At 53.6% G+C, this 54,570-nt stretch carries 45 protein-coding genes and 2 tRNA genes (1 of these 47 only partly in view); 35 read left to right on the top strand and 12 right to left on the bottom strand.

Annotated features, from left to right (window positions below; translation table 11 throughout):
* The first annotated feature begins 28 nt into the window (after positions 1–28).
* The 7 genes from Q1L85_RS10115 to Q1L85_RS10085 are packed head-to-tail and all read left to right on the top strand — an operon-like array spanning position 29 to position 8,900.
* Entirely contained in the window at positions 29–346 is a 318-nt protein-coding gene (locus Q1L85_RS10115; RefSeq protein WP_062817566.1) for a hypothetical protein, read from the top strand.
* Between the two features lie 26 nt (positions 347–372).
* The gene (locus Q1L85_RS10110) at positions 373–957 is read left to right on the top strand and encodes a cytochrome c (RefSeq protein WP_300425283.1); all 585 of its coding nucleotides are present in this window, start codon (positions 373–375) and stop codon (positions 955–957) included.
* 32 nt (positions 958–989) lie between these two features.
* Positions 990–1,532, top strand: coding sequence for a DUF411 domain-containing protein (locus Q1L85_RS10105; RefSeq protein WP_300425282.1), 543 nt, complete (start codon positions 990–992; stop codon positions 1,530–1,532).
* A complete protein-coding gene (locus Q1L85_RS10100; RefSeq protein WP_300433047.1) occupies positions 1,529–2,857 on the top strand; it encodes a TolC family protein in 1,329 nt (442 codons plus the stop codon). The genes Q1L85_RS10105 and Q1L85_RS10100 overlap by 4 nt, the downstream gene beginning before the upstream one ends.
* 11 nt (positions 2,858–2,868) lie before the next feature.
* Positions 2,869–4,494 carry an efflux RND transporter periplasmic adaptor subunit gene (locus Q1L85_RS10095; RefSeq protein ID WP_300433045.1) on the top strand — a complete coding sequence of 542 codons (1,626 nt, stop codon included), beginning with the start codon at positions 2,869–2,871 and terminating at the stop codon, positions 4,492–4,494.
* On the top strand, positions 4,487–7,609 hold the full coding sequence (locus Q1L85_RS10090; protein ID WP_300433044.1) for an efflux RND transporter permease subunit: 3,123 nt from the start codon (positions 4,487–4,489) through the stop codon (positions 7,607–7,609). The genes Q1L85_RS10095 and Q1L85_RS10090 overlap by 8 nt, the downstream gene beginning before the upstream one ends.
* Positions 7,610–7,664: 55 nt before the next feature.
* Entirely contained in the window at positions 7,665–8,900 is a 1,236-nt protein-coding gene (locus Q1L85_RS10085) for an IS256 family transposase (RefSeq protein WP_300425275.1), read from the top strand.
* 114 nt (positions 8,901–9,014) lie between these two features.
* Here the strand turns inward: Q1L85_RS10085 and Q1L85_RS10080 are convergent, their stop codons facing one another.
* A complete protein-coding gene (locus Q1L85_RS10080) occupies positions 9,015–10,673 on the bottom strand; it encodes a hypothetical protein (protein ID WP_300425273.1) in 1,659 nt (552 codons plus the stop codon).
* Positions 10,666–10,881, bottom strand: coding sequence for an AlpA family transcriptional regulator (locus tag Q1L85_RS10075; RefSeq protein ID WP_300425271.1), 216 nt, complete (start codon positions 10,879–10,881; stop codon positions 10,666–10,668). The genes Q1L85_RS10080 and Q1L85_RS10075 overlap by 8 nt, the downstream gene beginning before the upstream one ends.
* A gap of 1,419 nt (positions 10,882–12,300) precedes the next feature.
* Here Q1L85_RS10075 and Q1L85_RS10070 point away from each other — a divergent pair.
* Complete coding sequence (locus Q1L85_RS10070; RefSeq protein WP_300425269.1) at positions 12,301–12,969, top strand: hypothetical protein; 669 nt, start codon at positions 12,301–12,303, stop codon at positions 12,967–12,969.
* Positions 12,970–13,302: 333 nt separating this feature from the next.
* Here Q1L85_RS10070 and Q1L85_RS10065 read toward each other — a convergent pair whose 3' ends face one another.
* Both Q1L85_RS10065 and Q1L85_RS10060 read right to left on the bottom strand, forming a co-directional pair.
* Positions 13,303–13,761 carry a site-specific integrase gene (locus tag Q1L85_RS10065; RefSeq protein ID WP_300425267.1) on the bottom strand — a complete coding sequence of 153 codons (459 nt, stop codon included), beginning with the start codon at positions 13,759–13,761 and terminating at the stop codon, positions 13,303–13,305.
* On the bottom strand, positions 13,739–14,482 hold the full coding sequence (locus Q1L85_RS10060; RefSeq protein WP_300425266.1) for an Arm DNA-binding domain-containing protein: 744 nt from the start codon (positions 14,480–14,482) through the stop codon (positions 13,739–13,741). Before Q1L85_RS10060 ends, Q1L85_RS10065 begins: the two co-directional genes overlap by 23 nt.
* A 763-nt stretch (positions 14,483–15,245) precedes the next feature.
* On the opposite strand from Q1L85_RS10060, the gene Q1L85_RS10055 reads away from it, so the two are divergent.
* The 10 genes from Q1L85_RS10055 to Q1L85_RS10010 all read left to right on the top strand — a co-directional run bounded on the left by Q1L85_RS10055 (position 15,246) and on the right by Q1L85_RS10010 (position 23,877).
* Positions 15,246–16,346 (top strand): AraC family transcriptional regulator, encoded by a 1,101-nt coding sequence (locus Q1L85_RS10055; protein WP_300425265.1) that lies wholly within the window; start codon positions 15,246–15,248, stop codon positions 16,344–16,346.
* Positions 16,347–16,497: 151 nt separating this feature from the next.
* Positions 16,498–18,288 (top strand): lipase family protein, encoded by a 1,791-nt coding sequence (locus Q1L85_RS10050; protein ID WP_300425263.1) that lies wholly within the window; start codon positions 16,498–16,500, stop codon positions 18,286–18,288.
* A gap of 70 nt (positions 18,289–18,358) precedes the next feature.
* The gene (locus tag Q1L85_RS10045) at positions 18,359–18,976 is read left to right on the top strand and encodes a hypothetical protein (protein WP_300425262.1); all 618 of its coding nucleotides are present in this window, start codon (positions 18,359–18,361) and stop codon (positions 18,974–18,976) included.
* 132 nt (positions 18,977–19,108) lie between these two features.
* Positions 19,109–20,617: a glutamate--tRNA ligase gene (gene gltX / locus Q1L85_RS10040; RefSeq protein WP_300425260.1), complete on the top strand. Its 1,509-nt coding sequence runs from the start codon at positions 19,109–19,111 to the stop codon at positions 20,615–20,617.
* Positions 20,618–20,739: 122 nt separating this feature from the next.
* Positions 20,740–20,815: transfer RNA gene (locus Q1L85_RS10035), tRNA-Ala, on the top strand.
* A gap of 23 nt (positions 20,816–20,838) precedes the next feature.
* Positions 20,839–20,914 (top strand) — tRNA-Glu (locus Q1L85_RS10030).
* 173 nt (positions 20,915–21,087) lie between these two features.
* The gene (locus Q1L85_RS10025) at positions 21,088–21,648 is read left to right on the top strand and encodes a 3-deoxy-manno-octulosonate-8-phosphatase (protein WP_300425258.1); all 561 of its coding nucleotides are present in this window, start codon (positions 21,088–21,090) and stop codon (positions 21,646–21,648) included.
* Positions 21,645–22,652 (top strand): NAD-dependent epimerase, encoded by a 1,008-nt coding sequence (locus Q1L85_RS10020; RefSeq protein WP_300425256.1) that lies wholly within the window; start codon positions 21,645–21,647, stop codon positions 22,650–22,652. Before Q1L85_RS10025 ends, Q1L85_RS10020 begins: the two co-directional genes overlap by 4 nt.
* A 7-nt stretch (positions 22,653–22,659) precedes the next feature.
* Positions 22,660–23,430, top strand: a complete 771-nt coding sequence (gene kdsB, locus Q1L85_RS10015) for a 3-deoxy-manno-octulosonate cytidylyltransferase (protein ID WP_300425255.1) — start codon at positions 22,660–22,662, stop codon at positions 23,428–23,430.
* Between the two features lie 9 nt (positions 23,431–23,439).
* Positions 23,440–23,877: a DUF3429 domain-containing protein gene (locus Q1L85_RS10010; protein WP_300425253.1), complete on the top strand. Its 438-nt coding sequence runs from the start codon at positions 23,440–23,442 to the stop codon at positions 23,875–23,877.
* Here Q1L85_RS10010 and Q1L85_RS10005 read toward each other — a convergent pair.
* From Q1L85_RS10005 to purB, 3 genes are all read right to left on the bottom strand, one after another.
* Positions 23,870–24,781, bottom strand: coding sequence for a GNAT family N-acetyltransferase (locus Q1L85_RS10005; protein WP_300425251.1), 912 nt, complete (start codon positions 24,779–24,781; stop codon positions 23,870–23,872). The genes Q1L85_RS10010 and Q1L85_RS10005 overlap by 8 nt on opposite strands.
* Positions 24,762–25,949, bottom strand: a complete 1,188-nt coding sequence (locus Q1L85_RS10000) for a cupin domain-containing protein (protein WP_300425250.1) — start codon at positions 25,947–25,949, stop codon at positions 24,762–24,764. The genes Q1L85_RS10005 and Q1L85_RS10000 overlap by 20 nt, the downstream gene beginning before the upstream one ends.
* 138 nt (positions 25,950–26,087) lie before the next feature.
* A complete protein-coding gene (purB, locus tag Q1L85_RS09995) occupies positions 26,088–27,452 on the bottom strand; it encodes an adenylosuccinate lyase (protein WP_300425248.1) in 1,365 nt (454 codons plus the stop codon).
* A 174-nt stretch (positions 27,453–27,626) separates the two neighbouring features.
* Here purB and Q1L85_RS09990 point away from each other — a divergent pair, with 174 nt between their 5' ends.
* The gene (locus Q1L85_RS09990; RefSeq protein WP_300425247.1) at positions 27,627–28,190 is read left to right on the top strand and encodes a DedA family protein; all 564 of its coding nucleotides are present in this window, start codon (positions 27,627–27,629) and stop codon (positions 28,188–28,190) included.
* Between the two features lie 22 nt (positions 28,191–28,212).
* On the opposite strand, the gene Q1L85_RS09985 is transcribed toward Q1L85_RS09990, so the two are convergent.
* Positions 28,213–29,046 (bottom strand): 6-carboxytetrahydropterin synthase, encoded by an 834-nt coding sequence (locus Q1L85_RS09985; protein WP_300425245.1) that lies wholly within the window; start codon positions 29,044–29,046, stop codon positions 28,213–28,215.
* Positions 29,047–29,247: 201 nt separating this feature from the next.
* Here Q1L85_RS09985 and Q1L85_RS09980 point away from each other — a divergent pair, with 201 nt between their 5' ends.
* Positions 29,248–32,139: a hypothetical protein gene (locus tag Q1L85_RS09980; protein ID WP_300433038.1), complete on the top strand. Its 2,892-nt coding sequence runs from the start codon at positions 29,248–29,250 to the stop codon at positions 32,137–32,139.
* A 26-nt stretch (positions 32,140–32,165) separates the two neighbouring features.
* On the opposite strand, the gene Q1L85_RS09975 is transcribed toward Q1L85_RS09980, so the two are convergent.
* Complete coding sequence (locus Q1L85_RS09975) at positions 32,166–32,399, bottom strand: hypothetical protein (RefSeq protein WP_300425241.1); 234 nt, start codon at positions 32,397–32,399, stop codon at positions 32,166–32,168.
* 285 nt (positions 32,400–32,684) lie between these two features.
* Between Q1L85_RS09975 and Q1L85_RS09970 the strand changes: the two genes are divergently transcribed.
* The 6 genes from Q1L85_RS09970 to dinG all read left to right on the top strand — a co-directional run bounded on the left by Q1L85_RS09970 (position 32,685) and on the right by dinG (position 43,186).
* Positions 32,685–34,865, top strand: coding sequence for a malate synthase G (locus Q1L85_RS09970; protein WP_300425239.1), 2,181 nt, complete (start codon positions 32,685–32,687; stop codon positions 34,863–34,865).
* Positions 34,866–35,015: 150 nt separating this feature from the next.
* Positions 35,016–37,913, top strand: a complete 2,898-nt coding sequence (locus Q1L85_RS09965; RefSeq protein ID WP_300433036.1) for a hypothetical protein — start codon at positions 35,016–35,018, stop codon at positions 37,911–37,913.
* A gap of 1 nt (position 37,914) precedes the next feature.
* Positions 37,915–38,961, top strand: a complete 1,047-nt coding sequence (locus Q1L85_RS09960; protein WP_300426243.1) for a hypothetical protein — start codon at positions 37,915–37,917, stop codon at positions 38,959–38,961.
* A 63-nt stretch (positions 38,962–39,024) separates the two neighbouring features.
* Complete coding sequence (locus Q1L85_RS09955; RefSeq protein WP_300433034.1) at positions 39,025–40,464, top strand: ExeA family protein; 1,440 nt, start codon at positions 39,025–39,027, stop codon at positions 40,462–40,464.
* Positions 40,464–41,096 carry a general secretion pathway protein GspB gene (locus tag Q1L85_RS09950; RefSeq protein WP_300426241.1) on the top strand — a complete coding sequence of 211 codons (633 nt, stop codon included), beginning with the start codon at positions 40,464–40,466 and terminating at the stop codon, positions 41,094–41,096. Before Q1L85_RS09955 ends, Q1L85_RS09950 begins: the two co-directional genes overlap by 1 nt.
* On the top strand, positions 41,096–43,186 hold the full coding sequence (gene dinG, locus Q1L85_RS09945) for an ATP-dependent DNA helicase DinG (protein ID WP_300426240.1): 2,091 nt from the start codon (positions 41,096–41,098) through the stop codon (positions 43,184–43,186). Before Q1L85_RS09950 ends, dinG begins: the two co-directional genes overlap by 1 nt.
* Before the next feature lie 91 nt (positions 43,187–43,277).
* Here the strand turns inward: dinG and Q1L85_RS09940 are convergent, their stop codons facing one another.
* Both Q1L85_RS09940 and Q1L85_RS09935 read right to left on the bottom strand, forming a co-directional pair.
* Positions 43,278–44,549, bottom strand: coding sequence for an alpha/beta hydrolase (locus Q1L85_RS09940; RefSeq protein WP_300426239.1), 1,272 nt, complete (start codon positions 44,547–44,549; stop codon positions 43,278–43,280).
* Positions 44,550–44,736: 187 nt separating this feature from the next.
* Positions 44,737–45,351: a hypothetical protein gene (locus Q1L85_RS09935; RefSeq protein WP_300426238.1), complete on the bottom strand. Its 615-nt coding sequence runs from the start codon at positions 45,349–45,351 to the stop codon at positions 44,737–44,739.
* Between the two features lie 251 nt (positions 45,352–45,602).
* On the opposite strand from Q1L85_RS09935, the gene Q1L85_RS09930 reads away from it, so the two are divergent.
* Positions 45,603–46,853, top strand: a complete 1,251-nt coding sequence (locus tag Q1L85_RS09930) for a lipoprotein-releasing ABC transporter permease subunit (protein ID WP_300426237.1) — start codon at positions 45,603–45,605, stop codon at positions 46,851–46,853.
* A complete protein-coding gene (locus Q1L85_RS09925) occupies positions 46,846–47,529 on the top strand; it encodes an ABC transporter ATP-binding protein (RefSeq protein ID WP_300426236.1) in 684 nt (227 codons plus the stop codon). The genes Q1L85_RS09930 and Q1L85_RS09925 overlap by 8 nt, the downstream gene beginning before the upstream one ends.
* A gap of 3 nt (positions 47,530–47,532) precedes the next feature.
* Here Q1L85_RS09925 and Q1L85_RS09920 read toward each other — a convergent pair whose 3' ends face one another.
* Complete coding sequence (locus Q1L85_RS09920) at positions 47,533–48,069, bottom strand: DUF2062 domain-containing protein (protein WP_300426235.1); 537 nt, start codon at positions 48,067–48,069, stop codon at positions 47,533–47,535.
* 57 nt (positions 48,070–48,126) lie between these two features.
* On the opposite strand from Q1L85_RS09920, the gene Q1L85_RS09915 reads away from it, so the two are divergent.
* The 7 genes from Q1L85_RS09915 to Q1L85_RS09885 all read left to right on the top strand — a co-directional run.
* Positions 48,127–50,331 (top strand): DNA internalization-related competence protein ComEC/Rec2, encoded by a 2,205-nt coding sequence (locus Q1L85_RS09915; RefSeq protein WP_300426234.1) that lies wholly within the window; start codon positions 48,127–48,129, stop codon positions 50,329–50,331.
* A gap of 79 nt (positions 50,332–50,410) precedes the next feature.
* Positions 50,411–51,046: a MotA/TolQ/ExbB proton channel family protein gene (locus Q1L85_RS09910; protein ID WP_300426233.1), complete on the top strand. Its 636-nt coding sequence runs from the start codon at positions 50,411–50,413 to the stop codon at positions 51,044–51,046.
* A complete protein-coding gene (locus tag Q1L85_RS09905; RefSeq protein WP_300426232.1) occupies positions 51,043–51,465 on the top strand; it encodes a biopolymer transporter ExbD in 423 nt (140 codons plus the stop codon). Before Q1L85_RS09910 ends, Q1L85_RS09905 begins: the two co-directional genes overlap by 4 nt.
* A gap of 1 nt (position 51,466) precedes the next feature.
* Entirely contained in the window at positions 51,467–53,227 is a 1,761-nt protein-coding gene (gene msbA / locus Q1L85_RS09900; RefSeq protein WP_300426231.1) for a lipid A export permease/ATP-binding protein MsbA, read from the top strand.
* A complete protein-coding gene (gene lpxK / locus Q1L85_RS09895; protein ID WP_300426230.1) occupies positions 53,211–54,194 on the top strand; it encodes a tetraacyldisaccharide 4'-kinase in 984 nt (327 codons plus the stop codon). Before msbA ends, lpxK begins: the two co-directional genes overlap by 17 nt.
* Positions 54,187–54,396 (top strand): Trm112 family protein, encoded by a 210-nt coding sequence (locus tag Q1L85_RS09890; protein WP_300426229.1) that lies wholly within the window; start codon positions 54,187–54,189, stop codon positions 54,394–54,396. The genes lpxK and Q1L85_RS09890 overlap by 8 nt, the downstream gene beginning before the upstream one ends.
* On the top strand, positions 54,393–54,570 hold the beginning of the coding sequence (locus Q1L85_RS09885; protein WP_300426228.1) for a low molecular weight protein-tyrosine-phosphatase. Its footprint extends 308 nt past the window's final position; 178 of the gene's 486 nt are visible here — the first part of the coding sequence; its start codon is at positions 54,393–54,395; its stop codon lies off the right edge, out of view. Before Q1L85_RS09890 ends, Q1L85_RS09885 begins: the two co-directional genes overlap by 4 nt.

The following is a 54,570-nucleotide window of genomic DNA, read 5'->3' as shown; positions in this document are numbered from 1 at the left end:
GTTTTTAACACAACCTAGGAGTCACATTATGAAACGCCAATCACTCAGCTATTTCGTCGCCCTGCCGGCATTATTGCTTGCCCTGTCAGCCCAGGCCCACGATCCCAAGGAGCACATGAAGGAGGCGCAGGCGCCGGACTGTGCGGCCATGAAAGACATGGATCATTCCAAAATGGACATGAAGGACCCGGTTATGCAGGCTATGATGAAAAAATGCATGAAGGCCATGCACAAGGATGAAGAAGGATCGCATGAAGCTCATGGGGACAAGGGCCATACCGATCACGGTAACCATGACGAAAAATCCGATGAAAAAAAGCCGGCCAAACACCAGCACAAAAAATAACGGGTAGCCATTCCTGAGGAGATAACATGACGTCCTTTAAGTTTTTATCCTGCTTTAAATGCCTCGCCGTTGCGGCAGGCGTGGCGGCGGTGACCGGTGTGGGGTTCCTCTATTCGGGTCTCTATCCGATGGGAGCCGATGACCATCACAACGACTTGACTTATTGGGCGCTGGAAACCCTGCGCGAGCGATCCATCGCCCGCGCATCAAACGACATCGAGGTGCCGACCGACCTGAATTCGTCCGAGCGCTTGCTGGCAGGCGGCGCCGACTACAACGACATGTGCACCGGCTGCCATCTCAAACCGGGCAAGACCGAAAGTGATTTTACCCTGGGGCTGTATCCCGCGCCGCCCAATCTAACACTGACGGGTGATAGGCATGGGCATGAGCATGCCGGTGACACTGATAATGATGACGAGGCCATTAAGCGACAATTCTGGATTATTAAACATGGCATCAAGGCTTCCGGGATGCCGGCCTGGGGGCCGGGTCATGACGATCAGCGTATCTGGAACATGGTGGCGTTCCTGCAGCGCCTACCCGAGTTGTCGCCGCAGCAATACCAGATCCTGACCGCGCGCGACGCCGATGACGCCGGGCACCATTAGCGGCAAATATTCAATTGTCTTCGGAGGCAACTATGTATCGATTTAAATTAACGGGCTTGGTGTTGGGGCTGTTGACGCTGCCCTTGATCGCGGCCTGTAATGATGGGCCTAAAAACCCAAAAACATCTGACCCATCCGCTGGTGCAGTTGAAACGCTTACCGTCTACAAAAGCCCTACCTGTGGCTGCTGTAAAAAATGGATAGATCACCTTGAAGCCGAGGGCTTTGAGGCCAGTGTCGAACACCCGGCTAATCTGGACGCCATCAAGGATCGCTATCGAATCGCAAACAACCTGCGTTCCTGCCACACAGCGGTGTCGTCACAAGGCTATGCCTTTGAGGGGCATATCCCGGCCCGCTATATTCATCAGTTTCTGGCTAATCCGCCAGCCGACGGGATTGGGCTGACAGTGCCCGCCATGCCCGTTGGCAGTCCGGGTATGGAGGTGGGTGACAAGTTCATGCCATACCGGGTTCTGCTGATGAAAAAAGACGGCAGCACTGAAGTGTTTGCCAGTGTCGAGAGCGCGGCTCAACAGGTTCAGCCACTCCAACAACCGGAAGCGCAGCCATGAAAATATTCGTCACCATGCTTTTTATCCTGCCGCTCGGTATAGGCAGTGTCATAGCCTTTGCGCAATCCCTTCCCGAGACCCTGACGCTGGACGAGGCGATAACCCTCGCCATAGATACCGATCCCTGGCTCACCGGTAGCCAGTACACTCAGCAGGCCCTTACCGACGAAGCGACCGCCGCGACGACTTTGCCGGATCCCCGAATGAGCCTGATGGCCGGCAGTTTCCCTGTTGATTCTTTTGACATCAATCAGGAAGGCATGACTCAGTTGTCGGTGGGGATCAGCCAAATGTTTCCCCGGGGTGACAGTCTGTCGCTCACCCGCCGACAAAAGCAGCAGCTAGCCGAGCAGCATCCCTTACTAAGGCTGGATCGTCGGGCCAAGGTAGGCGCTACGGTCAGCCAGTTGTGGCTGGAAGCCTTCAAGGCGCAGGAGAGTATCCGGCTGATCGAACAGGATCGCGCACTGTTTGAGCAGTTGGTGGATGCCGCCAAAGCGGGTTACTCCTCGGCGCTGGGCAGGGCACGTCAGCAGGACGTAATTCGCGCGCAGTTGGAGCTGACTCGTCTCGAAGACAGACTGACGATGCTCAGGCAGCAACAGCAAGCCGCACAGAAGCGCCTGTCCGAATGGATCGGCGCGCCTGCCACTGTCCCTCTGGCTCCGGTACTACCGACACAGTCTCTTTCCAGGCCGTTGTCGGCACCGACCATTAAGCAGGCCAGCGAGCATACGCGCTACGAATGGATCCGCCATCATCCCGCGCTACGGGCACTGGATCAGCGTATCGATGCCACGCAAACCGGTGTTGATCTGGCCAAGCAGAAATACAAGCCCGAATGGGGCCTGACCGCCCAATACGGCTATCGCGACAACGATCCCATGGGGCGCGACCGGGCGGATCTGCTCTCCATAGGCGTGAACTTCGACCTGCCCATTTTCACCGGTAACCGGCAGGACAAGGAAGTCAGCGCCGCCGTCAATCGAACCGAGGCCATCAAAACCGAAAAGCACTTGCTTGGTCGTCGGCTGATGGCGGAACTGGAAACCGCGAGCGTGCAACTGGCGCGTCTCGATGAACGCCAGGCGTTATACGCCGATCAGCTGCTGCCGCAAATGGCTGAGCAGGCAGAAGCTTCGCTGACCGCCTACAACAACGACGACGGCGACTTTGCCGAAGCCGTGCGTGCCCGCATTGCCGAATTGAATGCCAAGGTCGACGCGCTCGCCATTGCCGTGGATCGGCAGAAGACCATCGCCCAAATCAATTACCTGCTCGCCGAGGCGTCGTTCGACGATGCACGGACGGCGAAACCGTTTTAAAGGGGTTCAACATGAATACATTCACCAAAACCTTGCTGGGCACGGCCGTCGGCGCGCTGCTCGGCGCATCCGGCGTCTGGCTGCTCGGCAACCCCGATGAGAGGGATATGACAGCAACCGGCGGAGAACGCAAGCCACTTTACTGGGTGGCGCCCATGGATCCCAACTACAAGCGCGATAAGCCTGGCAAATCGCCCATGGGCATGGATCTGATCCCTGTGTACGAGAAATCCGCCGGAGAGGATGAAGCCGGCACCGTCAAGATATCGCCCGAGGTCGTCAACAATCTCGGCGTGCGCACCGCCACGGTTGAGGTAGGGTCTCTGGATCTGGATGTCAAAACCGTCGGTTACGTGCAATACGATGAGAACCGGCTGGTGCATATCAGCCCGCGCGTGGAAGGCTGGATCGAGAAGCTCCATGTCAAGGCCGCCGGGGATCCGGTCAGACAGGGCGACCCCCTGTACACCCTCTATTCACCCACCCTGGTCAACGCCCAGGAGGAATTGTTGTTGGCGTTGAAACGCGACAATCCGGTGTTGATCGGCGCTGCCGTGGAACGCTTGTTGGCGCTGCAAGTACCTCAGGCAGATATCGACCGGCTGCGTAAAACCCGCAAGGTCAGCCAGACCATCACCGTTGCCGCGCCGCAGTCCGGGGTACTGGACAATCTCGCGGTGCGTGAGGGCATGTTCGTCAAGCCTGGCTTGAGTCTGATGATCATCGGCCAACTGGAGCATATCTGGGTGATCGGTGAGGTGTTCGAACGACAGGCAAGCCTGGTCAAGACCGGCGACCAGGTGCGGATGCGGCTCGATTACCTGCCCGGTCGGGATTGGTTGGGCCAGGTGGACTATGTCTATCCGTCTTTGAATGCCAAGACACGTACCGCGCAAATCCGGGTGCATTTCAACAACCCGGACGACTTCCTCAAGCCGGGCATGTTCGCGCAGATGGTCATTGAGACCCAGGCGGGGGCTGAAGCACTGTTAATCCCGCGAGAAGCGCTGATCCGTACCGGCAGCCAGGCGCGCGTGGTGTTGGCGCTGGGTGATGGCAAATTCAAATCGGTGGCCGTTGAGGTCGGGCGTGTGGGCGAACGGCAGGTGGAAATTCAGTCGGGACTCAAAGAAGGGGAGCGCATTGTGACCTCTGCTCAGTTCCTGATCGACTCGGAATCCAGCAAGACGTCGGACTTCAAGCGCATGGCCAAGCGCGATCAGCAAGGCGAATCAATGGATGTAAAGGCAGACGCTGATTCCCGCTCAGTCTGGGTGGCTGCACGTATCGACAGCCTGATGCCGGATCACCGCATGGTGACCCTGGAGCACGAGGCCATCCCGGACTGGCAATGGCCCACCATGACCATGGATTTCACCGTCGCTGAGGCTGTGGACATGGATGCGCTCAAACAGGGAATGCGCCTGCATGTGCAGATCACCAATAACAACAGTGGTGGATACCAGATTACCCAAGTGCATATTCCCAATGAGCAAGGCAATGATGCCATGCCTGCGGGAATGGATCACGGTCAGCACGAGGGTATGGATCACGGTGATATGTCGATGCCGGAGCACAGCGAACACCAGGGCATGAACCACGGCGGTCACGATCAAAAGGAGCACAATCATGATTGAATCGATAATCCGTTGGTCCGTCGGTAACCGTTTCTTCGTGCTGCTGGCTACTTTGATGCTGGTGGGGATAGGTCTCTATTCGCTGAAAAACACCCCGGTGGACGCCATTCCCGATCTGTCCGATGTACAGGTCATTATTAAGACCAGTTTTCCTGGGCAGGCGCCGCAGGTGGTGGAGGACCAGGTCACGTATCCACTGACTACTGCCATGTTGTCGGTACCTGGTGCGGTTACCGTGCGCGGTTATTCCTTTTTTGGCGATTCCTTTGTGTATGTCATTTTCGACGAGGATACCGATGCCTACTGGGCACGTTCCCGGGTGCTGGAGTACCTGTCTCAGGTCGCGCCCACATTACCGCCTAGCGCCCGGCCGCAACTGGGGCCGGACGCTACCGGAGTTGGCTGGGCCTATCTCTACGCCCTGGTGGACCGTACCGGCAAGCATGATCTTAGTCAGTTGCGCAGCCTGCAGGACTGGTTCCTGAAATACGAGCTGCAAACCGTGCCGGGTGTTTCCGAAGTCTCGGCGCTCGGCGGCATGGTTAAGCAGTACCAAGTGAAAGTGAACCCGGAGAAACTGCGTGCTTTCAGTATTCCCCTGTCCCTTATTCAGATGGCGATCCAGCGCGGCAACCAGGAAGTGGGCGCCTCGGTGGTGGAAATGGCCGAAGCCGAGTACATGGTGCGCGCCAGCGGCTACATCCAGGGTATCGATGATCTGGCCAACATTCCGTTAGGGTTGGATGTTAACGGTACGCCGCTGTTGCTCAAGGATGTGGCGGATATCGAGTTGGGGCCGCAAATGCGCCGTGGCATCGCCGAGTTGAACGGCGAAGGTGAAGTGGTGGGCGGTATTGTGGTGATGCGTTTCGGTGAGAACGCCCAGAAAACCATTGATGGGGTCAAGGCCAAGCTGGAAAAACTCAAGGCGGGTTTGCCCGATGGCGTGGAGATCGTAACCGTTTATGATCGTTCAGGGCTGATATCTCGCGCCATTGACAGTTTGTGGAAAAGTCTGGCCGAAGAACTCGCCATTGTGGCGTTGATCTGTGTCATTTTCCTATTTCATGTCAGGTCCTCACTGGTGGCGGTCTTCAGTCTGCCGCTAGGTATACTCACGGCTTTTACCGTGATGTATTGGCAAGGTCTCAATGCCAATATCATGTCATTAGGCGGTATTGCGATTGCGATAGGCGCCATGATTGATGGCGCGATTGTCATGATCGAAAACATGCATAAGCATATGGAACGTACGCCCTTGACGCCAGAGAACCGTTGGAAAATCGTGGCGGCGTCAGCCAGTGAAGTCGGTCCGGCGCTGTTTTTCAGTTTGCTTATTATCACTGTGAGCTTTGTACCTGTGTTTACCCTGGAAGCCCAAGAGGGCCGGATGTTCAGCCCGTTGGCCTTTACCAAAACCTATGCCATGGCAGCCAGTGCGGCGCTTGCTATCACAGTGGTGCCGGTTTTGATGGGATATTTCATCAGAGGCAAGGTGGTAGCGGAAAACAAGAATCCCGTTAATCGATTACTGATTGCCGGGTACATGCCCCTGCTGAAAACCGTATTGCGTTTTCCGAAAATTACACTTGCCATGGCGGTTGTGATTTTCCTCGTTGGGATCTGGCCGGTTAACAAGATTGGTAGTGAATTCATCCCCGATCTGGATGAAGGTGATCTGATGTATATGCCGACCACTTATCCGGGGATCTCGATAGGCAAAGCCAGGGAATTGTTGCAGCAGACCGACAAGCTGATCGCGACAGTGCCTGAGGTAAAAACCGTGTTTGGTAAAATCGGCCGTGCCGAGACAGCCACGGATCCCGCTCCGCTGACCATGATCGAGACCTTTATTCAGCTCAAGCCTAAAGAGGAATGGCGCGAGGGCATGACCACGGAGAAGCTCAAGAAGGAGCTGGATGCGCTAGTGAAATTCCCCGGTCTAACCAACGCTTGGGTGATGCCGATCAAGACTCGCATCGACATGCTGGCCACCGGTATCAAGACGCCGGTAGGCATCAAGGTGGCGGGCGAGGATCTGCGAGAAATTCAGAAGATTGGGCAGCGACTAGAGCAGATCCTCAAGGATGTACCCGGCACAGCCTCGGTGTATTCCGAAAGGGTGGCCGGTGGGCGTTACATCAAGGTGGATATTCAGCGTGCACAGGCGGCGCGCTATGGCCTCAATATTGCTGATGTGCAGCAGGTAATAGCCACGGCCATTGGGGGAATGAATGTGGCGCAGACCATTGAGGGGCTGGAGCGTTATCCGATCAATCTGCGCTACCCGCAGGACTATCGAGACTCGCCAGAACAGCTGGCGCTGCTGCCCATCGTTACGCCCAGCGGCCAACGCATTGCGCTCGCCGATGTGGCCAATGTCTATGTGGAGGACGGCCCGCCAGCGATCAAGAGCGAGAACGCCAGGCTGAATGGCTGGACCTTTGTAGATATCGATGGGGTGGACGTGGGCAGCTATGTACAAGCGGCCATGGCAACGGTCGAGCAGCAATTGGATTTACCGGCCGGTTACTCGGTGGCCTGGTCCGGTCAGTACGAATACATGCTGCGCGCCAAAGAGAAACTGACCTATGTGGTTCCTTTGACGCTTGCCATCATTATCATTCTGTTATACATGAATTTTCGTAACTTCACTGAAATAGCCATTATTCTGGGAACACTACCACTGGCGGTAATTGGTTCAATCTGGCTGATGTACCTGCTTGGCTATAATTTTTCTGTCGCGGTTGCGGTTGGTTTTATTGCACTGGCGGGGGTTACGGTGGAAATAGGTATCATCATGTTAACTTATCTTAACCAAGCATATCACCAATTGTTAGATACCTGTCGTGAGCGTGGAGTGCAACCATTAAAAGAAGATTTGCTCGAAGCTGTGACACAGGGCGCGGGACTTCGTGTAAGACCCGTAATGATGACTACGGTCTCCACTATCGCTGGATTGTTGCCCATTATGTTCAGTTCCGGAACAGGTGCGGAAGTTGTTAGCCGGATTGCGGCGCCTATGGTGGGCGGAATGGTGAGTGCTGTGATTTTAACGTTGTTGGTATTACCCGTCGTGTATTACCTATGGCGCACCCGCTCGCTGAAAGCATAAGAGCCTGTAAACCAAATTGTGTAACTGCCCACGACTGAGCAACCTTTTTAAAAGGATGCCATCGTGGGTATGCAATTGGACCAAGAAAAAACTCAAAGCCATGGCCGCCGAGTTGGCCAAAGACATTAAGTCTGAAAAAGATCTCGGAGCTCTTACTCAACAGTTGATCAAACTGACTGTTGAAACCGCCCTCAATGCCGAACTGGACGAGCACCTCGGATACGAGAAACATGCTCCTGAAGGCCGTGGCACTGGCAATAGCCGTAACGGCTATTCAGCCAAGCGCCTGAAAGGGCAGCACGGCGAAGTATCGATACAGGCTCCCCGAGACCGGAACGGTTCCTTCGAACCTCAATTCGTCCGTAAAGGCCAGTCCCGTCTGACCCAGATGGATGACCAAATCCTCGCACTTTACGCCAAGGGCCTGAGCACCCGGGATATCGTGGATGCCTTCAAGGAAATGTATGACGCGGATATATTGGCCACGCTCGTCTCTAAGGTGACAGAGCGAGTTATCGAGCAGGTTCACGAGTGGCAGAACCGCCCGCTGGATCCGATCTATCCTATCGTCTATCTGGACTGCATTGTTCTGAAAATTCGACAGGATAAACGCGTCATCAACAAATCCCTGTACCTGGCTCTGGCTATCAACATGGAAGGCCAGAAGGAGCTTCTTGGCCTTTGGCTGGCTGAAACGGAAGGCGCGAAGTTCTGGCTATCGGTACTGACGGAACTGAAAAACCCTGGTCTGGAGGACATCCTTACCGCCTGTGTGGACGGCCTGAAAGGGTTCCCGGATGCGATTGCTGCAGAGTATCCGCAGACCAAGATACAACTGTGTATCGTGCACATGGTTCGCAACTCGCTGCGCTACGTGTCCTGGAAGGACTACAAGGCCGTAACGGCCGATCTGAAGCAGATCTACCAGTCTGCCACCGAACGTGAAGCCCGGCAGGCGCTGGATGCCTTTGGCGAACGCTGGGACAGCCAATACCCGCAGATCTCTCGATCCTGGAACAGCCACTGGGACAATCTGATTACGCTGTTCGAATACCCTCCGGCGATTCGCAAGGTGATCTACACCACTAATGCCATCGAGTCGCTGAACAGTGTGATTCGTAAAGCGACCAAGCGCAGAAAGTTATTCCCCAGCGATGACTCGGCACTGAAAGTGGCTTTCCTGGCGATCCAGCAGGCTTCGAAGAAATGGACCATGCCGATCCGTGATTGGAGGCCGGCATTGAATCGCATTATTATCGAATTTGGTGACCGCCTGAACGGTCACCTGTAATAGGGTGGGCAGTTACACAGATTTATTTACAGGCTCGACTCAGAAGCATCGTGATAATCGGGTACTTTCACCCCAGGAAAATTCTTGAGGTGAAAGTAACCGATCCCTTCTATATCAGAATTGCTCCTCTGCTTTGATGCTGCTCACGACTTTGAAAGCCAGCTTGTTACCGGCCTGCTGCTTTTTCAGGACTTTGCCATTTGTATGGCGATCAACCCGATAGGACAGAACCTTTCCAAGGCTAAGGCTGGTTTCGATCTTCCTGTTGCCAGCCAGATCCTGCAGTGAATCCCTGAGGTCATTTGCGATATGCAAATGTTCGGGCGGCGGAGCAGCTAAATGCCTGAGAAGATCTTTGGCCGTAAACCATTCCCCCTTGGTAAGCACCTGCAGTAATGACAACATTTCGCCAAGCGTTTGCAGCTCTGGATCTGAGCTGACTAACTGCTTGAAGGCCTTGGCAGGATCAACATACTCCGATTCGCCCATTATCTTGGCAATCCAGGCGACGGTTTGCCTTACCAGATAATCCCAATCACTGAATGATGCGGTGCTCTCATTAGGGACGGCTCCACCGGTTTTGCAGTCATCACTTTCCAGGTACGCCCGGATCAGTGTTAAACCTGCAATAACTAGGTTTTGCCGGTTATTCTGGACAAAGGTTTTAGGGCAGCGGTCAAACCTCCTGGTAGCCGGGTTTTCAATGCCTGCATCAATCCTGCAGGTTAAAACCCTTCTTGGCATGTCTCCGGTGAAGGTTAAGTTGTTGCCCGTAAAGATCAGCAGAAACCTGTTAGGCAGCTGAATTTCCTTGCTGGTACCCAGAAGCCTGTCTGTATAGGTGCTTGAAGTCAGTAGGCCTGCCAGTGTTGTGCTGTTGAAGTCGCCGATGACGTTGTCCCAGATAACGGCATCTGTCCCGCTGCTCATGATGGCTTGTAACCGTTTTCTGATTTCCTCATCAGCGTTTTTGCTGTTCACATGAGGATACACAGTGGGGAAGGTGCCTGTTGCCAGCGTTCCGATGCATTCAGCGAGCAGTGTTTTACCACTGCCTTGCACTGGTGCATCGATTCCACCCGCAGGTGCCGTCGGCAGAATGGGGCGCACAATTGCCGTCAGTAACAGTGCCAGTAGTGCGCTCCTATCCAAGGGGCTGGCCATTGAGAAGTCTTTGAATGGACTCATCAGAAACCTGAGGGCATCGTGGACTTGATCAGGCGTTACCTCAAAGGGTAATGCGTCACACACATCAGCCATAGCTAAAAACAGTTTTGTTTCGGTGTCGTAGCCTGGTTGATAGATATACCGTCCTTGTCTGGTGATTACCGGAGCGGTGATCACCGCATTCAGGTCTTCAAGATCGTGAATCTCGATATTCTCAAGAATTTGCTTCAGAGCACGGCTCGGAGGGTCGATACATTCATCAACGATCATTCCATCCTTGTATCTGGTTGAGATGAACTGCATCTCTTGTCCAAGAATGTAATCTAATCCGGCTGCCGATAACGGCAATAAGGTGTTATCTCTGATGATGGTCAGTGACCTGCCACGACGGTATATGTCGCCCCTTTGCCTGATTATGGCTAATATTTTGTTGGTGGTTTCATAGGTTTTTCCTTTAATATGCTTAACGTGTTTTGCAGGTTGCTTTGTACAGCTGTGATCTGCTATCAGACTGGTATCCTCATCGGCCATATGGGGATTACCAGCAACTTCCTTCTCGTTTTTACCTTCCATGGCAACAACACTTAATAATGATTGGTTAGCCATTATTAGTGTCTCCCTTGTATGAAGGCCATTCTTCCGGCGAATTCATCCAATTCTGCACTTCTGATAAGCGCCAGCGTGTGCATCTGCTGGAGATCTTCTTGGGTGTTGGAAATTGCCCGTCCTTAACACTTTGCCAGATGGTTGATACACCACGGCCAGTCATGTGTGCTACATCTTTGACGCTGATGAAGCGATCTTCTGAAATCATAAGATTTCCTCATAAAAGTTGGTGAAGGTTTCTTTTCAGGGTCACCTTTCACGAGTTTCATATTGGGATTTCTCTCTTGGTTTTCTTCATATCGCATTGCTGCGTTTCAATGGGGTGTTGCGGTAATTCGTCTGTATTCGTCTTGGTTAATCTAATGTCATCTTATGCTGAGGCTTGGGATCAAATGTTTTGAGAAAGCCCCGCATTGCGGGGCTGTAATAACAACCAGAATTAAGTTGGGTGTTATTACTTGAAGTGGTTGACCATTGTTTCGATCTCCATTTGATAAAAGGTTATTTTTTGAAAGCGAGAACGGCCAGGTTCTCCTTACTATTACATTGCTGCTTGCTTCCAACTTTCGGCTTCATGCACGAACGCAGTGCCACCTGCGCTTTTCATCGTGCTCTCTAACGGGCTTCGGTTATATCGCCGGTTAAATTTCGCGCCTACTCATCGAATCTCCCACTCTCAGCGTTATTGATTTCGGTGCCACCCGAACTCACTCCGAGAGCTTCCCAAGTTAGCTAGCTGTGTCGAACATACACGCCGCTGCACTCCAATTTGTGACCATACTCATCCACATACGTGGCTTTCAGGGGACCGAGGTTCCAAAGCATCTCCCTTACCGATCACAAAGTTTCATCGTGCATAACCAGTCACTTAAGACACGGCTTGTATGAACTTACCCAGAAGCATCGTCTACCGATGCTATTACATGCTTAAGCTGTACATCGATCTGCCAAGGTTGCCCCTCGCAGTACCAGTTCTTCCAGTTTTCACCTCAGAACCCTGACGCCTCACGACGCCCTCAGAAGCCCACATGCCAGGATTGAGTAATACCCTTTCGAGCACCCCTCAATGCGGATTTTCACCGCTTCACAAGTAGCAGGGTTGGTCGTGTCACCACGAGTCCCGTTTCCTTGTCGCCCAACCTGCATTCGTCATTGCGATTAGGTCGAAAAGTGCATTGCAGCACTTAGCGCCCGTCGTAGCGCAGCGAGCGGAATTACCCGCACTGCGCTTCAGCAGCAGCTGATACAAGTTTGGCGAACTTGTATCTCATCGGGTTGGCGCCCGACTTTCATAACTATTCGGTCTGGCTCCCGATTTTTTGCTTTGTGCTTTCAAACGTTCATTTTTTATCAAGCGCTCTCACGCAATCTGATGATTGCTTTCTTCGGCTTAGAGGCCGCTTCGATAATAGATAGGGAGGGGGTGACAAAATGTTTGTCACTCCCTCCTGGGGTTTCTCAAAAGTAGATAGGGAGAGGGTGACAAAAATCTTTGTGGCAGGAACCTCTTTTGACTCATGTAACTTTTGTGTATGCCTTTTATAGGGCATACACTACAGTTACAAACCACGAGAGATGATTTATGCCGCTTACAATACCTACGGCCTATGTCCATCGTACTGATGCTATGCGCCAGATTCTGAAGTTGTTACAGCACAATGAGCGCTATGTTGATGGCTGCTTTGATTTGCGCTTCGCCCCTGTTGAGGCAGCAAAACATGAGGCTTACGGAGCATTTATTGAAGAAATGACGCGCTATCGTCGCAAGAAAAACGGCATCGCAAATGTTCGTGCGGTTTATCTTCTGGACAATCTGAGAGTGTTTTATTGGTTGTTTGTGAGCGAAGGCGATGGCTTGGTTGCCGAGATTGAGTCACTGAAGAATACAACGAATAAAAAGGATCGGGTTCAGTTCGCAGGTTATGAAGCGTTGCGGTTGCCGAGGCAGGGAGAAGAAGGATCACCCTGGACTTGGCAGTTCAGAGCGGATCGGTATAACCGTTTGGAAGAGGAGATTACTGAAGCTGTTCGGCTAAAAGATTTCGAGACCATCAGACAGTGGTCTTACAGCTTAAAGCGTGCTCCAAGTTTCGCAGGGGTGCGTAAGCAGGCATACAAGTTGGCCAAAAAGGCTGAAGCTGAATGGCAGAGGTCAGCCAGTGGAGCGTTCCCATCAGGCTCATTCGCCATGGGCTGGCAGGGCCGTTTCAAAGAGGCTAAGCAGGTTCCACTATACAAATCGCAGATCCGAAAGCACCTTGATGCTACCAGTGTTGGTGTGAATGCAGATGGGTAACTGTATGGTTCCGGGAGCGTTCGGTCTGAAGTAATGTCCATTTGAGTCAGATTTCACCAGGAAGAGCCATTCCTTGGTAGCGGCGTTTCCAACGGAAACGCAATGGAAACTCGCGGAAAGCTCTGGTGCCATTCGGAGCCTCGGACGTCGGTTATTTCCATTGAGGTTTCCATGTTTTTCCCATGGAAAGCCCAGGCTTTATGCGGCTTCCAGCGCTCTTTCATCTTTGACTTTCCAGGCTTTACATTCGTGAAAACCTTGGTGGAAAGCGCGCACTTGGCTCCTAAGCGTGAGGAGTGTCGTTACCGGCTTGAAATGTTTTAGGGCTGATGTTCAGTCTTTATGATGCGTATTCACAAATTCAGCCCAATCTTGCATGAGATCTGCGCGCTTCGCGAGCAGGTCTCCTCGTCTGTATGCCGCTTCTACCTTGTTGTCGATGGTGTGGGCCAGCGCCATCTCTGCAACATCTCTTGGGTAATTTGATACTTCGCCTGCCCAATCCCTGAACGTTGACCTGAAACCGTGTGGTACATAGTCGCCAAGCTCACTTCCTTTGTGGTATCCCAGTTTCCTCATGAAGGTTATGAGGGACATGTTGGATAGCGGTGAGTTCTCTTTTGCTCCAGGGAAGAGGTAGTTGCAGCCTGCAAATCGTGGCAGCTCTGCTAATAAATGAATTGCCTGTTTGGATAGCGGGACCCGGTGTTCTTTCTTGGCTTTCATTCTTTCCGCTGGAATAACCCAGATTTTGTCTTCTAGCGATATTTCATCCCAGGTGGCATTTAGCACTTCTGAGGTGCGTGTTGCAGTCAGGATCAGAAAGCGCAGATGTGGAGTCCATGCTGCTCAGCTGTTTCCAGAACGCCGCGATGTCTTTGTAAGGCATGGCAGGGTGGTTTCTTCGCTTTTGGATACTGGTCGGTTTTGGAAGGATCGTATCCAGATGACCTTGCCACCTTGCTGGGTTGATTGGCTCGCGATACTTACGCGCCGCTGCATAGTCGAGAATCTTTGCGATCCGTGTTTGTACGCGTTTTGCAGTCTCATTCTTGTCGTACCAAATGGGCTCCAGCACTTTTAGAACGTCTTCTACGGTAATGAGGGATACGAGTTTGGTGCCAATAACCGGATACGCATAGGTGTTGAGGGTATTTGTCCACTGGCTGATGTGCTTATTGTTGCTCCAGGCGTGCTTATTTGCCTCAATGAAGGCTGATGCACACTCTTTGAAGGTTGGGGTTTGTCTGACGCTCTTGTTCTTGGATTCAATGGGGTCTTGTCCGGCATAAACTTTTTGCCGGCACTCAAGGGCAACTTGGCGTGCGTTTTCAAGTGATACGGTCGGGTAGGGGCCAAGCCCCATTTCCCTGCGTTTGCCATTGATGGTGAAACGGAAGACCCATTTTTTGGCGCCGGTCGCCGACACCACTAGACGTAGGCCGCCGCCATCTTCGTACTTGCCTTCCGTTGCTGTAGCAACTTTTCGATGTGAGAGTTTGTGAATGGCCATAGGTACTCCGCCAAATTAAATGATCCCCCAATCAGTCCCCCTTTTGGTCTGGATTGGGTCAAATCACCATGGACAACTATGGACGTTAAAGCCTTTATTTTCAATGGGTTGTAAGACGGTAGTAGACTACCTGAAACTTTATTTCAACGGACTCCCTCACCGCCACTTATTCCTAAAAAACCGTGTGCTTGCTTAAGTCCACGGTTTTTTTATGTCCAAGGGGTATCGCTGAAGGCGGTGGGAGGAGGGTGAGAAAAACGGCCGGGAGCCGTTTTGACTGTTATCACCGAAGGCGAGCGCCAGGGATGGTGCTCGGTCCACCCTCGTGGGTTCGTACCGAGCGAAGCGACAAGCGTCCGGAGCTTGCGACGGCGCTCATCCCGACCGGGCACCTTAGTGGCCTGGTCGGGAAATCCCTCCACTTTCTCGTATCTGCCACTAACTCTGCAGAAGCCCGGTCTATCCATACTTTCTATGCCTGAACCGTGTCCTCAGAAATTCTTCTTATAGAGACCTGTGTACGGATAATAAACCCGTCTTAAGTGCTGAATGTATAAATCCGGCCAGTGGATTTGGCTCAAAACACCGTTTATTAGACGCAACCTTATTTTCTTCGGGGTTTGTCCCGGCTGAATTTCGGTTATTTGTGGCCATCCAGTCCGGGATTATCCGGATTGTCATTGCTGTTGAAGTTTCTGCAGGTGTATTCTGATGACTCGGGTGTACGCCGCACAAAAATAAAAATCAGCGTCCGGTACCGGTTATGGATCTTGATACGAAATGCATACCTCTGGGTCACATCCAGACCTACTTTAATCTGAAAAAGTCGATTGAAGTCGATGCCGACTGGCTAACGAAGCGGACGGGAATCACTCCGGATAATCCGGATGATCTGATGTCTGCCATCACAGGGCTGGATCCTAAATCTATGCTTCAGAAAGCGGGGATCGATCCCGGTGATGAAGATGGGGTCGGTATGTTTGTGTCTGCCCGTCAGGTTCTGAAGCTGGTAGATCAGGTGGTGAGTGCGCTTGATATGCCCTATGTTGGATTGGCTATCGGAAACCTGATGACAGTGTCGCATCACGGAATGGCTGGCCTGGCAGCGGTGACTCAGCCAACGCTATGGGATTGCGGGCAGGCAGTGGTCCGGTTTTGCCGCGAACTGTTCCCGCCGCTTGAAATGAGTGTAACGCTGGATGGTGATACGGGCTGGTTCTGTATTGACGAAAATATTCCTCTGGCGCCCTATACACACTTCTTCGTTGAGCTGAATCTGGTCAGTTTTTATAATATTTTCCGCGACCTGGTGGCCAATGATCCTCATCTGATGCCCACCAAAATCGAGCTGGCGTACGCAGAGCCCGAGTGGGGACATATCTATCGCCGCTATTTTAAATGCCCGGTCGAGTTTGGTTGTCCGCAATCGAGAATTATCGGTAAATCCATGCTGGCAGAGCATGAACTTCCCCTGGCCAATCGCCTGATGGCCATGACGGCTGAAAAGTCGTTGTTTGAAAATATTCCGACGAAAGCAATGAAATATCTTCCGCTCAGATTGCGGCGGTTGCTGATTCGTTATTACGGCGCATTTCCTTCTCTCGAAGGTGCTGCCAGCGAGCTGGGAATGAGCGGACGTACTATGCGCCGTAAACTGAAAGACGATGGCACGTCATATCAGCAGGAGCTGGATTTTGTGCGCCAGAAGTTCGCGCGGGAGTATTTTGCACGCGGAGGCGATTCCATTACAGAACTTGCTCACCTGTTGGGATTTGCTGATTCGTCGGCCTTTGCGAAAGCTTTTCGTCGTTGGACATCAATGTCCCCGAAAGAGTATATGGCGTCTATTCAGGCCAGAACCTGAGAGCCCCGTTAAAAGAATTTCAGGCCTGGCCACATTCAACCGATCACTGTCCCGGAAGGGCAAGCGCCACGTTAACCTGCAGCGTTATGTTAATTAACAGGTTCGGAATCATCCGTCCGTTAATAAAAATAATGATTAAAGGTTATCACTTATGTCTGACTTCAAACTGAAGGCCAGTGCACTTGCTCTGAGCGCAGCGCTTATGGCTCCTGTGGCAGCACAGGCGGCTGTTGAAGGTCCATCCGGTATGGATTTCTACGATGTCCCATCCATTAACACAACGCAGAACGGCGACCTGATCTGGTACCGCAACGCGACAGTTAATCTGGGTGCGGGTGCTGCACTGGCTAAAGCGTACAACGTTATGTACCGCTCCACTGACTCCCTGGGTGCTCAGAACGCTGTTACCGGTACGGTTCTGCTGCCTAGCACTGACTGGACAGGTGCTGGCGATCGCCCGACTCTGAGCTATGCCGTGGGTACTCATGGTCTGGATCAGAGCTGTGCGCCATCTATGCAGCTGCAGGCGGGTACGGATTATGAAATCCGCAACATCCGCGCGGCACTCGAAAAAGGTTACGCGGTACTGGTCACTGACTATCAGGGTTACACCACGGGTGCGACACCTACCTATCTGGCAGGTGAGTCTCAGGCACACGCTGCACTGGATATTTTCCGCGCTGCGTCTCAGATCCCACACGCTGGCATCGACCTGAATGCGCCTTCTGCTGTCTGGGGCTTCTCTCAGGGCGGTCAGACGGCAGCCTGGGTTGGTCAGATTGCCGACGAGTATGCGCCGCACCTTGATCTGGTTGGTGTCGCTTCTGGTGGTACGCCTGCAGACTTCCCGGTTGTGGCTGATTACCTGAACGGCAGCACGGGTGCTTCCTTCCTGCTGGGCGGTATTATCGGTCTGGCTGAGCAGTATCCTGCAGACATCCCGGTAGATCAGCTGGCCAGCGCCAACGGTAAAGCCGCGATCGCTGACTACAAGACCAAGTGTACTTTTGAGTTCCTGTTCGACTACATGAACGAGTCTCTCAGCTCTTACACTGTGGGTAACAAAGATCTGGATGAGCTGCTGCAGATCCCATCGGTAGGTCAGCGTATCAATGAACAGAATCTGGGCGGTGAAGGTGCAGACGTGCCTGTGCTGCTGTACCACGGTACTGCGGATGAGTTCATTCCGATTGAGCAGAGCGTTGAGCTGAAGAAAGACTACTGCCGTCGTTTCGACAAAGTGACCTACGATGTATACCCAAGTGAGCACATCGTAACTCTGTTCCAGGCGGCGCCAACGGTTCTGACCTGGCTGGATGAGCGTTTTGCTGGACAGAACCCACGTAACAGCTGTTACAGCCTGTCTGCAAACCCTGTGTCTAACGCGAATCCAGGTGGCGGTGACTTTATCGTGACTCTGGATGAGTGGAACCTGGATGCAGAACTGCACCTGGCAACACTGGATCAGACGGTTGAGCTGCCGGAAGATACAACGATTACTGCTGATGCAAACATCACTGATGAGAGCATGGTTGGTGATCTGTACGTTCCTGACTTCTACGCCAAGCTGAAAATTCTGATCAACCTCACTGTCGGTCTGTCAGTTGAGCCAGTAGGTCAGATTGAAGCGACTACTCAGCTGAGCCGTGACGGCATTCTCGCCATCAACGGTTCTACTCAGGCGAACGTACTGATCAACACCGCTGGTTTCAGCTGGCTGCCGATCCCGTTCAACTGTAAAACCATTGAACCTGCAACCTTTGACCTGAACTATCAGGGGCCTATCTCTGATTTCGGTGCCGGTGGCATCGTGTTTGAAGGTGTGACTGAGTTCTCTGAGCTTGAGTGTGGCTGGATGACCGCACTGTTTAACAGCCTTGTGGCTGGCCCTGGTCAGCAGTACAGCTTCCGCGTTGTACCGCCAGCACCAGAGCGCCTGTAAGCAGTCGCTGCCAGTGGCCGGGGGATTCCCCGGCCATTTTTCCGTCACAATCACAACCCAGAGGTGGTCTATGTTTAAGCCTTTAACACTCGGTCTCTCGGTAGCTGTCGTTGCAGCGATCACAGGTGGTTATCTGTTTACGCAATCAGATGATCTGGTGAAGGTTGCAGGGCAGGGTGTCACAGACAACAGCGTGGCAATAGCAACGGAAAGCTACAGCGCAGAACAACTGTCTGTTATGAGTCCTGATACTTTGATTGACATGCAGAAAGATGCGCTCGCTGCAGCCAGGGAAGATTCGTCGCGGGAAACTGATCTCACTTCGGTGAATGGTCGTCCTGAATTTGTTTCTCCGGCAGAGTGGCTGATTCTTAACTCAGTCTCTGCTCAGAATGAAAATCCTGATACTGAATTACTCCGTCTGGTCAATCTGATCCGGTTTAATAAACGCCTGGAGTTGTGGCAGAAAGAAACTGACCCCCAGCAGCGTGAAGCCCTGGCAGACGCAGTTCTCAGTCTGATTCCCGCGCGTGTTGTGAATCAGGATATGTCGAAAGAAAAAGCACAGTCACTCCAGTACCGGGTACTGTCCTCCGTATTAAATGACCCGGCCGAGCTGAGAAAGCGGGCGGGTGAAGAAGCCGCCCGGATTGGCGTTCAGTTCGGTTTTGATCAGGCATCTTCCTGAAGTTCCCTTTTAAGGCGTGGGTCCGGCGGCCCCGCCTCTTTTTTATGCACGTCTGAATAATCCGGTTCTGTCATGCATTCGAACTGCGAATTCTCTATAATCGGCGCAGTTTGATTTTATCTGAGACTTATCATGACTGTCCGTACCCGCGTAGCGCCTTCGCCAACCGGCGATCCTCATGTAGGCACCGCCTATATTGCCTTATTCAATCTGGCTTTTGCCCGCCAGCATGGTGGTCAATTCCTCCTGCGTATTGAAGATACTGACCAGGTACGAAGCACCCCAGAATCAGAACAGGCAATTCTCGATAGCCTGCGTTGGCTGGGTATCGAGTGGGATGAAGGCCCTGATGTCGGTGGTCAGCATGGGCCTTATCGCCAGAGTGAGCGTCGTGCGATCTACGAGGAGCATGTGCAGCAACTTCTGGATAAGGGGTTTGCGTTTAAGTGCTACCGCACAGCAGAAGAACTCGATGCACTGCGCCTGCAGAAACAGGAGAGCGGACATCAGACGGCGCTTAAGGTCTCTGATCTCGAGCTGCCAGCAGATGAGGTTGCCAGCCGCGAAGCTGCTGGTGCTCCTTATGTTGTCCGGATGAAGGTGCCAGAAGAGGGGACCTGTGTTGTCCAGGACATGCTTCGTGGCGATATCGAGCTGGACTGGTCTCAGGTCGATGCGCAGATTCTTCTGAAGTCTGATGGTATGCCAACGTATCATCTGGCGAACGTGGTTGATGATCACCTGATGGAGATTACCCACGTCATCCGCGGTGAAGAGTGGATCAGCTCTGCGCCTAAGCATAAGTTGCTGTATGAATACTTTGGTTGGGAAATGCCGAAGCTCTGTCATATGCCGCTTCTGCGTAATCCTGACAAGAGTAAGCTCAGTAAGCGTAAGAACCCGACCTCGATCATGTTCTATGAGCGCATGGGCTTTATGCCAGAAGCGCTGCTGAACTATCTTGGGCGCATGGGGTGGTCCATGCCGGACGAGCGCGAGAAATTTTCCCGCAACGAGATGTTTGAGCATTTCGATATTCAGCGCGTATCACTTGGTGGCCCGGTGTTTGATGTTGAGAAGCTGCGCTGGCTGAACAGTCTGTGGTTGCGTGAACTTTCGCCGGAAGCGTTTGCTGAGAGGTTTGCGGCCTGGGGACTTCGCCCTGAGCGGACACTGCCCGTGATTCCTCACATTCAGCCCCGTGTAGAGGTTTTCTCTGATGTTGCACCTCTGGCCGGGCATTTTCTCGCTGGGATGACTCCGCTGACAGTGGATGATTTTGCTCATAAGACACTGGATCAGGATAAAACAGTCGAGATCCTGCAGTATGGGCTGTGGCAGCTTGAATCTGTCCGTCACTGGTCAAAAGAAAGTATCGAAGAGGCTCTGTTCGGGCTGGCGCGTCAGATGGATGTGAAAATCCGTGACTTCCTGTCCCCATTCTTCATGGCCATTGCTGGTACCACATCGACGATTTCTGTACTGGATACCATGGCGCTGCTGGGGCCTGATATGAGCCGTTCCCGTGTTCGTCATGCGGTTGAGGTTCTTGGTGCGCCAGGCAAAAAGAAACTGAAGAAAATGGAAAAAGACTATCAGTCCATGGTGGCTGCTATCGCTGCGGCAGTAGCGGATCAGTGATCGGGTGGCAGACGGGTGGGGGATTCCCATCCGTCTGTAAGTTATTGTTTATCTGAATTATTTCCTATCTTGATGTTGACACCCATAGGGTGCGTGAGTAAGATACGCGCACGTTTTGAGACGGGGCCTTAGCTCAGCTGGGAGAGCGCAACACTGGCAGTGTTGAGGTCAGCGGTTCGATCCCGCTAGGCTCCACCAAAACCTTTCTTGCTTGTCCTTGTGTCCCCATCGTCTAGAGGCCTAGGACACCGCCCTTTCACGGCGGTAACAGGGGTTCGAATCCCCTTGGGGATGCCATCTTTATTTTCCTTTCTGTGATCTGCTAAGTCTTCCGGGGTGAGTCCGTCTGTGCGGTTATACCTGTTGGAATGCTATGTGGTGTCTGCGGTATTCACTGTTCTGGAGCCAGAGCACTGCCAATTAAGCACTTCAGCCGTTACAATCTGCGCAGCTGAATTCAGGTGGTTGGTATGGTTCATATTCCTAATGCTGTAAAAGAAAAAGCACGTGCAATACGGCTTGTTGTGTTTGATGTTGATGGTGTGCTGACTGACGGTACGCTGACCTATTCAGCGTCTGGTGAAGAGGTAAAACACTTTAATGTCAAAGATGGTGTGGGCATTAAATTGCTGAACGTGTTTGACATAGACACCGCCATTATTTCTGCAAAAGATTCCGCGCCACTTCAGAAGCGGGCTGCCGATCTGGGTATTTCTCAGTTTTTCCCGGGGACAAAAGATAAATGGGCGGTTCTGTCGGGTCTGATGGATGATCTCCTGATTGATCCTTCTGAGGTTTGTTACGTTGGCGACGATGTTATTGATCTTAAGGTCATGACCCGTGTTGGGCTGAGCGTATCGCCCGCCGATGGTTTCTGGATGGTGCGTGATCGTGCAGACCTGATCACCGAAGCTGCGGGCGGCAAAGGCGTTGCCCGTGAAGTGGCGGATATTATTCTGGGTAGCAGAATGCCACTTGAAGAAGCCTATATAAAAGCAATGCTTCCTGAGTTTGAGGAAAAGAAATCGTGAACATACTGGTGACTGGCGCGGCGGGTTTTATTGGCTCATACACCAGCAAGAAACTTGTAGAAATGGGGCACACCGTTGTCGGAGTTGATAATCTCAACGATTATTATGATCCGGCTCTGAAGCAGGGGCGCCTCGCCTGGCTGGACCCTTTATCAGGATTCACCTTTATCCGGCTTGAGCTGGCTGATCGTGAGGCAGTAGCTGCGCTTTTCCGTGAACACAAATTTGATCGCGTTATCCATCTGGCTGCACAGGCCGGTGTGCGCTATTCCATCACCAATCCGCAAGCCTATGTTGATAGTAACCTGATCGGTTTTGTCAACGTGATGGAAGGGTGTCGTCATGCGCAGGTGGAGCATTTTGTTTATGCGTCATCCAGTTCTGTGTACGGCCTTAACACCCATTTGCCCTACAGTACAGGGGATCGTGTCGATCACCCTGTTTCTTTGTATGCAGCTACGAAAAAATCGAATGAGCTGATGGCGCATACGTATTCTCATTTGTATCGTCTGCCGACGACCGGGCTTCGATTTTTTACGGTGTATGGCCCATGGGGGCGTCCGGACATGGCTTATTTCGGTTTTACGAAATCTATTCTCGCGGGCAAGACCATCGATATTTATAACCATGGCAAGATGCAGCGCGACTTCACGTACATCGACGATATCGTCGAAGGCGTGGTTCGTGTCACGATGAAGGCTCCGGAGCCAGCCCAGAACTGGACGCCGGAGTCTGGCGACAGCAGTCGCAGTTCGGCGCCTTACAAAATCTACAATATCGGCAACCACAACTCGGTTGAACTCGGTACGTTCGTTGAGACTATCGAAAATGCGCTGGGTGTCACTGCGGATAAAAACTACATGGAAATGCAGCCAGGCGATGTTCTTGCAACATACGCGAACGTCGATGACCTCGCTGCGGATGTTGATTTTGCTCCGAATACGCCTCTGGCCGACGGCATTGGAAAATTTATTGCCTGGTACAAAGATTTTTATAAGGTCTGATTTATCTATGTCTGATTACAAAATCGTTATTCCTGCCCGTTATGCGTCGTCGCGCTTACCCGGCAAGCCACTGATTGATCTGGCAGGCAAGCCAATGATCCAGCATGTGTATGAACGCGCGCTGCAGGCAGGTGCCAGTGAGGTCGTTGTTGCCACGGATGATCAGCGGATTGCAGAAGTGGCTGAGCGTTTTGGTGCAGATGTGGTGATGACATCTCCGGATCACGAAAATGGCACAGAGCGGATTGCTGAGGTTGTCCGTGTCCAGGGGTGGTCTGAAGATACCGTCGTTGTAAACCTTCAGGGGGATGAGCCTCTGATCCCCCGGAGCCTGATCGAACTTACCGCGGCAGGGCTGCTGGAAAACCCGGATGCGGGGATGAGTTCTGTCTGCACTCCGGTGACAACGGCGCATGATGCTTTTGATCCGAATGTCGTCAAGGTCGTGCTTAACGAACGCCATTTTGCGATGTATTTCAGCCGGGCACCGATTCCATGGGACAGGGACCTGTACCGCGAAAGCCGGGAAGAGGTTACCGGGCGCATGCCTGTTTATCGTCATATTGGTATGTACGGTTACCGCGTGTCTTTCCTCAATGCCTACGAAAAGATGGCCCCCTGTGCCATTGAACTGACTGAGTCACTTGAGCAGTTACGTGCGCTCTGGTACGGCGTTGGAATTCACATGTCGGTGATTGATCAGGCGCCGGGTCATGGCATTGATACACCTGCCGATGTTGAGCGTGTAACTGCTATTCTTAAAGCAGGTCATCACTGAGGGGAGCTTATGTCTCTCTCACTTATACGCTCAATGACACTGACGCAGCAGCTGGGCTATGCCGGGTTGCTGCCATTCTTTTTTTCACTGATTGCTGAAGTGGCAGGGCTGGAAGGCGCTGCGGACATATTTCGCAGTTACTCGGTCGTGATTCTCGCGTTTATGGCGGGGGCCTGCTGGGGCGTTGGTCAGGTGCGGCCTGAGAGGCGCAGAAGCGTCGAGCTTGCTCTGGCGATTGCGGTCTCGCTGTTGGCAATGCTGATGTATTTCATGCCTTTGCTGATCGCATTGCCGGGACTCCTGGTTGGTTACTGGACACTGGTCTGGCTCGAGCGTGAACCTCTTTACCGACAGGCTTACCGCAGAGATTACCGTCAGCTTCGCTGGGTACTCACTGTTACGGTGAGTGCCTGTCACCTGCTGCTGATCTGGCTGCTCCTCAGATAGTAACTCTGCGGACCTCGCGGGAGGGGCGTGCGGTTCTGAATATTTCAGAGTAGTCGTCGCATAATCGCTGAACAGTTGCCCGGTCGTTCATGCTTCCCAGAGCTGAACCGGGCTCCGCGAGACGCAGATACCCCCAGTCGTGACTCAGCATCACTGTTGAGCTGACCCCGGAGTGAATGAAAAATGACAGTCGTTTTCCCAGTCGCGACTGCAACCGGACGAGTGGATGCCGCACCACGCTGCTGTTTTCGAAGGGCAGGTAAACTCTGAATTCCCGGTGTCGTGCTGAGCGGACGTAGCGGCTGACGGCCTCCAGAACGTCTCGTCTCCACCACAGTGGGTGGTCGAGGCTGTCACAGATGAGGGTTACGCTGCGCGGCCTTCCTGCCAGCATCAGCTCGACCCAACCTGCCATCGCTACCAGTGAATCCAGGCGATAGGCGGTAAAATCTTCTGTCGGCATGAGTACGCTGTTGCCGTATGGGGCTCCCGGAGCCCGATAAATCTCAACGTGGGCAATGCCTGCATCATCGAAAATGCCTGGCTCTGCGCTGAAGCCATTACGCTGATAGAAGGGCAGTGCCTTGACCTGTGCGCTGGCTCTGAGTTCGCGAAGGTGGAGTTCGTGCTGTGCGTAGCGTTCAATTGAGTGGAGGAGCCGTGAACCCCAATGCTCGTGACGGCGGGAGCTCACAACAGCCATTCGGCCGAAGTGGCCATCAGGCATAAGACGCGCACAACCAACCGGGGTGCGCCCGTCATAGGCGAGAAAATGAGTGGCTTTGGCATCGAGGTCATCCCATTCAAGGGCCTCGGGAACCCGCTGTTCGCGGATGAATACTTCTTCGCGGATCTTACGGGAGACGTCCCGTGCCTGTTTCCAGTCAGAAATCCGGATCTCCATATTCTTCCTCCGTGTACAACAGTCCGGCTGCGATCAGTGACAGCAGGAGCTGGCGGCTATCCATGTGTGAGCATAAGTTGATCAGTTCCTGACCGTCATAATGGCGCTGATCACTCAGAAGAGCAACCAGTGGCTGGCTTGCGGGAGTCAGACACGTCATTTCTCCCTGATGCCAGAAGCGGATCGTCTCGCCGTCCTGATGCCAGGCAAAACGCGCGTGCTCATGCCGGCACAGGGTGGCGTCCGGTAACCAGTCGGCGGTTTCTTCCCAGCTTTCCTCCAAGCTTTCTTGGGAGCCAGCCGTGTCCGGGCCATCGTCAGGGTACTTAGGTTCGGTCATAAGTTGACCAATGATTTCTGCCATTACGGCATCTGAGTTCAGCTGTTCTGTCAGCAGAGTGCGCAGGCGATTGATGGCATCTGCAGTGATTTCTGCGCTGGATTTCTGTACCCGGAGATCGGGGTCAGCGTAGCGGATATCGTCATTGAGCTGCGGAAGAATGACATCTGCAGCCCGTTCCAGCAGCTGTGCCGCGGAAGGCGCGCGAAAGCCGACCGAGTAGGTCATGCACTCACCCACTGCACGGCCGTAGTGGGCCAGCTTAGGCGGCAGGTAGAGCATGTCTCCGGGATTCAGTATCCAGCTATCACTCTCTTCGAACTCTTCCAGAATGCGCACTGCGGGTCCTTTCTGAATCGGACTCTGTTCAGAGCACATCTGTCCGATGCGCCACTCTCTCTGACCTTCTGCCTGGAGCAGGAAAACGTCGTACTGATCGTAATGTGGGCCGACACTTCCCCCGTCAACGGCATAGCTGATCATCAGATCATCGATGCGCCAGGATGGAATAAAACGGAAGTACTCAAGCAGATCAGCCGCTTCAGGTATCCACTGGTCGACGCCCTGGACCAACAGAGTCCACTTGTCTTCCGGAAGATCGCGGTAGGTTTCTTCAGTGAACGGACCTTTGTGAACTTCCCATGGGCCGGTTCGACCTTCTTCGACGATAATTCTGGTTTCGATCTCACCTTCCAGGCTCAGGCCCGCCAGTTCGTCTGCGGCGAGAAGGGGCGTGAACCCGGGGATCGCATTGCGGATCAGAACCGGCTTCTTCTGCCAGTAATCCCGCAGGAATTCTTCAATGGTGAGGTGGCCGAGTACATGCATCAGAACAGACTCCGAAGGGTGAATAAGCGGATTGTATGGGCAGATTGAGCAGGGGGGAGTTTATCAGGAGTTGCTGCATGCCATCTCTGGCATGCAGGCTCTTAACGGGGGTGTACCCCCCGTCGATGATGCTTTGGTTCAGACCTTTCTGGCCTGAGCTTCAGCAGTACCTACGTATGAAGCTGGCGTCATTGCATTCAGTTCATCTTTGGCGCTCTGAGGCAGATCGAGAGACGCGATGAATTCAACCATGGCATCTTTGGTGATCGCCTTACCACGGGTAAAAGCTTTCAGCTTCTCGTATGGCTGCTCAATACCGTAGCGGCGCATCACGGTCTGAACTGGCTCTGCCAGTACTTCCCAGGCATTGTTCAGATCTTCTGCCAGGCGCACTTCGTTGACCTGAAGCTTGCTGATGCCTTTAAGGGTGGCCTGGTAGGCGATCAGGCTGTAGCCGATACCAACGCCCATGTTCCGTAGAACTGTCGAGTCAGTCAGGTCACGCTGCCAGCGCGAGATAGGGAGTTTCTGTGCCATGTGTGCCATGACGGCGTTGGCGATGCCCAGGTTGCCTTCGGAGTTCTCGAAGTCAATCGGGTTAACTTTGTGTGGCATGGTCGATGAGCCAACTTCGCCTGCAATGGTCTTCTGCTTGAAGTAGCCATTCGAAATGTACGCCCAGATATCGCGGTCGAAATCGATCAGGATAGTGTTGAAGCGGGCGTAGGCATCAAACAGCTCAGCAATGTAGTCGTGAGGTTCAATCTGCGTGGTGTATGGATTGAACGTCAGGCCAAGCGAGCTGACGAAGATCTCGGCATTTGCTTCCCAGTCGATGTCCGGGTAGGCCGACAGGTGAGCGTTGTAGTTACCTACCGCGCCGTTGATTTTACCCAGCAGCTCTACGGCCTCAACCTGACGGATCTGACGCTCCAGTCGGGCAACAACGTTCGCCATCTCTTTACCGAGCGTGGTCGGAGAGGCTGTCTGGCCATGGGTGCGGGACAGCATAGGCAGGGCGGCGTAATCGTGCGCAAGCTTACGGATCTCGTCAGCAATCTTCTGCATTACCGGCAGGATTGAGTCACGGCCAGCTTTGAGCATCAGGCCATGAGAGAGGTTGTTGATGTCTTCGGAAGTACAGGCGAAGTGAACGAACTCGTTCACTTTCTGCAGTTCCTCATTGCCTGCGAACTTCTCTTTAATCAGGTATTCAACCGCTTTGACATCGTGGTTGGTGGTCGCTTCGATGTCCTTAACGCGCTGGGCATCAGCTTCACTGAAGTTATCGACGATGTCGTTCAGCAGGGCCGTCGTGGCTGCTGAAAAAGCAGGGACTTCAGTCACGGCTTCGTGTTCAGCAAGACGCTGGAGCCAGCGGATTTCGACTTCAACTCGGGCACGGATCAGACCGAATTCAGAGAAGATGGCACGCAGCGGGGCAGTTTTGCTGCCGTAGCGGCCATCGAGAGGGGAGATTGCTGTGAGTGCAGACAGTTCCATGAATATTCTCGACGGGCTTGGTTCAGAAAGGCGCAGAATTCTACCGGAAAATTCGCCCGGACTCAGCACCTAAGGTGAATTTAATGCCGTATAACTGGTCATTAGTTAGGCAATTGCGGCACTTCTGATACAATGCGCGGCAGTTTTTACCCGGAATCTGTATTTGGTACCTGAATGATCGACGAATTATTAGGCTACATTGATCATCCACTCTGGCCCGTGCTGGTCGTGATTGTGTCGACCTTCGCGCTGGAGGATCTGGCAATTATCGGTGCTGCTATGTTGGTTGTGGCCGAGAAAATGGCTCCCGGAACTGCTTTCACGGCTGTCTGTGTGGGAATGTTTATCGGAGATACCGCACTTTACCTGTTGGGGCGTCTTGCGCTCGTCTGGCCCTGGCTGCGCCGCTACAGCCGGCATCCCATGATCCAGAGTCAGGTGGTTCCTCTGCGTCAGTCGCCCTGGCAGCAGCTGATGCTGATACGTTGCATGCCGGGGATCCGGACGTTCGGTTATATGGCGTGTGGTATTGCGCGCGTTCCGCTGATCCCATTCTGTCTGGCAAATCTGGTGTCGATCATTGCCTGGGCGGCGGCGTTGTTTGGTACGACTCTGTTTCTCGGTAAGCAGTTCGGAGAACAGTTGCAGGGGATGATGTGGTATCTGTTGCCGGTGGCTGTTGTGCTTTTCTTCTATTGTCAGAGACGCATCCGTCAGAGTATGGAAACGCCGGCCTGATTGTCCGCCAGGTCAGCTCAGATCAGAGACTGACCATGGCCCCCTTATTCACGCCTTCAAACGCACGCACCCGGACTTTCCGATCTGGGTGACGGGCTTTCACTGCTTTGCACAGATGGTCTGCGATCAGCTCTACGGTGGTGTCGGTCGACATCATGTAGCAATGTTGCTTAGGGAGCGCCAGAAAGAATTCACCCTGCTGCGCCTGATACCGGAACTCGATGGTGTCGGCAGATGAGGCACATACGTCTTCTTCACTGCCGATATAAATGTCCTTCCACAGGCTCGCCCACCAGGCCTCTTCGTTATCGTCTCTCAGGTCGTCCAGCCAGATTTCAATCCGTGAGCGATGGCCGTGCGCGATGCGCTGACAGTTACCGTCGTGCTTTTTCAGTCCGTGACTGTAGTGATACTGAGCGCCATCTATGGCCTCTGGGGTAAAGTTAAGTGACAGTTGGTCGATTGTGTCCGGGAAATACGTCACCAACTGGCGGATACACCAGTCCGCAGCGCTGGTACGGGTGATGACCTCAGCGTCAATAAGCGTGACTGCCTGAGCAGGCGCTGTCATACGTACCGGTCCGCGCTCGGTCTCGCAGGTCAGTGATATCATGTCGCCGTCCCGGGTGATGGTCAGTCCGGGCGCCAGTGCGGGAACTAACAGGCGGTGATCCAGCTCTGAATCAAGCCAGCTGCGCAGAACCTTCTTGACCGTACCGAAGTCGCAGACCATGCCCTGGTCATCGAGTGCGCCCTCGAGAATCGCGGACGCCCACCATGTTTCTCCGACAATCCCGCGCTGGGTATCGAGGTAACTGAAATCGACATTGGTGAGTTGTTCAACGAAAAGGTGCATAAGGACTCCTGCAAGATGCGCGGATTATAGAGGAATCCTGCGCCGGGTGCAGCGCTAAAGCACAGTTGTTTCCGTTATGAGATTGGCAATTCCTTACTAATGACGCGCGGGTAATACTGGCCTGTCTCTGTGGTGCTGCTATGATGGCAGCCTTTATTATTATCCGGTTCTCTGAGGTTGTTTGTGTTCCAACGAATCTGTTTGTCTTCACCAGCGCTTGCTGTGGTCTCTGTTCTGGCACTTGCCGGCTGTAGCAGTAATGATTCGAGCAGTTCCACCAATATCAGTGTCCGGGTCCAGGTAGGGCAGGAAGACGTTGAAGCTGCCCTTGTTCGTCAGGTTCTGGTCACTGAAGCCGGTGTGCTGAATCAGGCCGATAGCGGATCCTACGTATTTACACCTAACGTCACCGATGACGAAGGTCTGGCAATTGCCGATATTGATGGGTCTGAGCTGATCTATTTTGATGTCTATGGGCGTCAGGCTGCCACCGGGGTGGAGCAGACGACCCGGCGCTGCCAGTTGGTGGCCGGATGCGGTTCATACAGCTTCGGGGACACCATGCCCATCAGTGCAGCTCCAGGCTGGAGAATGGTGGCGTTCGGATTGTCAGATAACGAGCGTATCCGCCTGACGCCCTTCACCGACCTGGCCGCTGAGCTGGCCTACCACTACGTATACAGTGAAAATTCCGGTGATCAGCAGGATGCCGGCTGGTTAACCACAGGCGGTTACTACTCGGTTTATTCTGTGGTGCAGTCCGTGTCTCAGGTATCGAGACTCTTTGGTATCGATGATATTCAGACCACAGAGCCGGCGGATCTCACTCAGATTTCAGAAATGCGCAAGCTCAACCAGACCGAAGCGATGCAACGTCTGCGTTATGGTGCGCTCATCGCCGCGTGGCAGTCCTATGAATTGAATTACACCGCGACGGCAGAGGCTCCTTTCTTTGCCAATGCCGTTGCCAATGACCTCGTCAGTGATGCTGCTCAGATGGTTCAGAAGGGGGGCAGCAGAACGCTGAATCTCTATGACCTGTACACGCTTGCGGCTGATAATCTGGAGTCAGTGACTTCTGATAATGCTGATGTGGTGTCGTATCGTGATGCCGTTGTAGATGCACTGCGTAACGAGGCCTCGGCCTTCACTGACGGGCAGCTGACGAGCGTCGTGCCGGCGTCACTGAGTGCTCTGCTGGGCAGCGATCTCGAAGATTATGAGCTGGGCATTAATCGCACGAAAGCCTTTGTCGATGTGCTGAGGGATTACGGCAATACATTTTTTGAAGACGGCTACCGGGCAGAGCTGGATAAGCATGCTGATGAACTCCGTGCACTGGGGGATGCTCAGGCTGACAACCTTGATCAGCTGGTCGACGCCTACACGAAACTGTTTGGTTTCTACCGCGACTGTTATCTGAATGCCGGCTGCCCGTCGCCTGACTCCAGCTGGACCTGGCTGAGTAGCTACAGTTATGACGCGGGCACGTCAGTATTGAGCATTAATGGTGGTGACCTGGATGTCAGTCAGCAGGTTGCAGATATCATTACGACGGACGACGATGATGCACCAACGTCCTCATACGCCATCGATGTTCTTATCAAGGGCCGCCTGACCATCAATGGCTTGCGCCTTGTGGTCGATCATACCTACGAAAATGACGACGAAGCGGACGGTATTGAAAGCGCCAGTGGTGTCCGTGTGTTCTACGCCAATCAGGTATCTGTGCTGCAGTCGCCGCTGAGTGAAGCCGAACTCGCTTATCAGCTCCGTTGGTCGTCTTTCAGTGTTTACGACACGGCCGGAATCGGCACTGACGCCGAGCGTGAGGTGACAGGTTCGTTTTCTCTCTCTTACCGTGGGGTAGACGGGGACAGCGGGCTGCGGTTTAACATTGAACAGGTCGTACTCAACTCCCGCATCTCTGATGTTGTCGATGATGATTCTGATGACGATGAAAACGTCGTGACCTTTTTCGCGTCAGGTCGCAGCCGCTACGTGGATTCTTTCTACCCGGATCGTGAATTTGCGTCCTTCAATGGCTTCTTTACACCGGAAGGCACGGGTACTTACACCGAGGGCCATGTCGAATCGGGTCTGATTACGTACAGCACTGGCTCGATGACCATCTCTGGTCGTGACGTTCAGTACCTTGATTATCAGGTTAAGGGTGGTGAGACTTACCGTTATCGCTTCTATCCGACCATTACCCGCGAAGATTCCTCTGACTTTGACGGTGATGGCGATACGGAAGAGCTGGTCGATACCCACGACTATGAAGAGTGTACGCTGTCTGGCAGTAGCTGGAGCTGCTCGCCCAAGCAGAGACTCTTTATTGCCCGCGATCTTCAGCGTGCAGTGAATGAGCTCTGGGAGCTGGGTGTATTTTCCCGTCCGGAAGTGCCGGGTCAGGGTGTCTATTTTGTAGAGTTCCCGGTGAATGCGGCCGACGAGAATGGCTGTCTGACTCTGGCGGATCTTCCGACCACGGCCACCACACTGAACGGGACGCTCTATCAGCCAGCGGTGCTTGGTCTGAGCTCCGCCCGTTTCACCAGTGAAGTTGTTCTCAATTACGATCCGGACGAAACCGAGCCTAAGACGTTACTGGATGTACAGATTTCTGCACCATATCTGAACTCTGTGAATGTCTCACTTGCGCTGTCTCATGATTACAGTGGTGTGAATACATCGGGAGTCTACAAAGGTACGGGCTCAGATCTTGACCGCCTGCTGATTGATTACAGCACTCAGAGTGGCACAGTGGAGCAGGGCAGTATCGGGATATACAAAGACGGTGTTTCTCTGACCCTTGCTGACGGCGATACCGACACCGTGGACAGTGAGTTACTGGCAGGGGCCACGCTGGAGACGCTGACCGGCGCGCCGCTCTATCGCTATCGCGTTGACAGTGACGGTCTGTCTGATCGTTGTGTCGTGGCAAACAGCGCTGAGGCCGTTACCGACCGTGATGAAAACAACGCGGTATTTGTGCTCAACTACCGCGATGTTGTCTATGGGCGGATTGCTCAGGAAAATGGCGTCTGGATCATCCGTTACGTTGATGGTAGCTGGGAGTCACTGCTGTAACTCCCGTTTCCATCCCGGCGTGTCCTCTACAGGCTTCCGTATGATACCGGAAGCTGTATGTGCACCCTTGTACAGGGCCTGATCTCGCCCTGGCTCGGGTGCCAGTCTTTCTCCCCGCTCACACCTTCCTGTATCCGGTGGATCTTTCCACCGCCGTTGAGAAACGCCTGAACATCCTGCTCCAGCTGGCGCCTGAGCTCTTCGGGACTTGCGTTGCGTCTTTCTGCTCTACGTTTTTCTGCACCTTTCTTCGAAGCCATATCGGTCTCCTTGTGCCACAGGCGATCTGGTTGTAAATCAGATCGGCCAAGGGTGGCTGGGTCAAAGTTGTTTACTTTGGGTGCGGCCAAGCTCCTGACTATATGTATCACTGTTGTACAGGTTTTGTATAGTAAATTAACGTCAAATCCGACCTTAAGGTGCGGTTAGCAGTCGTGCTGGAGTTACGGTATACTCCGGCCCCTGATTTTTCGTCGCACTTCGCTTTGTGCGGGTGGCTTTTTAGTGTGGCGCTCCGGCGTCCTTGAATGAATTGAGGCTAAACAATGACAGAATACGTTCAGAAGGGTGGACTTCAGATCGCCCAGGAGCTGTACGATTTCATCAACGATAAAGCAATGCCAGGTACTGGTATTGAACAGGATGCGTTCTGGGCGAGCTTTGATGCTATCGCGAATGAACTGGCACCAAAGAACAAGGCGCTGCTGGCTAAGCGTGATGATCTGCAGGCCAAAATCGACGCTTACCACACTGAGCGTAAAGGCCAGTCTCACAACGCTGCTGAGTACAAAGCGTTCCTGCAGGAAATTGGTTACCTGCTGCCAGAAGGCGACGACTTTGAAGCGACCACTGCCAACGTTGAGCCAGAAATCGGCCAGATGGCAGGTCCTCAGCTGGTAGTGCCAGTCATGAACGCCCGCTTCGCTCTGAACGCTGCGAACGCTCGTTGGGGTTCTCTGTACGATGCTCTGTACGGCACTAACGTTATCTCTGAAGAGGGCGGTGCTGAGAAAGGTAAAGGTTACAACAAAGTACGTGGCGACAAGGTTATCGCCTACGCCCGTAACTTCCTGAACGAATCTGCGCCACTGGCTGCTGGCGACCATGCTGACAGCACTAAGTACGCTATCGATGCAGGTAAGCTGGTTGTTACCCTGAAAGATGGCAGCACCACGGGTCTGAAAGACGCGTCTCAGCTTGTTGGTTTCAAAGGCGAGATGGCTGCACCAGAAGCAATCCTGCTGGTGAATAACGGCCTGCACTTCGAAATTCAGATCGACGCAACCAGCCCGATTGGTTCTACCGACGCTGCTGGCGTAAAAGACGTTCTGATGGAATCGGCTCTGACCACCATTATGGACTGTGAAGACTCTGTTGCTGCAGTCGATGCGGCAGACAAAGTTGTGACCTACGGTAACTGGCTGGGCCTGATGAAAGGTGACCTGGCGGAAGAAGTGACCAAAGGCGGTCAGACTTTCACCCGTACTATGAACCCAGATCGTGAGTACACTGGCCTGAACGGTGAAACCGTTAAGCTGAAAGGTCGCTCAATGCTGTTCGTTCGTAACGTAGGTCACCTGATGACTAACCCTGCGATCCTGCTGGCTGATGGCAGCGAGATTCCAGAAGGCATCATGGACGGCATGATGACGACTCTGATCGCTATGCACGATCTGAAGGGTAACTCTCCGTTCCAGAACTCTACTACCGGTTCTGTAAACATCGTTAAGCCTAAGATGCACGGTCCGGAAGAAGTGGCGTTTGCCAACGAACTGTTCGGTCGCATCGAAGACGCACTGGGTCTGCCACGCTTCACCATGAAGATGGGCATCATGGACGAAGAGCGTCGTACTACCGTTAACCTGAAAGAATGTATCCGTTCTGCGAAAGACCGTGTTGTATTCATCAACACTGGCTTCCTGGACCGTACTGGTGACGAAATCCACACGTCTATGCTGGCAGGTCCATTCGTACCTAAGACAGTGATGAAGCAGCAGCTGTGGATCAACACTTACGAAAACTGGAACGTTGACGTAGGTCTGGAAACTGGTCTGCAGGGCCGTTCACAGATCGGTAAAGGCATGTGGCCTATCCCTGATGAGATGGGCATGATGATGGAGCAGAAGATCGGCCATCCTAAGTCTGGTGCGAACACCGCATGGGTTCCATCTCCGACCGCGGCGACTCTGCACGCTATGCACTATCACCAGGTTGACGTTTTCGCGACTCAGAACGAGCTGAAGACCCGCGAGCACGCTGACGTTGATGGCATTCTGACTATTCCTCTGATGACTGCTGACGAAGCCGCTGCGCTGACGCCAGAGCAGATCCAGAAAGAAATCGACAACAACTGTCAGGGTATCCTGGGCTATGTTGTTCGCTGGGTTGACCAGGGTGTTGGTTGTTCTAAGGTTCCAGACATCAACAACGTTGGCCTGATGGAAGACCGCGCAACACTGCGTATCTCTTCTCAGCACGTTGCTAACTGGCTGGAGCACGGTATCTGTACCCGCGAACAGGTTGAAGACAGCCTGAAGCGCATGGCAGCAATCGTTGATGGTCAGAACGCAGGTGATGCGGCCTACATCAACATGGCACCGGGTTTTGACGGCATTGCCTTCCAGGCAGCTTCTGACCTGATCTTCAAGGGTAAAGAGCAGCCAAGCGGTTACACCGAACCACTACTGCACGCTTACCGCCTGAAGTTCAAAGCTGCACAGAAGTAATCCCTACTCCTGTAAAGCAACGTAAAAAACCCGGCCCAGGCCGGGTTTTTTTGTGTAAAAGCGCGGTAAAGAGACACCAGTTCAGCTATTCTGGCTGTCACAGACTCTTACAATAATTCCTGCGTATTAAAAGGTTATTGGTAACCTCACATGATAATAAGAAAGTTAGCGGTATCTCTCGCTTTAGCATCACTTGTAGCCTGCTCCAGTAACAGCAGCTCTTTCCGGGAAGACGATTCGCAGGCAGACAGCGGCCTGTCTGGTCGTGTAGATAACTCTGTCCGTGGTGCACGGGTGACCCTGGTTGAATTAACGACAGCAGGGCAGCCAACCCGCGAAGTCGATGATTCCGATAACGTGATCTACAGCGGTTACTTCACGACTACTGATACCGTCGGGGTGTATGACCTCACCTACGAAGAGTCTTCTAACAGCAAGGCGGTTCTGCTGATTGCAACGGCTGACAGCGGCGCCGTCACTTATCAGTGTGAGCGTCCATCGGGCTGCGGCTCAGTTGCGTACCTTGGCAATATCAGTATCGACGACAGTCTGGATATGCGTGCCGGCGTCGGAGAGCTGGCCGATAATATGACCATCAACGTTAACTGGATTACCGAACTCGCCAGTACTCTCGCGACTACCGCCTATATTGACGCGTCGCCCGTTGGTGACGCAGACCCCGAGGTTGATGAAGAAACAGACACAGCCAAGCGCGCCTTCTATTCCGAATATTCCATCGAGCTGGCTAACAAGCATGTCTCGACCCTGTTTGGCCTCACTGATGTGGTATCCGTCACGCCGGTTGGTCCTTCGGCCATTACGGCGGCAACCGATAAGCCTTCTTCGGTGCACCAGGAATCCATCTACATGGGAGCGCTGCTGAGTGCGTTGCCTGTTCTGGCGGATCTTAACAGCGGTTCTTCTTACGTCTCGTACCTCACGGCCCTGACAGACGAGTTCATTTCAGACGGCGGTCAGTTACTGCAGCGCGCTGCGGTTGCGGATCCGGCAAATGAAAATGTGGCCAATGTATTTACTCTGTATGGCATCTACAACCAGGCCTACCAGAACCTCAATGAAAGCATTAATTATTTTGAAGAGCGCAATGCAACGGTTCCTGTAACCGCGAGGCGTGCTCTGACGTCTCTGAAAACACGCAGGGACGCTCTTGTGATCGGTCAGATGACTGACGTTGAAGTCGATGTCAGTGAAGAGCTGGCTGACTGGAAGACCAATATCGATCAGGCGAAGGTTTTTGTTCAGGATCTGACGGCGCGCTTTAAGGATTTTACCGGTCAGGAAACTGGCAATGGTTTTATCGATGCCGACTATTCAGACCGGATGGAAGCCTACTTCGAAGATCATAATGCCGCTTACGATGGTATTGCACCAAGCCTCAACTCGGCCCTGAAAGCCGTGGTTGATATGACTCAGTACCTGTTGTCCTGTGAGTCACCGGGGAACTGCGATGCGGCACTGAATACCGGCGGCTTTTCATACAATTCAACGGCTCACCGGGTATCGACCTCGGGTGGCTCACTGACCCTGACCCTGCAGGATATTCCTGACGAAGGCAGCAAAACCATCCAGATAAATCTGAATAATGATGGAGCACTTTCGATCTCGGGCGGGTCACTGACCTGGAAAACCGCCACTAACTCAGTGGATGTAGAAACCATCCCGAATATTGTGCTGCAGTACGATGACGTCATCACTGATTCGACGATCCCTGCCTGGGCAGATCAGGAGCCCTCAGCGCTTTACGTTGTCTGGCCATCTGTGTCACTGCCATTGCAGCTGAGCGGTACCAGCCTGGATGCGGCGGCTAAAAACTCTGTTGAAGTACTCTTTGAAACAACGTTGGTGGGTGTGCGCGATCCAATCCCTGCGCACAGTGCTTACGAGCAACGGTTTAATGCGTTTACCGTGGTGCTCTGGGTCTGCTCTTTGTCTGCAACGGGTGCTGGGTGTGAAACCGAGTTGTCAGAAAGCGGACGCAAAAACGTCATTCTTTCCGAGCTGATTACCGTCAATGCGGGTGAGTTTTATCCTGATACTAAGTGGCCCGAATTCAGTAATGTGTTTCAGCCTCGTGAGATCAGTGCCGCAGAAACACCGCAGAATATTTCAAACCTGGTGAAATACTACCGGGGGGTTGAATCTGACACTGGCTACGCCTACCTCGACAGTCAGATTCTTAATGAGCCTGTCCGTCGTATGAGGGTGTATCCATCGCCGACCATTGACGACGCTACCATTGTTGAAGACTGCATCGTCGATTCTTTTGGTGCAGGTGCTGAAATCGAGTCGTGCGAGAGCTCGCCGATTATTTTCGCAGAAGCGTTTGATCTGGAGCAGTGGATTCAGGATCTGTATGACGCCGATGCCCTGCAGGTTCAGTTTGTGACCGCACATGGGTCTTACGTCGCGGATCTGACAGCAGGCAGCCAGAATCTGGTGTCGGGTGATGACGTCGTTATTCCTTCCGACACTGAGCTGACAGGATACCCAGGCGAGCTGCTGAATCAGTACCGACTGACGATCGGCACTCTGGATGTCCGGATGGACAGCGTCATGCCGGGTGATGATCAGGTGTTCACGACCGTGATCGGCAACCTGATACGCAAAACGAAGGATTATTTCGATGCTGAGATTCGCTTTGGGTATAACTACGACTACGAACTCTCGGGTATCTACGCCGGTGCGGACGCTCAGAGCTTCACGGCCAGTTACACCATCGAATACGACGAAGCCAATGACTTTAACGTCGAGCTGGGTAGCCTGACGGTGTTCCGCTCCGGAGTCACCTTGTTCGGTGCAGAAGAGCCGATCGGCTTCAGTGCGTCTTCTGAGGCGAACTACACCCCGGGGACGACAGACACCGGGTGTGGTCTCTATAACCGCGACAAACTCGTGTCGGAAGGCGACTGTAATGCTGTGGCGTACATTACCTTCCGTGGAGCGCTGTTAGGTTCGATTCGTGAAGAGCGTCCGGGTGTGTACGTTGTGCGCTATGTCGATGGAACCTGGACAATTCTGGGAAGCTGATATGAGAGCGCCATGGGTAGCAGGGTGTGTTATCGGCCTGCTGCCGTTCCTGGTTCATGCGCAACCTCCTTCTGAGGGCCGCGTGTCGGCCCGGTTAACTATCGAAGCGTCGTCCGGGCCTGTCCCCATCGATCAGATGATTAACGGCTGGGAGAGCAACGCAAGAAGCAGTGATTTTGCTTTTGCTGACGGTACCGCATCGCTGACTGCAGAGTATCAGGGCTGGTTGCTGGGTGCCGAGCGTCGCTATTACTACCTGTATGAATTCACGCCTGACACTGTCTCCTGGTACGAGGAAGTGGAGCAGGGCTCTGAAAATTCCACTGACAAAAATATCGATCTCGACGTATCCAGTTTCGATGCCAGAGGGGTCTTTGCGGGCTACCGTTTTTCTGGAAATGGCTGGTCGCTGACGCCATCTTTTACTCTGTATAAGCTTGGGCATTATCAGTTTGGTGAACTCTCCGGGCGTTCGAGTGAAGGTGAGGGGACCAACGCCTCTGCTTTTCTTGATTACTACTTTGATGAAGACAAAATCCTGGCTTACGAAGCGGAGGAAGGAGAGCGTTTTGGGTATTCGCTTTCGGTGGCAGGTACTCGCAGCTTTAATGACGACTGGACAGCAAGCTTCGAGCTCAGAGACCTCTGGAATCGTCTTGAATTTTTTACTGCATCGCATCGCACCGGATGCATTAACGTAGGCACGGTTGAAACGTCGGTCTGTGAGCAGGAAGGGGCTTCCGTTTCGGGCAAGGATGTTCTTGAAGATTATATTACCCGTATCCCGGTAACAGTGAGGGGTTCGCTCAGTTATGAGCCTTACCGTATGCATGGCGATCTGATCTTGCACGGGCCATACCGCAATCTGACTCTGCGGAAAGACTGGCTTGTCGGTTCGTTCGTGTCCGGTGTTTCAGTTTCTTCAGCGAATCAGCTGGGCGTGTATCTGGTGGGTGAATGGTTCCGGATACGTTATGCGGCTGATGATCTGCGGCTCAACTATGTGCGCGATGCTCAGCTGGAAGCCAGTCTCTTTTATCAGTGGTAGGGCCTCTGCACAGACCGGGTAAATCCGGTATCATGCTGCAGCTGAATTCAACGCGGATTATTCATGTACCTTGAGTACTTTGGCCTGCAGCGCCTGCCTTTTACGATCTCTCCTGATCCTGAATTCCTGTATCCCTCACAGGGACACCAGGAGGCGCTGGCACATCTGAGTTATGCCCTGACAGATCAGGGCGGCCTGATCTGCCTGACCGGAGAGGTGGGCACCGGGAAGACAACCTTGTGCCGGGCGCTGATTGAATCTGTGCCTGATGGTGATCACGTTGCATACATTTTTAATCCCCAGCTGTCACCCGTCGAGTTGTTGCAGAGCATATGTGACGAGCTGGGCATTGAGTACAGCGAAAATTCATCGCTGAAAGAGTTATACGCTGATCTTAACCTTGGCCTGCTGCGCTGCTTCAGCAAACACCAGCGGGTGATATGCGTCATTGATGAAGCACAGTCGATGCCGGCGCCATTGCTTGAACAGATTCGCCTGTTGACCAACCTTGAAACCCATCGGGACAAGTTGCTGACGCTTGTCCTCGTCGGTCAGCCAGAGCTGCGCGATCTGCTGGCGCGGTATGATCTCCGCCAGCTTAATCAACGCATCACGGCGCGCTACCATCTCGATCACCTCAGTGCTGACGATACCGCATCTTATCTGGAGCACCGGATTGTCTGTGCGGGTGGCGATAGCATGCTGTTTGACCGAGCGTCCGTAAAAATAATTCATAAAGCCAGTGGTGGGGTTCCTCGTCTGATCAACAGCATTGCCGATCGTGCGTTGCTTGGTGCGTATGCAACCGGGGCCGCTCAGGTATCGGCAGCCATCGCCCGGCAGGCGGTGGAAGAAGTGATCGGCAAGCCGTCGCAACGCCCGGCGTCCGGCCGTCGTTGGAAGCCGGTTGCTCTGGCGGGCAGTGTCGGTGCATTGGGCGTTCTGGTGTGTGTCGCTCTTGCGCTGCTACTGTTCCGCTCACCGGTGCCAGTTGCGCCATCAGACAGTGCGCTATCAGACGGTGCTCAGAACCCACTTAACCTGCTCAGTCAATCGTTAGGGATGGACGTGGAAAGCTGCTCGGATCTGCTCCAGAGTCAGTACCGTTGCCTTTGGGTTGACTGGCCACTGACCGAATTGAAAGATCTTGAGCAGCCGGTTGCAGTTCCTGTGGCAAGGGGCAGCTGGCGGGTGCTTTCTCCTGACATCTCTGTCGCGACGGGAGATGCACTGGTGCTCTGGCAGGTACCGCCGGGCTACGAAGATACGGTCAAGCCCGGTGATAAAGCCGCCATCATCCGCTGGGTACGCTCCAGACTGGGCATCAACTGGAATCAGGAATGGACTTCCATTGGCCCCGGGGGCGTTCAGTTTCAGGCAGACCCTGAGTTTTACGATCCGCTTCTTGAGCAGGCCGTTGCTGAGTTTCAGATCAGTCATGGTTTGAAAGCTGACCGGATTATCGGGCCGCGTACCCTGATGCATATGCAGAGGGGCGGCTAATGTCTTACATCCTGGATGCTCTGAAAAAATCGGAAGAAGAAAGGCAGAAAAATCAGCCAGAGCGTGAGTTCTCAACGGTGGCAATATCGCCGGCATCGCGTGTACAGGATGCCAGTGCAGGACAGAAGTGGCTTCCCGTTATCGCTCTGCTTCTGTTGTTACTTCTGATCCTGATCGTGCTGCTGTTGTGGCGGAATCCCCCGACTGAGCCTGCAGTCGCACCGGTACCCGTACCCATTGAAACGGCGGCGGTTACCGACATCGAAGAAAACAGCACGCCAGTGAACGTTCCGGATACGGTAGACGAAACACCGGGTGCCGTTATGAGTTCAGCAACCTTACAGGCGCCTGTGGCTCCGGTGGCAGTCAGTGTCGTTCCAAAGGCCGGGAAGAGCGGTGCGGCGCCAGTTGAGGCGCTTAAGCAGATTCCTACGCTGAATATCACCGGGCACCTCTACAGCTCTGTGCCTTCTAAGCGAACGGTCACAATGAATGACCGGGTGTGGAAGGAAGGCGACACTCTGACACAAGGCGTCAGCATCAAAGAAATAACCAAAGATGGACTGAGTCTGGATGTCTCTGGATGGACGGTATTTGTCGGTCGTAGCCGTGGCTGGCAGGCAATCCGCTGATGCTCACTAAAGAAACCAAAGAACGGATTCAGAGCCTGTATCGCGAATGCATCAAGGCGATGGAGTTACGCCCGCGCCTTGGACAGCGGGTCATGATTGCAGAAATCGCCAAAGCGCTGGGCAATGTTCATGAAGGAGACAAGGGTGAGCGAGATAACAACGCGGGTATTGCCGTCGTAGAAGCTGGCACGGGCACGGGTAAAACACTGGCGTACCTGATCGCAGCGCTACCCGTTGCTGTAGAGCGGGAGCGTAAACTGCTTATATCAACGGCGACTGTCGCCCTGCAGGAGCAGATTCTCGATAAAGATCTGCCGGCCCTCAAAAAGCACATTTCTCTGCCTTTTAATTACGCGCTGGCTAAGGGCCGCGGACGTTACCTCTGCCTGGTGAAATTAGACAAAGCGCTGCAGCACCTTTCGGGAATGCTGGCTACCGTCGACTTGTTTGAACAGACGCCGGAAGAAAAAGACAGAGCGCTCTATGAAGATATGCTGTCTCAGTACGCCAGCGGCGGTTGGGATGGCGACCGGGACAGATGGCCGGATGAAATCGAACACAGTCAGTGGAGCCACCTGACGGCGACGCATCGCGAGTGCTCAAACCGCCGCTGCCAACACTTTAATAACTGCTCCTTTTATAAGGCCCGGGCAGCCATGGAAGAGGCCGATATCATTGTCGCTAACCACGACCTGGTGTTGGCGGATCTGTCTCTGGGAGGAGGCGCTGTTCTGCCGGCGCCCGATAAAACTATCTATGTTTTCGACGAGGGCCACCATCTGGCAGATAAGGCGCTGAACCATTTCCGCCTGGATATGGGGGTTCGCTCGACGCGCCAGTGGCTGAAGCAGCTGGAGAAACTCTTCGATCAGTTTATTGCTCAGGCGGGGATGCCCGTCAGTATCATGCACTCGATGCGTGAGGCGCCGGAGCATATAAGAACACTGACACAGTCAGTCAGCCTGTTGTGGCCGATGGTCATGGATCTTCTTGGCGAAAGGGATCGTCTGCGCTTTGAGTTTGGCCATGCACCGGACAGCCTGAAAGACCTGCTGACCACGATGAAAGCTCCATTACAGCCCGTACTTCAGTGTCTGGATAAACTGAACGACCTGCTGCAGAAGTCGCTTGATCCGAAGGAAGAGCCTGAAGTTGCCCGGGATGTCGCAGAATCCTGGCAGGCGCCTGTGGGAATAATGCTCGCCCGCGCAGAGCAGTTGTCGGAGGCCTTGTCCTGGCTGGCGGCGGCAGAAGCCGAAGGTGAGCTGCCCGTCGCGCGCTGGCTGAACAAAACACCGTTCGGAGATGACTGGGATATTATTATGTCCGCGTCGCCAATATCCGTCGCTGAGCAGCTCAGACGTAATCTCTGGAGCCGCTGCTATGGCGCTGTACTGACTTCAGCCACGCTGACGGCTCTGAACAGCTTCAACACACTTCGCTGGGAAGCCGGACTGCCTGACTGGGCGACCTATGAGCGGGTCGCAAGTCCGTTTAATTATCCTGAGCTGGGGGAGTTGGAAGTCGTTCAGCTGGCTTCTGATCCGAAGAGCGAATCGTTCGAAGGCGATGTTCAGAGCTGGTTAAAAGACAATGTAGATACCACCAAAGGCACTCTGGTTCTGTTCAGCTCCCGTGCCCAGCTTGAGGCCACCCGTGATTTCTTTATCCGTGACTGGTACGACATTCTCCTGAGTCAGGGCTATCTGCCTAAAGGTGAAATTGTCCGCCGTCACAAAGAGCGGATTGATAAGGGTGAGGGGAGTCTGATTTTCGGCCTCGCGAGCTTTGCAGAAGGCATTGACCTGCCGGGCGAATATGTCACTCATGTTGTGATTGTGAAAATTCCATTTGCGGTACCGGACGATCCGATTCAGGCAGCGATCTCAGAGTGGATGGAAAGCCGGGGGCGCAATCCCTTTATGGAGCTGACACTGCCTGCGGCATCGATACGCCTGATTCAGGCGTGTGGCCGGCTTATCCGCAAGGAAAGTGACCAGGGCAGAATCAGCATTCTCGATAAGCGTCTGGTGTCTCACCGATACGGGCGTTTATTACTGGATTCGCTGCCGCCGTTCCGCCGGATCTGATGTCGTAACTAACGACGGGCAATTAAACGACGGGCAATAAAAAACCCGCCGAAGCGGGTCAGGTACATGGCATCTCTGCCGTGCACAGGTCTCAGGCCAGGCGGCCCGCTACTTCCTCAACTGCAGGCTGGTTGTCGCGAATCATCAGCAGGTGCTCTTTCAGGTAGGAGAGCAGTGATTCCGCAGCCTTAATATCACGCTGCATAATCAGGCAACGCATACGCTTTTTGTCTTTCGCCAGAACCCGCACATGGTAGGTGTGTCCGGTTTCCGGGAGTTCGAGGTACAGCTCGTCAGACGCTTCCGTCAGAGCCATATCAACGTGAATCTGTTCCAGCTCACAGCCGCTGAAATTGATGTTCAGCATACGCACTGTGTGGCTTTTTCCGGTCGCTTGGTCTACGAGGGTGTAAGGCTGTTCCATTGGACGCAGACGAGCCTGCAGACGCTGGTTCGCAAAATCGAATGCCTGCGGGTCATAGATATCAACCCCTGGAATGCCCTCAAGTGACTGACCAGTCATAAAGCGGCAGACAACCTCCATAGAGGCTGACTTCTGCTCGAACTGAGCCAGGTGATCCGCGTTGCGGATTACCGCGAAGGTACCGTTAGGACATTGACGAGCCACTGCCGCATTTTCCTGAGGCAGTGTGAAGTTGTCGTATTCGCCGGTCGCAATCAGAGTTTCGCATACCGGGAACGCAGGGAAACCTTCAAAACGCAGCAGGCGACGGGTGTTCTGAGCGTAGCGCATACGTTCGTTGTCGTTGAGGCGTGCAATCTGACGGAACAGCAGGCGACGATAGGTTGCGCCGATGTTTGTTTCTTCCATACGGTTATGGTTGATCAGGTTGCAGACTGCAGTCGTTGCGAACGCATCCATGTCACCGGTTTCGAGCAGCTTGAGAGAGTCTTCAAGCAGGGTGATCAGGCTTTCACGACGGAAGCAGGTAATGCCGGAAATCAGCAGGCGCTCGATCAGCTCCGGGTATTTAGAAGCAAAGAGGGTCGCCATGGCGGAGCCATAGCTGACGCCCATCAGCTGTACCTTACGGACGTTCTGAGAGGTCAGGAAACCTGCGATCAGATCGGCGTAGTCTTCCATATCCAGATCGGGTGCTAACTGATCGTTGCTGCCCTGAGAAGGGAAGTCAGCCAGTATCACCGGACAATGCTCAAGGATCTGTTCTACTTCGTTGCGGAAAGAGGAAAAACTCTGGAAAGCTCCACCAAGAAACATGACAGGTGCTTTGTCCATGTTGTCTGGGCTCTCATAAGCGAGAAACTCAACCTTGTATTCTCCGACCATCTGGATGGACGGGGCGCTTTTGAGGGCTGCGGGACTGTAGGTAGAGAAGTTCATATCGCACCGGGCTCTTTATTCTTATAGTTGGTCCACTCTATCGTACTTATAGACAGAAGGCCATAGTTGTATGTTTTCTTTACGAATAATTGATCTCTTTCTAACCTATTGAAATATATAGGCTTTTTCTCGGATTTTGGCCGAAATAGTACAATTCCGGCCAGCAGATCCGCTGCTATACACAACTTTACTGTTGTGGGGTGTTCATCTGAAAAATGATGTTGTCGTTGGTCACAGTAACACCAATTTCTCCGTTAGGGGTAGAGAAAGCGGAGGGAGAATAGTTCCCGCTGTTGGGAATCACCAGCTGGAACTGGCCAGGGTTGTCAGAAGACAGTGCGTTCACACCGTTGGTCTGCGCTGTGGCTGGAAACTGCAGGTTGTTGTAGTCAATCGGCGCACCGGGTTCAAGGCCGAGTACTTCACGCAGTTTATCGTCATTGACGTGAAGGTACGGATCATACGCCGGAGACTGATAGGCGAAGGACGACTGCGAATCCAGCTGAAAATTCTGCTGGGCGCTGTTATCGCTGAAAATCGATTCGAGCAGGGCGCGTTGCGCTGCTGTCAGCTCGCCAGTCGTTTCCAGGGTGGATTCCCCTTCAGAGAAGTCATCTTCTAATGGAGACACCTTAATCATGGCTTTCGGGGCCTGTTCAAGCACAGGCACGCGTTCTTTCACGATAACGGTCGTGTCGCGGATGTATTCCTGCGTCATTTCTTCAGGTGGGATTTCGACGATCTCAGCAGAAGCAACAGCAGCAGTGAGGGCGAGGGGCAGAACAGCGAACAACGGTTTCATGGCAGCATCCCTTAGTTGGATTGTTTTTATCCTAGTGAATCCGGACCTGGACGCAAGGCCTCTCACGCCAAACTGATGTGCTTTAACGTGCCGTTCAGTTACCCAATGATTCTGGCCCGTAATCTTTTCGTAAAGACTGCGCAGAGCGGCATCTTTGTCATTGCTTGTAAAAAAGTCAGCACAGAGGTCGAAAAGCGCCCGGGCATAAGGCAAACTGGCTGCCTTCTGCAACAGGCTGATGTTCTGACCTTATGTTATCGACAAGCTCGCGGCTACCTATCTGGATTGGTCTTCGCTATCTGGCGGCCAAACGTCGCAATCACTTTATTTCTTTTATTTCTATGTCTTCCATGGTCGGAATGACCCTGGGAGTGGCTGTGCTGATTCTGGTGCTGTCCGTTATGAATGGCTTTGACCGGGAGCTGCGGGAGCGAATTCTGGGCATGGTGCCGCATGCCGTACTCTATCAGTATGGCGGCGTTGATGACTGGCAGGTACTGGCAACCCGGGTAGAAGGGCTCCCCGGCGTAGCTGCTGCTGCACCACTGACCCGTCTGCAGGGCATGTTGGGCTACGGTGGTCGGGTTCAGGGCAGTATGATCACAGGTATTGACCCCGGAGCTGAAGAGCGTGTGTCGATTCTGCCGCAGCATATTACGGCAGGTAGTCTGAACGACCTGGTCGCGGGTGAATACGGCATCGTGCTGGGAGAGTTGCTGGCCAAACATCTTCAGGTTGGGGTGGGTGACAAGGTGACTCTGATGTTGCCGGAAGCCACGCTCTCTCCTGCGGGCGTTCTGCCGCGCATCAAGCGCCTCAATGTCGTCGGGATTTTCTCAGTCGGCGCAGAACTGGACGCCAATCTGGGTGTGATTCACCTGGAGGATGCACGCAAACTGGCCAGGCTTGATGCTCAGGCACAGTCGCTCCGGGTGAAATTCGATAACCTGTTCGATGCTCCGCGTGGCATCTGGGAAATTGTCGATCGCCTCGATGGGCGCTTCAGCGGAACCGACTGGACGCGCACGCACGGTAATCTGTTTCAGGCAATCCGCATGGAAAAAACCATGATCGGTCTGCTCCTTCTCATTATTGTTGCTGTGGCTGCGTTCAATATCATTTCAACACTGGTCATGGTGGTGACTGATAAACAGTCTGATATCGCGATTCTCCGGACTATGGGAGCCAGCCCACGTACTGTGATGGCCATCTTTATGGTGCAGGGCCTTTCTATTGGTGTCGTCGGAGTCGTGCTGGGTACATTGTTGGGGATCGCGGGCGCATTAACGATATCTGAGCTGGTCGCCGCGGTTGAGCGCCTGTTTAATTTCCAGATCCTGAGCGCAGACGTGTACTTTATTTCTTATCTGCCGAGCGAACTGCAGTGGCTGGATGTAATGATTGTCGTTTCTGCGTCACTGACGATCAGTTTCCTGGCAACACTGTATCCATCTTACCGCGCATCCCGAGTTCAGCCAGCAGAGGCCCTACGTTATGAGTAAATATGTACTGGAAGCTCATGGGCTGACCAAAACCTACACCACCGGCCCTCAGGCCGTGACCGTCTGGGAAGACATCAACCTGACCGTCTCTCCGGGTGATTCAGTTGCCATTGTCGGCGCGTCTGGCTCAGGGAAAACATCTCTGCTGAATGTACTGGGCGGTCTGGACACTATGGATGGAGGCTCGGTTCTGATCAGTGGTCAGGACATCGGCGCGATGTCTGAGCGTGAAAGAACTGCGCTGAGAAACCGCGACGTTGGTTTTGTTTATCAGTTTCATCACCTGCTTCCGGAATTTACGGCGCTTGAGAACGTGATGATGCCTCTGTTATTGGGAGGCATGAGCCGGGTAGAAGCGGCAGAGCGGGCGGAAGAATGTCTCAGCCGGTTGCGAATGGCAGAACGCGGTAGCCACAAGCCCTCAGAACTGTCGGGGGGGGAACGTCAGCGAACGGCCATCGCGCGTGCACTGGTGAACCGCCCGAAGCTGGTGTTGATGGATGAGCCGACAGGCAACCTTGATCAGGAAACGGCTTCCGAAGTAGAAAATCTGATGGCAGAGCTGCGACGCTCGGTCGATACCGCCTTTATTACCGTCACCCACGACCGTGAACTGGCAGGGCGCATGGCCCGGGTTTATCGTCTGGTCAACCGACAGCTGGAATCCGCTGATTAAGCGTTATTTCTCAGTCTCATTACGGCGCTGGCGGATAAGCTGGCGCTTTTTCCAATTGTGAGCCACATGCATGCGCCAGGCGAGGTGCATGGCAAAATAGGCGATTACAGACAGCACCAGACCTGCGGCAAGAGAGCCGACAAATAATGGAGCCCACAGGGCGCCCAGTTCATTAAGCACCCACTGCAGCGACAGTTCTATCGAAAATTCGTTGGAAGGTGTCCCCAGCATCCAGCTTCCAAGAAGATACGTGCCGTAGAAAATAGGCGGGATGGTGACCGGATTACTGATCCACACCAGGCCGATCGAGATAGGCACATTGGCGTTGACGTAAAAGGCCAGAAAGGCTGCAATTCCCATCTGAAAGGGCACGGGCAGAAAGGCGGTGAATACGCCGACAAGGAAGGCACGGGCCACTGCACGCCGGTTGATATGCCACAGATTCGGTTTGCTGAACAGAGGGGCAAGAAACTTCAGGGAGCGGTTGCGCTTTACCTGATCCGGCGAAGGAAAGAATCTTTTTAAAAGCTTTTTAGGCATGCCCACCGCCGGTTCTGATATGCGCGGGAATTATGCCTGCTACGCCATGGAGAGGCAATGCACCTTCTGATCTTAGTCGCGGTAATTTCAGTGGTTTGCGGCACACTGCTGCCATTTCAGAACGCCTGCCTCCTGGCGGGGGTTCTGGCTGCGGTCTCTGTACGCGTATCATCATATCGATGGTTGCTTCTCGTGGTCGCTGTCTCTTCAGTATGGGGCAGTTTTTTCACTTCGCAGCGGGTTGCACTTCTTTTACCTGAGGAGATCAGTGGCGAGCGTTTTAAGGTGGCTGGCTGTATTACGGAACCTGCGATGGCCAGCCCGACGCTTCGTTCCGGACAGACGGTCCTGCGCTTCGTTCTTTCACCTCAGTCAGTGACCTTCCGTGGTGATCCTGTGGCCACGGGCGACCTGCGCCTGAGCTGGTACAACCCCGGGGTCGAAAGTTTTCTGGCCGGTGACTGCATTGACGCCGAAGTGACACTCAAGAGTCCCCGCAATATCGAGAATGATCTCGCCTTCGACTATGAACTCTGGCTGATGCGGGAAGGCGTGACAGCGACAGGGTATGTACGCAGTCTTGATTTTACTCAGCAGCTGTCCAGAGGCTCCCCGTCAGAGACTCGCTTATCTGATAACACAAAAGCGTGGATTGACGGCCTGGTGTTCGGAAAACCCGATGCGTTTACTCCTCACCAGTGGCGTCTGGTGCGCAATACAGGCACCCTGCATGTTCTTGTGGTCAGTGGGCTGCACGTCGGGATGGTCGCCATGGTGGCATTCGTCCTGGCCTCCGCGCTCGTGCGGTTATTACGTGTCGTTGGTATCCGCACGGGTACCTATGGGCATTGGATCGCACGGATGGCAGCGGTTGCGATGACAGGAGGTTATGTTCTCGTCGCGGGCAGTGGTATCGCACTGATACGGGCCTGGTTATTAGCGACCCTGCTGATGCTGTTGTGGGGTGCGGCCCGCCAGATCCGGTTTGCGCAGGTGCTCAGTCTGGTGATGCTTGTCACCCTGATCGCAGCCCCCTTGCTATGGACATCCGCCGGGTTCCTTTATTCTTTCGTGGCCGTCTATGCGTTAATTCTGTTGTTGGAAGGGCGTCGCAATGGCGTTGTTGGTCCCTGGATGGTGCCGCAGTTTGCTGTGATGGCGGGGCTGGCGCCGGTGATGATGATCTGGGGACAGCCGCTGGGGGTTGTTCACGTCATCGCAAACACCCTGATCATTCCGCTGATTTCTTTCTGCATTCTGCCGCTCAGTCTTCTGCTCAGTGTCTATGAATCTGAATGGGCTGATACCGCAATGCAGTATCTTTCAGATCTGTTCTGGCAACTTCAGACTTTGTTTGACGCCTGGTCGTTGCCGGCGATTCTGCCAGGGGCTGTCTGGGTTCTGCCCTGGATTGCATTGGTGTTGCTCTGGAGGGCTGGCCTTCACTGGGCGCATTGCGCGTTGGGGCTGGCTCTGTTCACGCTTGCCGCGCACGAGCTTACAGATCAGACGTCGAAGCTGTGGCTGTTTGATGTCGGGCAGGGGCAGAGTCTGATGGTCCGGGATGCCGGGAGAACACTGGTCATCGATACGGGTGCTGCGTATTCCCCTGACTTCAGCATGGCATCTGCCGTGGTTATTCCGTGGTTAGAAAAGTCGGGAGCCGAGTCTCTTGATCTGCTGGTGATTTCGCATTCGGATAACGATCATGCCGGAGGTCTGGATACACTGCTTGCGCAGTACCCGGCAGTCGTGCGCCTTGCTGGTCAGCCAGCGAGGCATCAGGCGTGGCATTTTCAGGATTGTCATGAACGTGGCCTGTTGGCCTTGTCTGACAGCGTTTCGCTGAAATTCTTTTCACTCCCTGAGGCACTTCGCCGCAATGACAATGATCACAGTTGTGTTCTGCAGCTCAATTATTATGGGCGACGGGTTCTGATTCCGGGCGATATTACAGCGCAGGCAGAGGCGGCTCTGGTGGATCTGTACGGTGACGACCTGCAGAGCGACGTACTTGTGGCCGCTCATCATGGCAGCCGGACGTCAAGCGCTGAGGTTTGGTTGGATACGGTCGCCCCTGCGGAAGTCTGGATCAGCAGTGGCTATAAAAACCGCTATGGGCACCCGCATACCGAAGTTCTGCGCCGTTTGAAAGAGCGGAATATAAGGCTCTTTCTGACGGCTGAATCCGGGTTTCTGTCGATTGATGCGGACGGCCATCGGGACTGCGGACGCTGTGGTTGGGTACCATGGTGGCGCTGAGTTGATCTGCGGGGATTTTTCAGTCTGTAACCATGTGCTAGAGTAGCGCGCAAATAATAACTGGCAGGAGACGCTGGATATGCTCGAGATCATCCAGAGTGGTGGTTGGATGATGGTGCCGATTATCATCGCTTCCGTATTGGCACTGGCAATTACAATTGAACGTTTCTGGACGTTGCGCGCTGCGAAAATCGCTCCGCCGGATCTGTTAGCGCAGGTTTGGGGATGGATGAAAAACAAGCAGCTCGATGCGACCCGTATCCGTGAACTTAGTTCTTCCAGCCCGCTGGGGCGTGTGCTGGCGGCGGGGCTGATTAACAGCCGTCACGGTCGTCAGATCATGAAAGAGAGCATTGAAGAAGTCGCTTCGCACGTGATTCACGATATGGAACGGTATCTGAATGCACTCGGAACAGTGGCGGCAGTGGCACCTCTGATGGGCCTGCTGGGCACGGTTATCGGTATGATCAAAGTCTTTGCTGAAATCATGGCTCAGGGAACAGGGCAGGCGAATCTGCTGGCTGGTGGTATCTCCGAAGCTCTGATTACGACGGCAGCGGGTCTGGTTGTCGCTATTCCTGCACTTATCTGTCACCGCATTCTTCAGCGTCGCGTTGATGAAATCGTCGTGTTTATGGAGCAGGAAGCGATCAAACTGGTCGATGTGTTGCACGGTGATCGTGAAGTAGCTGACTCCGGGGAGCGCGGCGAGTGAACTTCAAGCGGCAAAGCCGTGAAGAGGTGTCAGTTAACCTGACGCCTCTGATCGACATTGTATTTCTGTTGCTGATCTTCTTTATGGTGTCGACCACGTTCACCAAAGAAAATCATCTTAATATCAGCCTGCCAGAGGCCTCGGCATCGGCAAGTGACGAGATCCCGCAGTCGATTGATATTCTGATCTCCGAGAGCGGAGAGTACAGCGTGAATGGCCGGAGTCTGGTCAATACGCAGATTGATACGCTGAAAAGCGCAATGACTCAGGAACTGAACGGACGTGACGCGGCGCCAGTCGTGATCACTGCAGATGCCCGCACGACTCACGAGTCGGTTGTCAGGGCGATGGATGCTGCAGGCCAGCTGGGATTGGTCAACCTGAGCATCACAACCCGTCAACCAGGTAACGGCAGATAACATGTCCGCAAAACCCAAAGCAGGCGCACTTTATCGTCGCCTGCTGACTTATGTCTGGCCCCATAAGTTTATCTTTCTGATCAGCATCATCGGCTTTGCGATGTTTGCTTCATCCGCACCTCTGCTTGCCCATTTGATGGGCGTGGTAGAAAACACCCTCAGAGACACCACCCAGGAAAATATTATCTTCCTGGTGACGGCACTGATCGGGGTTTACCTGTACCGGGGAATCGGGACGTTTCTGGGTAAATATTTCACTGCCATGGTCGGGCGGGAAGTTGTACACGCGCTGCGTACGGATCTGTTCGGGCGGATGCTGCGTCTGCCGAGCCGCTACTATGATTCTGAGTCGACCGGACGGCTGATTTCCCGGGTGATTTTTGACGTCGAGCAGGTCAACGGCGCAAGCACAAAAGCGGTAACGACCGTCATTCAGGAAGGTCTCACTGTGATACTTCTCATGGGGTATCTGATCTGGCTGGATTACACGCTGACCGGGATTTTTCTGGTGATTGTGCCTGTCATCGGACTTCTGGTGTCTCAGGCGAGCCGGTTTTTCCGCCGCTACAGCCGTCGTATTCAGAAGTCGATGGGTGACGTGACACAGGTAACCAATGAGTCGATCAGTGGCTATCGCGAAGTGCGCACGTATGGCGCGACCGAATTCGAAGAAAAGCGGTTTCAGAAAGCCAGTGATGAAAACCGCAAACAGGTGATGAAGTTTGCGCTGACCAATGCGATTAACGTCCCGCTGTCACAGCAGGTCATTGCGGTTGGTCTTGGCGTGATGGTGTATCTGATGTTTCAGCGGGTTGCCGCAGGGCAGATGACCGCAGAAGCCTTCCTGCAGTTTATTACTGCGGCGTCTCTCATAGCTAAGCCGATGCGTGCCCTGACAGACATTAACTCAATCATCCAGAAAGGTCTGACTGCCGCTGAATCTGTGTTTGCTATCCTCGATGCCGAGATCGAAAAAGATGAAGGCACACACCATCCGGGGCGCTGCCAGGGGCAGGTCACATTTGATCAGGTCCGCTTCCGCTATGATAAAGCCGCCTCAGAGGCCCTGAAGGGCATTGACCTGGAAATAAAGGCCGGGACATCGGTGGCGTTTGTTGGTAAATCCGGAAGTGGTAAAACCACACTTGTGAACCTTCTGCCACGCTTCTACGATGCGACGGAAGGACGCATTCTGATCGACGGTCAGGATATCCGCGACTTTACACTCGAAGCACTGCGCGATCAGATCGCCATCGTCAGTCAGCAGGTCACTCTGTTCAATTGCAGTATCCGTGACAACATCGCCTACGGCTCGCTGCAGGATGTGACAGACGAGCAGGTTGAAGCTGCAGCGCGTGCGGCACATGCCCATGAATTTATCGAGCGCCTTGAACATGGCTATGACACGCAGGTAGGTGAGAATGGCCTGATGTTATCGGGTGGTCAGCGTCAGCGGATCGCCATTGCCCGGGCTCTGCTGAAAAATGCTCCGATCCTGATTCTGGATGAAGCGACATCCGCACTGGACACAGAATCTGAGCGACACATTCAGGCAGCCATGGAAGAAGTGATGAAGGGTCGCACGACACTCGTGATTGCCCATCGTCTGAGTACGATTGAAAACGTTGATCGTATTGTCGTTATCGACGGCGGCAATATCAGTGAGCAGGGTTCACACACCGAACTGCTGGAACGTCAGGGCGCCTACGCACAACTTCATCAACTTCAGTTTGTGGAAGCCGAGGGTGTCCCACGGGTCTGAGCGCGGCCTGGCCGCGCGTATTGAATACAACTGGTATCACTCTGCTCGTGGCAACCTGTGGCTGCTGCCATTGTGGTTGTTGTTCGTTGCTGTCAGCGGCCTGCGCCGGCTCTTTTACCGGTTATTTCCGCCCAGCGGCCAGATTACTCCAGTACTGGTCGTGGGTAACATTGCAGTCGGCGGAACGGGTAAAACTCCCCTTATTCAGTACCTTGTGGCGCGTTCGTCGGCGCTTGGACTGCGTCCTGGCATTGTTTCGCGTGGCTATGGAGGAAAGGCGGATTCGTATCCTCTGAAGGTGTCTGCTGACACGCCCGTTGAGGAGAGCGGCGATGAGCCGCGCCTTCTGCTCGCGTCAGGTGCTCCAGTGGTTGTCGACCCTGTGCGCAGTCGTGCCGTTGCTGAACTGGAGCATGAGGTCGATATTATTTTTTCTGATGATGGTCTCCAGCACTACGCCATGGCGCGGGACGCTGAAATTGTCGTCAGCGACCACACCCGGGGTTTCGGTAATGGCTGGCAGTTGCCCGTCGGCCCATTGCGAGAGCCCATCAGTCGGCTGAAGCAAGCAGATCTGTATCTGGTGAATGGTCAGGACTTTACGATCGTTGCGGACTCGCTGGTCGACATTATCTCTGGTCGGGAAGAATCTCCCGACTTTCTGCGCGGTCAGACCGTCCATGCTGTGGCAGGCATTGGCAATCCGCAACGCTTTTACACGACCCTGCGGGAAGCAGGCGTGCAGGTAATTGAGCATCCATTCCCGGATCATCATGCCTTCGTTGCAGACGATCTGAAGTTTGATGACGGTCTTCCGGTCGTCATGACCGAGAAAGACTGGGTAAAATGTAGCGGCTTTGCGCCGTCTGGCAGCTGGTACCTGAAAATTTCAGCAGTACCCGGCCCGGAGGCGCGAACTCAGATAGACAATCTTCTGAAGACATTGGGAAAACGAAATCATGGATAAACAACTTCTCAGCATGCTGGTCTGTCCGCAGTGCAAGGGTAAACTCAAGTACGACCGTGACGCAGCAGAGCTGATCTGTACCTTCGATGGGCTGGCTTATCCGGTACGCGACGGTGTGCCTGTCATGCTTGAAGGCGAAGCCCGCAAGATGAGTGAAGAAGAAAAGCTCGACAAAGCTCAGGGTAACAGCGGTCAGGCATGATACGCGTTCTTTTCGTCTGCCTCGGCAACATCTGCCGTTCGCCGACCGCGCACGGTGTTCTGTTGGGACGTCTTGAAGAAGAGGGGCTCTCGACGCAGGTCCAGGTCGACTCCGCGGGCACGGCTGAATGGCACACCGGAAAAGCACCTGATCCACGCTCACAGGCGGCAGCAA

Origin of the sequence: uncultured Thalassolituus sp. (assembly GCF_950066645.1) — a bacterium.
GTDB lineage: Bacteria > Pseudomonadota > Gammaproteobacteria > Pseudomonadales > Oceanobacteraceae > Thalassolituus.
The sequence above is the reverse complement of the archived record's forward strand: the minus strand, read 5'-3'. Positions and strand labels throughout refer to the sequence as shown.

Coding starts and splice junctions, on each gene's coding strand:
- Q1L85_RS10090 (WP_300433044.1), top strand. CDS start 4,487: ATGATTGAATCGATAATCCGTTGGTCCGTCGGTAACCGTTTCTTCGTG.
- Q1L85_RS10115 (WP_062817566.1), top strand. CDS start 29: ATGAAACGCCAATCACTCAGCTATTTCGTCGCCCTGCCGGCATTATTG.
- Q1L85_RS09890 (WP_300426229.1), top strand. CDS start 54,187: ATGGATAAACAACTTCTCAGCATGCTGGTCTGTCCGCAGTGCAAGGGT.
- purB (WP_300425248.1), bottom strand. CDS start 27,452: ATGGAACTGTCTGCACTCACAGCAATCTCCCCTCTCGATGGCCGCTAC.
- Q1L85_RS10045 (WP_300425262.1), top strand. CDS start 18,359: ATGTTTAAGCCTTTAACACTCGGTCTCTCGGTAGCTGTCGTTGCAGCG.
- Q1L85_RS09965 (WP_300433036.1), top strand. CDS start 35,016: ATGATAATAAGAAAGTTAGCGGTATCTCTCGCTTTAGCATCACTTGTA.
- Q1L85_RS09975 (WP_300425241.1), bottom strand. CDS start 32,399: ATGGCTTCGAAGAAAGGTGCAGAAAAACGTAGAGCAGAAAGACGCAAC.
- gltX (WP_300425260.1), top strand. CDS start 19,109: ATGACTGTCCGTACCCGCGTAGCGCCTTCGCCAACCGGCGATCCTCAT.
- kdsB (WP_300425255.1), top strand. CDS start 22,660: ATGTCTGATTACAAAATCGTTATTCCTGCCCGTTATGCGTCGTCGCGC.
- Q1L85_RS10110 (WP_300425283.1), top strand. CDS start 373: ATGACGTCCTTTAAGTTTTTATCCTGCTTTAAATGCCTCGCCGTTGCG.
- Q1L85_RS10010 (WP_300425253.1), top strand. CDS start 23,440: ATGTCTCTCTCACTTATACGCTCAATGACACTGACGCAGCAGCTGGGC.
- Q1L85_RS09910 (WP_300426233.1), top strand. CDS start 50,411: ATGCTCGAGATCATCCAGAGTGGTGGTTGGATGATGGTGCCGATTATC.
- Q1L85_RS09985 (WP_300425245.1), bottom strand. CDS start 29,046: ATGCACCTTTTCGTTGAACAACTCACCAATGTCGATTTCAGTTACCTC.
- Q1L85_RS09935 (WP_300426238.1), bottom strand. CDS start 45,351: ATGAAACCGTTGTTCGCTGTTCTGCCCCTCGCCCTCACTGCTGCTGTT.
- Q1L85_RS10070 (WP_300425269.1), top strand. CDS start 12,301: ATGCGCCAGATTCTGAAGTTGTTACAGCACAATGAGCGCTATGTTGAT.
- dinG (WP_300426240.1), top strand. CDS start 41,096: ATGCTCACTAAAGAAACCAAAGAACGGATTCAGAGCCTGTATCGCGAA.
- Q1L85_RS09970 (WP_300425239.1), top strand. CDS start 32,685: ATGACAGAATACGTTCAGAAGGGTGGACTTCAGATCGCCCAGGAGCTG.
- Q1L85_RS10080 (WP_300425273.1), bottom strand. CDS start 10,673: ATGGCTAACCAATCATTATTAAGTGTTGTTGCCATGGAAGGTAAAAAC.
- Q1L85_RS10025 (WP_300425258.1), top strand. CDS start 21,088: ATGGTTCATATTCCTAATGCTGTAAAAGAAAAAGCACGTGCAATACGG.
- msbA (WP_300426231.1), top strand. CDS start 51,467: ATGTCCGCAAAACCCAAAGCAGGCGCACTTTATCGTCGCCTGCTGACT.
- Q1L85_RS09915 (WP_300426234.1), top strand. CDS start 48,127: ATGCACCTTCTGATCTTAGTCGCGGTAATTTCAGTGGTTTGCGGCACA.
- Q1L85_RS10000 (WP_300425250.1), bottom strand. CDS start 25,949: ATGCATGTACTCGGCCACCTCACCATTGAAGAATTCCTGCGGGATTAC.
- Q1L85_RS10055 (WP_300425265.1), top strand. CDS start 15,246: ATGGATCTTGATACGAAATGCATACCTCTGGGTCACATCCAGACCTAC.
- Q1L85_RS09940 (WP_300426239.1), bottom strand. CDS start 44,549: ATGAACTTCTCTACCTACAGTCCCGCAGCCCTCAAAAGCGCCCCGTCC.
- Q1L85_RS10050 (WP_300425263.1), top strand. CDS start 16,498: ATGTCTGACTTCAAACTGAAGGCCAGTGCACTTGCTCTGAGCGCAGCG.
- Q1L85_RS10105 (WP_300425282.1), top strand. CDS start 990: ATGTATCGATTTAAATTAACGGGCTTGGTGTTGGGGCTGTTGACGCTG.
- Q1L85_RS10100 (WP_300433047.1), top strand. CDS start 1,529: ATGAAAATATTCGTCACCATGCTTTTTATCCTGCCGCTCGGTATAGGC.
- Q1L85_RS09925 (WP_300426236.1), top strand. CDS start 46,846: ATGAGTAAATATGTACTGGAAGCTCATGGGCTGACCAAAACCTACACC.
- Q1L85_RS10085 (WP_300425275.1), top strand. CDS start 7,665: ATGCCATCGTGGGTATGCAATTGGACCAAGAAAAAACTCAAAGCCATG.
- Q1L85_RS09950 (WP_300426241.1), top strand. CDS start 40,464: ATGTCTTACATCCTGGATGCTCTGAAAAAATCGGAAGAAGAAAGGCAG.
- Q1L85_RS10060 (WP_300425266.1), bottom strand. CDS start 14,482: ATGGCCATTCACAAACTCTCACATCGAAAAGTTGCTACAGCAACGGAA.
- Q1L85_RS09920 (WP_300426235.1), bottom strand. CDS start 48,069: ATGCCTAAAAAGCTTTTAAAAAGATTCTTTCCTTCGCCGGATCAGGTA.
- Q1L85_RS10005 (WP_300425251.1), bottom strand. CDS start 24,781: ATGGAGATCCGGATTTCTGACTGGAAACAGGCACGGGACGTCTCCCGT.
- Q1L85_RS09990 (WP_300425247.1), top strand. CDS start 27,627: ATGATCGACGAATTATTAGGCTACATTGATCATCCACTCTGGCCCGTG.
- Q1L85_RS10095 (WP_300433045.1), top strand. CDS start 2,869: ATGAATACATTCACCAAAACCTTGCTGGGCACGGCCGTCGGCGCGCTG.
- Q1L85_RS09930 (WP_300426237.1), top strand. CDS start 45,603: ATGTTATCGACAAGCTCGCGGCTACCTATCTGGATTGGTCTTCGCTAT.
- Q1L85_RS09960 (WP_300426243.1), top strand. CDS start 37,915: ATGAGAGCGCCATGGGTAGCAGGGTGTGTTATCGGCCTGCTGCCGTTC.
- Q1L85_RS09955 (WP_300433034.1), top strand. CDS start 39,025: ATGTACCTTGAGTACTTTGGCCTGCAGCGCCTGCCTTTTACGATCTCT.
- Q1L85_RS10075 (WP_300425271.1), bottom strand. CDS start 10,881: ATGATTTCAGAAGATCGCTTCATCAGCGTCAAAGATGTAGCACACATG.